This window comes from Coriobacteriia bacterium (assembly GCA_016649875.1).
Taxonomy (GTDB): domain Bacteria; phylum Actinomycetota; class Coriobacteriia; order WRKU01; family JAENWW01; genus JAENWW01.
On sequence record JAENWW010000008.1, the window covers coordinates 1 to 57,671 of the forward strand.

Annotated in this window: 58 protein-coding genes and 1 other RNA gene (1 of these 59 running past the window's edge); 50 read left to right on the forward strand and 9 right to left on the reverse strand. The window is 53.5% G+C overall.

Annotated elements, in window-relative coordinates; all coding sequences use genetic code 11:
* The 4 genes from tnpA to JJE36_04195 all read left to right on the forward strand — a co-directional run.
* Nucleotides 1-381, forward strand: a 381-nt coding sequence (gene tnpA, locus JJE36_04180; protein ID MBK5211493.1) for an IS200/IS605 family transposase, incomplete at its 5' end; no start/stop codon positions are given.
* A gap of 207 nt (nt 382-588) precedes the next feature.
* Nucleotides 589-1,752 (forward strand): MFS transporter, encoded by a 1,164-nt coding sequence (locus tag JJE36_04185; protein MBK5211494.1) that lies wholly within the window; start codon nt 589-591, stop codon nt 1,750-1,752.
* Between the two features lie 158 nt (nt 1,753-1,910).
* Entirely contained in the window at nt 1,911-2,285 is a 375-nt protein-coding gene (locus tag JJE36_04190; GenBank protein MBK5211495.1) for a NifB/NifX family molybdenum-iron cluster-binding protein, read from the forward strand.
* A gap of 77 nt (nt 2,286-2,362) precedes the next feature.
* The gene (locus JJE36_04195; protein ID MBK5211496.1) at nt 2,363-2,830 is read left to right on the forward strand and encodes a hypothetical protein; all 468 of its coding nucleotides are present in this window, start codon (nt 2,363-2,365) and stop codon (nt 2,828-2,830) included.
* Between the two features lie 114 nt (nt 2,831-2,944).
* On the opposite strand, the gene JJE36_04200 is transcribed toward JJE36_04195, so the two are convergent.
* The gene (locus JJE36_04200) at nt 2,945-5,629 is read right to left on the reverse strand and encodes a calcium-translocating P-type ATPase, PMCA-type (protein MBK5211497.1); all 2,685 of its coding nucleotides are present in this window, start codon (nt 5,627-5,629) and stop codon (nt 2,945-2,947) included.
* Nucleotides 5,626-6,492 (reverse strand): L-serine ammonia-lyase, iron-sulfur-dependent, subunit alpha, encoded by an 867-nt coding sequence (sdaAA, locus tag JJE36_04205; protein MBK5211498.1) that lies wholly within the window; start codon nt 6,490-6,492, stop codon nt 5,626-5,628. The genes JJE36_04200 and sdaAA overlap by 4 nt, the downstream gene beginning before the upstream one ends.
* 177 nt (nt 6,493-6,669) lie before the next feature.
* Between sdaAA and JJE36_04210 the strand changes: the two genes are divergently transcribed.
* The 3 genes from JJE36_04210 to JJE36_04220 all read left to right on the forward strand — a co-directional run bounded on the left by JJE36_04210 (nt 6,670) and on the right by JJE36_04220 (nt 9,063).
* A complete protein-coding gene (locus JJE36_04210) occupies nt 6,670-6,933 on the forward strand; it encodes a ferrous iron transport protein A (GenBank protein MBK5211499.1) in 264 nt (87 codons plus the stop codon).
* 76 nt (nt 6,934-7,009) lie between these two features.
* Complete coding sequence (feoB, locus tag JJE36_04215) at nt 7,010-8,866, forward strand: ferrous iron transport protein B (GenBank protein MBK5211500.1); 1,857 nt, start codon at nt 7,010-7,012, stop codon at nt 8,864-8,866.
* Between the two features lie 11 nt (nt 8,867-8,877).
* A complete protein-coding gene (locus JJE36_04220) occupies nt 8,878-9,063 on the forward strand; it encodes a hypothetical protein (protein MBK5211501.1) in 186 nt (61 codons plus the stop codon).
* Here the strand turns inward: JJE36_04220 and sdaAB are convergent.
* Nucleotides 9,045-9,761 carry an L-serine ammonia-lyase, iron-sulfur-dependent subunit beta gene (sdaAB, locus tag JJE36_04225; protein MBK5211502.1) on the reverse strand — a complete coding sequence of 239 codons (717 nt, stop codon included), beginning with the start codon at nt 9,759-9,761 and terminating at the stop codon, nt 9,045-9,047. The two genes, JJE36_04220 and sdaAB, sit on opposite strands and share 19 nt — an antisense overlap.
* Before the next feature lie 142 nt (nt 9,762-9,903).
* Between sdaAB and JJE36_04230 the strand changes: the two genes are divergently transcribed.
* Nucleotides 9,904-10,470, forward strand: a complete 567-nt coding sequence (locus JJE36_04230) for a hypothetical protein (GenBank protein ID MBK5211503.1) — start codon at nt 9,904-9,906, stop codon at nt 10,468-10,470.
* A 112-nt stretch (nt 10,471-10,582) separates the two neighbouring features.
* Nucleotides 10,583-13,492 carry a hypothetical protein gene (locus JJE36_04235; protein ID MBK5211504.1) on the forward strand — a complete coding sequence of 970 codons (2,910 nt, stop codon included), beginning with the start codon at nt 10,583-10,585 and terminating at the stop codon, nt 13,490-13,492.
* On the opposite strand, the gene JJE36_04240 is transcribed toward JJE36_04235, so the two are convergent.
* Entirely contained in the window at nt 13,452-14,408 is a 957-nt protein-coding gene (locus tag JJE36_04240) for a WYL domain-containing protein (GenBank protein MBK5211505.1), read from the reverse strand. The two genes, JJE36_04235 and JJE36_04240, sit on opposite strands and share 41 nt — an antisense overlap.
* Complete coding sequence (locus tag JJE36_04245) at nt 14,401-15,381, reverse strand: WYL domain-containing protein (GenBank protein ID MBK5211506.1); 981 nt, start codon at nt 15,379-15,381, stop codon at nt 14,401-14,403. The genes JJE36_04240 and JJE36_04245 overlap by 8 nt, the downstream gene beginning before the upstream one ends.
* Before the next feature lie 107 nt (nt 15,382-15,488).
* Here JJE36_04245 and JJE36_04250 point away from each other — a divergent pair, with 107 nt between their 5' ends.
* From JJE36_04250 to purE, 19 genes are all read left to right on the forward strand, one after another.
* Nucleotides 15,489-16,367 (forward strand): hypothetical protein, encoded by an 879-nt coding sequence (locus tag JJE36_04250; protein MBK5211507.1) that lies wholly within the window; start codon nt 15,489-15,491, stop codon nt 16,365-16,367.
* 27 nt (nt 16,368-16,394) lie between these two features.
* Entirely contained in the window at nt 16,395-18,314 is a 1,920-nt protein-coding gene (locus tag JJE36_04255; GenBank protein ID MBK5211508.1) for a hypothetical protein, read from the forward strand.
* 5 nt (nt 18,315-18,319) lie between these two features.
* Nucleotides 18,320-19,606, forward strand: coding sequence for a GGDEF domain-containing protein (locus JJE36_04260; protein MBK5211509.1), 1,287 nt, complete (start codon nt 18,320-18,322; stop codon nt 19,604-19,606).
* Nucleotides 19,599-20,294 carry a DUF1461 domain-containing protein gene (locus JJE36_04265; GenBank protein MBK5211510.1) on the forward strand — a complete coding sequence of 232 codons (696 nt, stop codon included), beginning with the start codon at nt 19,599-19,601 and terminating at the stop codon, nt 20,292-20,294. The genes JJE36_04260 and JJE36_04265 overlap by 8 nt, the downstream gene beginning before the upstream one ends.
* 488 nt (nt 20,295-20,782) lie before the next feature.
* On the forward strand, nt 20,783-21,424 hold the full coding sequence (locus JJE36_04270) for a TrkA family potassium uptake protein (GenBank protein ID MBK5211511.1): 642 nt from the start codon (nt 20,783-20,785) through the stop codon (nt 21,422-21,424).
* A 3-nt stretch (nt 21,425-21,427) separates the two neighbouring features.
* Nucleotides 21,428-22,108: a TrkA family potassium uptake protein gene (locus tag JJE36_04275; GenBank protein MBK5211512.1), complete on the forward strand. Its 681-nt coding sequence runs from the start codon at nt 21,428-21,430 to the stop codon at nt 22,106-22,108.
* 3 nt (nt 22,109-22,111) lie between these two features.
* On the forward strand, nt 22,112-22,315 hold the full coding sequence (locus JJE36_04280; protein ID MBK5211513.1) for a hypothetical protein: 204 nt from the start codon (nt 22,112-22,114) through the stop codon (nt 22,313-22,315).
* Between the two features lie 102 nt (nt 22,316-22,417).
* Nucleotides 22,418-23,839: a TrkH family potassium uptake protein gene (locus JJE36_04285; GenBank protein ID MBK5211514.1), complete on the forward strand. Its 1,422-nt coding sequence runs from the start codon at nt 22,418-22,420 to the stop codon at nt 23,837-23,839.
* Complete coding sequence (locus tag JJE36_04290) at nt 23,840-24,481, forward strand: hypothetical protein (protein MBK5211515.1); 642 nt, start codon at nt 23,840-23,842, stop codon at nt 24,479-24,481. It begins immediately after the preceding gene.
* Nucleotides 24,482-24,584: 103 nt separating this feature from the next.
* Nucleotides 24,585-25,640 (forward strand): peptidoglycan DD-metalloendopeptidase family protein, encoded by a 1,056-nt coding sequence (locus tag JJE36_04295; protein ID MBK5211516.1) that lies wholly within the window; start codon nt 24,585-24,587, stop codon nt 25,638-25,640.
* 79 nt (nt 25,641-25,719) lie between these two features.
* On the forward strand, nt 25,720-26,013 hold the full coding sequence (locus JJE36_04300) for a 30S ribosomal protein S6 (protein ID MBK5211517.1): 294 nt from the start codon (nt 25,720-25,722) through the stop codon (nt 26,011-26,013).
* A 66-nt stretch (nt 26,014-26,079) separates the two neighbouring features.
* Nucleotides 26,080-26,499 (forward strand): single-stranded DNA-binding protein, encoded by a 420-nt coding sequence (gene ssb / locus JJE36_04305; GenBank protein ID MBK5211518.1) that lies wholly within the window; start codon nt 26,080-26,082, stop codon nt 26,497-26,499.
* A gap of 66 nt (nt 26,500-26,565) precedes the next feature.
* Entirely contained in the window at nt 26,566-26,829 is a 264-nt protein-coding gene (locus JJE36_04310; protein ID MBK5211519.1) for a 30S ribosomal protein S18, read from the forward strand.
* Nucleotides 26,830-26,853: 24 nt separating this feature from the next.
* Nucleotides 26,854-27,453 carry a 50S ribosomal protein L9 gene (locus JJE36_04315; protein MBK5211520.1) on the forward strand — a complete coding sequence of 200 codons (600 nt, stop codon included), beginning with the start codon at nt 26,854-26,856 and terminating at the stop codon, nt 27,451-27,453.
* Between the two features lie 220 nt (nt 27,454-27,673).
* Nucleotides 27,674-29,062 (forward strand): replicative DNA helicase, encoded by a 1,389-nt coding sequence (dnaB, locus tag JJE36_04320; protein ID MBK5211521.1) that lies wholly within the window; start codon nt 27,674-27,676, stop codon nt 29,060-29,062.
* Nucleotides 29,063-29,143: 81 nt separating this feature from the next.
* A complete protein-coding gene (locus JJE36_04325) occupies nt 29,144-30,433 on the forward strand; it encodes an adenylosuccinate synthase (protein ID MBK5211522.1) in 1,290 nt (429 codons plus the stop codon).
* Nucleotides 30,434-30,710: 277 nt separating this feature from the next.
* A complete protein-coding gene (gene purD, locus JJE36_04330) occupies nt 30,711-32,003 on the forward strand; it encodes a phosphoribosylamine--glycine ligase (GenBank protein ID MBK5211523.1) in 1,293 nt (430 codons plus the stop codon).
* Nucleotides 32,004-33,320 carry a coproporphyrinogen III oxidase family protein gene (locus JJE36_04335; GenBank protein ID MBK5211524.1) on the forward strand — a complete coding sequence of 439 codons (1,317 nt, stop codon included), beginning with the start codon at nt 32,004-32,006 and terminating at the stop codon, nt 33,318-33,320.
* Nucleotides 33,321-33,323: 3 nt separating this feature from the next.
* Complete coding sequence (gene purE / locus JJE36_04340; GenBank protein MBK5211525.1) at nt 33,324-33,782, forward strand: 5-(carboxyamino)imidazole ribonucleotide mutase; 459 nt, start codon at nt 33,324-33,326, stop codon at nt 33,780-33,782.
* Here the strand turns inward: purE and JJE36_04345 are convergent.
* Nucleotides 33,772-34,728, reverse strand: a complete 957-nt coding sequence (locus JJE36_04345) for a LysR family transcriptional regulator (GenBank protein ID MBK5211526.1) — start codon at nt 34,726-34,728, stop codon at nt 33,772-33,774. The genes purE and JJE36_04345 overlap by 11 nt on opposite strands.
* Before the next feature lie 22 nt (nt 34,729-34,750).
* Here JJE36_04345 and JJE36_04350 point away from each other — a divergent pair, with 22 nt between their 5' ends.
* The 4 genes from JJE36_04350 (at nt 34,751) to JJE36_04365 (ending at nt 37,980) form a co-directional block, all read left to right on the forward strand.
* Nucleotides 34,751-34,966, forward strand: a complete 216-nt coding sequence (locus JJE36_04350) for a hypothetical protein (protein ID MBK5211527.1) — start codon at nt 34,751-34,753, stop codon at nt 34,964-34,966.
* Between the two features lie 167 nt (nt 34,967-35,133).
* Nucleotides 35,134-35,562, forward strand: coding sequence for a hypothetical protein (locus JJE36_04355; protein MBK5211528.1), 429 nt, complete (start codon nt 35,134-35,136; stop codon nt 35,560-35,562).
* A 670-nt stretch (nt 35,563-36,232) separates the two neighbouring features.
* On the forward strand, nt 36,233-37,084 hold the full coding sequence (locus JJE36_04360) for an aldo/keto reductase (GenBank protein ID MBK5211529.1): 852 nt from the start codon (nt 36,233-36,235) through the stop codon (nt 37,082-37,084).
* Nucleotides 37,085-37,113: 29 nt separating this feature from the next.
* Nucleotides 37,114-37,980, forward strand: a complete 867-nt coding sequence (locus tag JJE36_04365) for an EamA family transporter (GenBank protein ID MBK5211530.1) — start codon at nt 37,114-37,116, stop codon at nt 37,978-37,980.
* A gap of 2 nt (nt 37,981-37,982) precedes the next feature.
* On the opposite strand, the gene JJE36_04370 is transcribed toward JJE36_04365, so the two are convergent.
* Genes JJE36_04370 through JJE36_04380 form a run of 3 tightly spaced genes read right to left on the reverse strand, consistent with a single transcriptional unit; the run spans nt 37,983 to nt 42,397 of the window.
* A complete protein-coding gene (locus tag JJE36_04370; protein ID MBK5211531.1) occupies nt 37,983-38,525 on the reverse strand; it encodes a PaaI family thioesterase in 543 nt (180 codons plus the stop codon).
* Between the two features lie 45 nt (nt 38,526-38,570).
* Nucleotides 38,571-41,135: an AAA family ATPase gene (locus JJE36_04375; GenBank protein MBK5211532.1), complete on the reverse strand. Its 2,565-nt coding sequence runs from the start codon at nt 41,133-41,135 to the stop codon at nt 38,571-38,573.
* A complete protein-coding gene (locus JJE36_04380) occupies nt 41,135-42,397 on the reverse strand; it encodes a DNA repair exonuclease (protein MBK5211533.1) in 1,263 nt (420 codons plus the stop codon). The genes JJE36_04375 and JJE36_04380 overlap by 1 nt, the downstream gene beginning before the upstream one ends.
* 122 nt (nt 42,398-42,519) lie before the next feature.
* Here JJE36_04380 and JJE36_04385 point away from each other — a divergent pair, with 122 nt between their 5' ends.
* From JJE36_04385 to porA, 18 genes are all read left to right on the forward strand, one after another.
* A complete protein-coding gene (locus tag JJE36_04385; protein MBK5211534.1) occupies nt 42,520-43,209 on the forward strand; it encodes a hemolysin III family protein in 690 nt (229 codons plus the stop codon).
* 103 nt (nt 43,210-43,312) lie between these two features.
* A complete protein-coding gene (locus JJE36_04390; protein ID MBK5211535.1) occupies nt 43,313-43,690 on the forward strand; it encodes a hypothetical protein in 378 nt (125 codons plus the stop codon).
* Nucleotides 43,691-43,695: 5 nt separating this feature from the next.
* A complete protein-coding gene (locus tag JJE36_04395; protein ID MBK5211536.1) occupies nt 43,696-45,678 on the forward strand; it encodes a hypothetical protein in 1,983 nt (660 codons plus the stop codon).
* An 83-nt stretch (nt 45,679-45,761) separates the two neighbouring features.
* The gene (locus JJE36_04400) at nt 45,762-46,007 is read left to right on the forward strand and encodes an ATPase (GenBank protein ID MBK5211537.1); all 246 of its coding nucleotides are present in this window, start codon (nt 45,762-45,764) and stop codon (nt 46,005-46,007) included.
* Between the two features lie 12 nt (nt 46,008-46,019).
* Nucleotides 46,020-46,607 carry a V-type ATP synthase subunit E gene (locus JJE36_04405; GenBank protein ID MBK5211538.1) on the forward strand — a complete coding sequence of 196 codons (588 nt, stop codon included), beginning with the start codon at nt 46,020-46,022 and terminating at the stop codon, nt 46,605-46,607.
* The gene (locus JJE36_04410) at nt 46,604-47,689 is read left to right on the forward strand and encodes a V-type ATPase subunit (protein MBK5211539.1); all 1,086 of its coding nucleotides are present in this window, start codon (nt 46,604-46,606) and stop codon (nt 47,687-47,689) included. Before JJE36_04405 ends, JJE36_04410 begins: the two co-directional genes overlap by 4 nt.
* The gene (locus tag JJE36_04415; GenBank protein MBK5211540.1) at nt 47,682-48,014 is read left to right on the forward strand and encodes a V-type ATP synthase subunit F; all 333 of its coding nucleotides are present in this window, start codon (nt 47,682-47,684) and stop codon (nt 48,012-48,014) included. The genes JJE36_04410 and JJE36_04415 overlap by 8 nt, the downstream gene beginning before the upstream one ends.
* A 5-nt stretch (nt 48,015-48,019) precedes the next feature.
* Nucleotides 48,020-49,843 (forward strand): V-type ATP synthase subunit A, encoded by a 1,824-nt coding sequence (locus JJE36_04420; protein MBK5211541.1) that lies wholly within the window; start codon nt 48,020-48,022, stop codon nt 49,841-49,843.
* 2 nt (nt 49,844-49,845) lie between these two features.
* On the forward strand, nt 49,846-51,300 hold the full coding sequence (locus JJE36_04425) for a V-type ATP synthase subunit B (protein ID MBK5211542.1): 1,455 nt from the start codon (nt 49,846-49,848) through the stop codon (nt 51,298-51,300).
* A gap of 12 nt (nt 51,301-51,312) precedes the next feature.
* Entirely contained in the window at nt 51,313-51,972 is a 660-nt protein-coding gene (locus JJE36_04430) for a V-type ATP synthase subunit D (GenBank protein MBK5211543.1), read from the forward strand.
* Nucleotides 51,973-52,031: 59 nt separating this feature from the next.
* Nucleotides 52,032-52,898 carry a methyltransferase domain-containing protein gene (locus JJE36_04435; protein ID MBK5211544.1) on the forward strand — a complete coding sequence of 289 codons (867 nt, stop codon included), beginning with the start codon at nt 52,032-52,034 and terminating at the stop codon, nt 52,896-52,898.
* Between the two features lie 52 nt (nt 52,899-52,950).
* Nucleotides 52,951-53,046: signal recognition particle sRNA small type (gene ffs / locus JJE36_04440), an RNA gene on the forward strand.
* Between the two features lie 32 nt (nt 53,047-53,078).
* Nucleotides 53,079-54,956, forward strand: coding sequence for a DNA polymerase III subunit gamma/tau (gene dnaX, locus JJE36_04445; protein MBK5211545.1), 1,878 nt, complete (start codon nt 53,079-53,081; stop codon nt 54,954-54,956).
* A gap of 45 nt (nt 54,957-55,001) precedes the next feature.
* Nucleotides 55,002-55,310: a YbaB/EbfC family nucleoid-associated protein gene (locus JJE36_04450; GenBank protein ID MBK5211546.1), complete on the forward strand. Its 309-nt coding sequence runs from the start codon at nt 55,002-55,004 to the stop codon at nt 55,308-55,310.
* A 3-nt stretch (nt 55,311-55,313) separates the two neighbouring features.
* On the forward strand, nt 55,314-55,913 hold the full coding sequence (gene recR, locus JJE36_04455) for a recombination protein RecR (GenBank protein ID MBK5211547.1): 600 nt from the start codon (nt 55,314-55,316) through the stop codon (nt 55,911-55,913).
* 194 nt (nt 55,914-56,107) lie between these two features.
* Entirely contained in the window at nt 56,108-56,683 is a 576-nt protein-coding gene (locus JJE36_04460) for a 2-oxoacid:acceptor oxidoreductase family protein (GenBank protein ID MBK5211548.1), read from the forward strand.
* The gene (locus JJE36_04465) at nt 56,683-57,012 is read left to right on the forward strand and encodes a 4Fe-4S binding protein (GenBank protein ID MBK5211549.1); all 330 of its coding nucleotides are present in this window, start codon (nt 56,683-56,685) and stop codon (nt 57,010-57,012) included. Before JJE36_04460 ends, JJE36_04465 begins: the two co-directional genes overlap by 1 nt.
* Nucleotides 57,013-57,015: 3 nt before the next feature.
* On the forward strand, nt 57,016-57,671 hold the 5' portion of the coding sequence (gene porA, locus JJE36_04470) for a pyruvate ferredoxin oxidoreductase (GenBank protein MBK5211550.1). It continues 559 nt past the right edge of the window; the window shows 656 of its 1,215 coding nt (coding positions 1-656); the start codon lies at nt 57,016-57,018; its stop codon lies beyond the right edge, outside the window.

The following is a 57,671-nucleotide window of genomic DNA, read 5'->3' on the forward strand; positions in this document are numbered from 1 at the left end:
CACTGTGTTTTCAAGATGCATGTTCATTTGGTTTTTGTGACTAAATATCGACAACATGTTTTCGACGATGATGCGATTGATCGGCTCCGGGTGATGTTTTCAAGCATCTGTACTGACTTTGAGGCTACGCTTGTTGAAATGAATGGAGAACATGATCACGTTCACCTTCTCATTGAGTATCCGCCGAAAATGGCTGTTGCTATGCTGGTGAATAGTCTAAAAGGTGTTTCAAGCCGTTTGCTCCGCAAGCAAAGACCAGACATTGAAAAGCGGTACTGGAAGAATACGCTATGGAGCCCATCATATTTTGCTGCCTCCTGCGGCGGTGCGCCGATATCCATTATTCAGAAGTATGTAGAACAGCAGCAGACATCAGACTAAGACCTTTGCTCTACATCCCCGCCCTGAACGACGGGGCTTTTCGCAAATTATCTGATAAAGCCGAATAAACAAGCAGAGCGAAACGGAAATCCAAGAGTAGGGAAGAACATTCGGATCGTTTAACGGGCAGACGGACACGGCAGTTGCGTTTGCCCGTTTTTAGCGTTAGACTATTTCGATAATGTTCGAACTAATGAGGAGAAAAAGATGTCATCTAAACGTGTTGTAACACTCTTGGGCTTGGCGGGGTTCATCGTCATGGCGGACAACTGGGTCGTCTCTCCGCTTCTTCCCGCCATATCGAAAGGGATCGGTGTTTCGACGGTTTCGGCCGGTATTCTTGTCACCGCCTACATGTTGCCCTTCGGCATTTTTCAGCTCCTGTTCGGCCCGTTGGCCGACAGATTCGGTAAGGTGCGCGTGATTTTGGCCACCTTTACCATATTCACCGTCGCCACGGCGCTTTGTGCGCTTGGCGCCAACTTGACGAGCCTTGCGCTTTTCAGGATGTTGACGGGCATTTTCGCAGCGGCGACCATGCCGATTTCACTGGCTCTAATCGCCGATATCGTTCCGATGGAAGGCCGCCAGAAGGCGATCGGATCCTTTATGGGAATCTCGTTTCTCGGACAAGCCCTGTCCATGGGGATCGGCGGTGCCATCGCCTACGCGTTCGATTGGCGCGGCGTGTTTATCGTCTACGGCATCGTCGCGGCTTTCGTGGCAGTTGCTCTTTGGCGCATGCTTCCAGCCGCAGTCGGCGAGCACGAGAAGAGAAACCCCAACTCGCCCATGCTCAAACCGTATCTTTTATTGCTCGGCAACGGTGCCAGTCTGAGAACCTACCTCACCATATTTTTCGAGGGCATTTTCTTGCTCGGAAGTTTCAGCTACCTGGGAGCGGTGCTCTCGGAGCGTTTTAATTTGTCGTTTCTTCTCATCGGCGCGGTTATGACCGCATTCGGTGTGGCCGCTTTGATAGCAGGACGAGTGAGCAACAAAATCGTGGGTCGCATCGGGCACGTTCCCACCGTTGTGTTCGGTCTGGTGTTTATGGCTGTTGCCGACGGAATCGTGTGGACCGGCGGCAAGAGCCTTCTGCTTACGGCGATCGGCGTGTTTTTGCTCGGATTCGGCTTCATGACCACGCACGCCACCCTCTTGACCATCGCGACCGGATTTGCCGAGAAAGCACGCGGAGCGGCGATGTCGCTTGCTCCTTTCGCCCTCATGTTGGGCGGTGCGATCGGCACTCAAATCGCCGGACGGGTTATCGTGGCGACGTCCTATTCGACGATGTATGCGGCATTCGGCGTGGGGCTTGTAGTTCTCGCCCTCTTCGCCTCACGAGCCATTAAGTTTAAGGTGTAGGCGACCGGACGAAGCGTGGCCCTGTCGCCACGAAACATATGTGTCAAACTTATCACGTGAAAAGCTATATTTATGTTTTCCTAAATGTTTCGAAGTGATATGCTGTCAAAAATCAGGACCGATCCATTGATATCAAACGACTGAAAAAGGAGCACGATATGGCAGACACAATGAAGCTTGCAGTTCCGACGAATGGCGAGGGCGGACTTGAGGGCGAACGCTCCGAGCACTTCGGACATTGCGATTGCTTTACGCTCGTCGATATCGAAGACGGGAAAATAGCGGGCGTTGCGATTCTTCAAAACCCCGCGCATGAAGAGGGCGGATGTCTGCGTCCCGTCGGGTTGCTTTCAGAAGCCGGTGTGACTGCGATTATCGCTGCGGGAATGGGAGGCCGACCGCTTGCGGGTTTTCAAGACGCCGGAATCAAAGTGTATTTTGAGAATCAAACGCCCGGTATCGCCGCAACCGTCGATAAAGTATTGGCAGAAGAACTCCCCGTCATGTCAGCCGACAATGCCTGCCATCACTAATCTGTGAATTGAGCGTGTATTTATGAGTTGCTACTGTTGGAATAGGTATATTCTGGGTAAATAGAAGCACATGAAGCATGGCGAGTAGAAAGGTCGGAATGATGGGCTATTCAAATGGCTTGGACTCGTATTCGCAGACGGTTCCGAACTCCGAGTTAAATCAAATTTTCAGTGTGCTCGGCGGATTCTTCGCTTGTTTTACCGTCTTGTACCTCGCAGCGGTCATATTTCAAATCTGGTTGTATTATCGCGTGTTTTTCCGAGCGGGGTACAGCGGTTGGATGGGTCTGCTGAGCTTTATCCCGGGCGTCGGTCCGTTGGTATGCTTGCTCGTGCTCGCATTCGATACGTGGCCGCGCGATCGTAAGCCGTTTGTTCCCGCGACACAAATGCCGATATATAAGCCGCCTGTTGCCCCTGTCGCTCCGACTCCGACCGTGGAGGAGCCCGTCGTGGAGCCGATTGTAGAACCGGTCACCGCTCCGACTCCGACCGTGGAGGAGCCGACCGAACCGGTCGCGCCGATTCCTCCGAAAGAGGGGTAGTACTGAAAACGAGTTACGCCTTACTTTCTTCTTAAGTAGGTTGCAGAAAGAGAAACCGCCCGACGTTGATTCGCCGGGCGGTTTCTTGTCGCAAGGAGGATGGGGAATAAGCGGTCAGTCTTTCTTGAGGCGTGCTCCGATTACCTTGCTGACATCGATGACGAAGATGCTCATCAGCGTCACTCCGACGACTGCGATCCAGTCGGCTGCGTTCAGCGGCACGACGCGGAAGAGTTTCTCGGTTCCGGGGGCGTAAATCAACAACAGCTGGAAAATGATCGAACCGGTGATGGCTCCGAGCAGCCATTTATTCTTGAGGCTTTCAATCGAGAAGATGGTGTTGCTTTCGCTGCGGAACGTCATCGTGTGCAACAGTTGGCTGAGCACAAGCGTGGTGAAAAGCATCGTGCGCGATGCCGCGTCGCTCGCACCGAGACGCGGAGCGATCACATAGCCTAAGATCAGCGGGAAAATCGAGAGGATGAACCCCTGCCACGCGATTTGGAACCAACGCGCGCCGGTTAGAATCGGCTCGGCCGCATTGCGCGGTTTGCGCCCCATGATGCCTTTTTCTGCCGGATCGACTCCGAGGGCGAGCGCCGGCAGGCCGTCGGTTATCAGGTTGATCCACAGGATTTGGAGCGGCAGCAGTGCAGCGCTCGGAGAGAAGAACGAGGTCAGCGAAATGATGACGACTTCTGAAATGTTGCAGGAGAGCAGAAACAAGATGACTTTCTTGAGGTTGTCGAATACGGAGCGCCCTTCTTCGACCGCCTCCACGATGGTGGCGAAGTTATCGTCGGCGAGCACCATATCGGCCGCCTCGCGCGTGACGTCGGTTCCCACCATGCCCATCGCGATACCGATGTCGGCTCGTTTGAGCGCGGGGGCGTCGTTGACACCGTCGCCGGTCATGGCCACGATGTGACCGCGATTTTTGAGCGCATCGACGATGCGGAGCTTGTGTTCGGGATTCACGCGCGCATAGACGCGGATATTTTCGACGCGGTTGCGCAACTCCTCATCACTCATTCCTTCGATCTCGGGACCGCTCACCACGGTGCCGCCTTCATCCAGAATGCCGATCTCTTCGGCGATTGCGCGCGCGGTCAGGGCATGGTCGCCGGTGACCATCGCGACTTTGATGCCCGCGGAGTGCGCAAGAGCGATCGAGGCGGGGACTTCGGGACGTGCGGGGTCTTGCAACCCGATGATTCCCAGGTAGGTCAGGCCACTCTCGATGGCCGCGAAGTCGTCGGTGTTCGCACCGTCGGGCAGCTCGCGGATCGCGAAAGCGAGCGTGCGAAATCCCGTTGCGGCGAATTCCGCGTTCTTCTCGGCGATTTTCGAGCGGATCTCTTCGGTGAGCTCGACCGTCTCACCGTCGATGAGCGCATGTGTACAGTGCGGAACGGTGGTGTCCGTGCCGCCTTTGACGAACGCGTAGAGGCTGTCGTTTCGATACGAATGAACGGTGGTCATCCGTTTGCGTTCCGAGTCGAACGGTATCTCATCGATACGCGGAGGAACTTCGAGCCCCGGCATGAGTTTTTGGGCGGCATCGACGAGCGCGGTTTCAGTCGGATCGCCGACCAACTCGCCGGCTGCGGTGTAGTGGGCGTCGTTGCAGGAAAGGCCGACGAGCAGCATCGTGCGCAGTCCTTGGGAGTCGAGCTCGTGACCGGCATCGAGCTTGATTTCGCCGTGCTCTATTTTCGCCGAATCGAGGCCGACCAGCAGGCGGCGGGCGCTCATCTTATTGAGCGTGAGCGTGCCGGTCTTATCCGAACAGATGAAGTCGGTCGAACCGAGCGTTTCGACGGCGTGGAGTTTTTTGACGATGGCGTTCTTGTCGGCCATGCGGCGTACGCCGAGCGAGAGCGCGACGGTCACGATCGCCGGCAACCCTTCCGGGATCGCGGCCACGGCCAGTGAGACGGCGACGAGCATTCCCGCGGTGACGACTTCTCGAGTGATCGGTCCGCCACCGACGAAGAGCTCCTCTATGAAGACGAGCACGGCGATGATGAGCACGGCCACGGCGACGCGCTTGCCGACGCGGTCGAGTTCGACTTGAATCGGTGTTTGGTCCTCGATCGTGTTGTTGAGCATGGTGGCGATTTTGCCCATTTCGGTATGCGTGCCCGTCTCTACGACGACGCCTTTGCCGCGTCCGACCGAGACTGCAGTACCGCTGAACACGACGTTCCGCATGTCTCCGAGCGGTATCGCCTCGCCGTCGACGGGATCGACGGTTTTGCGCACGGCCTCGCTCTCACCGGTCAGCGCGCTTTCGATGGTGCGAAGCGCCCCGACTTCTATCAAGCGAGCATCGGCCGGCACCGTGTCACCCGACTCGAGCAATATGATATCGCCGGGGACGAGGGTGACGGTGTCGATTTCTTGCTCGACGCCGTCGCGGATGACCGTCGCCGTGGGTGCCGACATCTCCTTGAGTGCCGCAAGCGCTTCCTCGGCGCGATATTCCTGGACGAAACCGAGCACGCCGTTCAGCAAGAGGATGGTCAAAATCGCAACCGTCTCAGGAATTTGCCCCTCGAACGCCGAGATGATGACGGCGACTATCAAGACGTAGATGGTGAAATCCTGAAACTGGGAGAGGAACACCTTCCATTTCGGCGTTTTCACCTCTTCTGCGAGTTTGTTGGGACCGTATTGTGCCAAGCGGGCATGTGCGACCTCGTCGGTCAGCCCGTTTTCGGGGTCGGTGGCAAGCGTTTCGATGCAGTCCTCGCTCATCGAAGAACACCACGGTGACGTTTGAGAATCGAAACTCATAACGTATTCCTTTTCGAAATATCGAGACCGGTCGGCGTGATCGCCAAGCCTCCGCGTGCGGTTTCACGCAAGTTGGGGGAGATTGCGGCACCGACTCGTGCTGCCGCGCCCACTACTTCGTCGAGCGGAATGGGGAATACCACGCCGGCAAGGGCCATTTCGGCGCCGGCGAGGGCTACGGCGGCTCCGGTCGCATTGCGCACGACGCAGGGGATCTCGACGAGTCCGGCCACCGGGTCGCACACAAGGCCGAGCAGTCCTTGCATGGCGAGAGACGCCGCATGTCCGACTTGCTCGGGGTTGCCTCCCAAAAGAGAGGTGACGGCGCCGGCCGCCATGGAGGCACCGGTACCGATTTCTGCTTGGCAACCGCCGGCTGCGCCCGAGAGCGTGGCGCGCGCGGCGAATACGCCGCCGATTCCGGCGCTCACGAACAGGGCATCGATGATCTCATCGTCTGATTTTCCGTACTCTGCGGCGACCGAAAGCAGTACGCCGGGGACTACGCCCGAAGCTCCTGCGGTCGGGGCTGCCACGATGCGGCCCATGGCGGCGTTGACCTCCGCGGTAGCAACCGCCGAACCCAGCGCCCGGGCGAACAGTCCACCCAAGGGACGTGTTCGATCGCGCGTGTCGAGAAGACGGGCGCCGTCTCCGCCGGTCAGTCCGGTGCGAGATTTTATGGTGGGGTTTGAGCCCTCGGCGATCGCTTCGCGCATGACTTTGAGGGTTTGTGCCATGTGCGCCCGCACTTCATCCGTCGTTGTGCCACTTTCGAGGGCTTCGAGTTCGAGGATGGCTTTTGCAAGCGAGCCTTGTTCCTCCGCGGCTTTGAGAAGCCCGGAAAAGGATGCGTATGCCATATAATTTCCCTTTCGGTTTAATGTTGAAATAATACCTTATTTAATACCTTATACCAACTTGCGCAATGCGCGAAGGTACGGTATAGTTAATCAGGAATTAGCACAAACTAATTATTTGGACGGTCGGCGATGAGACACGTCGAGCAGCCGACTTTGTTTATTGAGGAGGGACTTACGATGAAGCCACTTACCCTTGATTGCACACGTATAGGAGACCGCGTCGAGATTGTCTCGGTCGACGATGCTCATGCTCGCATCCAGGCCTTGCGTTTCGGGATCAATCCGGGAGCAGTCGTCACCATAGCCGGTCGTGTCCCCGCAGGTCCGATCGTCGTCAAGAGCGGTTATCAGGAGATAGCGATCGGTCGTCCCCTCGCACGGAAGATACAGGTGAAGGAGTATCGGCACAAGCCGACGTATGCGGCCGCGCCGAACGAATGAAAGGCGAGCGTTTCGTAGCCGTTTCCACATACGTGGGGGCGGTTATTTTTAACGAAAATCAAAAGGAGAAGAAGTAGTGCCTCAGCAACATCGAACATATACGCATGAAACGATCGTGTTGGCCGGTAACCCCAATGTGGGAAAATCGGTCGTGTTCGGTGCGCTCACCGATACGTATGCGGCGGTGAGCAACTTTCCGGGTACGACGGTCGAAATACTGGAGGATTCATACCGCGGAGGAACGCTCATCGACAGTCCGGGTGTCTACGGTGTGTCGAACCTGAGCACCGAGGAACAGGTGACGCGCGATGTGTTGTTGAGGGCCGATAAGGTCGTCGACGTCATCGATGGCACACACCTCGAACGTGACTTGTTCTTCACGTTGCAACTCATCGATATGGGTTTGCCACTCGTCATATTCGTCAACATGATGGACGAGGCGGCCAAAAACGGCATACATATCGACTTCGATCTTATGAGCGATCTTCTCGGCGTGCCGGTGTTTTTCGGCAGTGCGCAAAACAAAGAGGGAATCGACGAGCTCGAAGAGGGTATCGCCGCCGCTCGTCCGGGTATCGTGATGAATTCTTTGAAAGGCCGGTTCGCCAAACTGGTTGAAAGCGGAATCGATGCGACGCAGGCGCAGATGTGTCTCGCATTCGAAGGTGACGTCGAAATCGCCGAAAGGGCGGGACTTGCCGCCGCGACCGACAGCGATGCGCAGGAGAACATCTATATCGAGCGTCGCGACCGCGTCAACGATATCGTCGGGCACATCATGACAACTTCCACCGAAGGCGCCAACTGGCAGACCAAGCTCTCGGCGGCCATGATGCATCCGATCACCGGCATTCCCCTGATGCTTGCGCTGTTCGTGTTCATCTGGGTGGTAATCGGGCAAGGCATAGGTGTGTGGGTGGTGGGATTCCTCGAAAAAGGCATCATGAATCGCTACTGGGTGCCGCTCGTGCAGCATCTGTTCACTTCGGTGGGCTTGGGCGCCGGTTCGTTGCCCTATCAGTTCCTTGCCGGTGAGTTCGGCATATTCACCATGGTTCCCAGCTACATATTCGGTGTGATCTTGCCGCTCGTCGCCGCGTTTTATCTGCTTCTTTCTCTTTTGGAGGATTCCGGTTATCTGCCGCGTATCGCGGTATTGACCGATAAGCTTCTGTCGTTTTTCGGATTGAACGGGCGCGCGATCATTCCCCTGATTCTCGGCTTCGGCTGTGTGACGATGGGAACGCTGACGACGCGTGTTTTGACCAGCAAACGTGAGCGTATGATCGCCACGGCGTTGATGGCGATCGCCGTGCCGTGTTCCGCGCAGATTGCGGCCATCGCGGCCATGATGGGACGTACGCCGATTATTTACTCGGCGATTTTCGTCGTCTTTCTGCTTATGGTTTTCGGCGTGGTCGGTACGGCACTCAACAAAATGATGCCCGGGGAGTCGACGGATCTTCTCATCGATCTGCCGCCGTTGCGTATTCCGCAGACGATCAACGTTTTGAAAAAGACGTCGCACAAGGTATACGGATTTCTGACTGAAATAGTCAAATTTTTCGCCGCCGGATCGCTCATTATCACGCTGTTGCAGGTCACCGGTGCACTCGGTTGGATTATCAACGCGGCATCTCCGTTGGTCGTGGGCTGGATGGGTCTGCCTGCGAAGGCGGCCACCGCGTTCGTGATGGGATTCATCCGTCGTGACTTCGCCGCCGCCGGGTTCTTCTCGATGAATCTGACGAACGGGCAACTCCTGGTGGCCATGTCGACCATCACGCTGTTCGTTCCCTGTATCGCAAGCGCCATCGTGATACTCAAAGAGCGCGGGGTATTGTATTTCTTGACATTGTTCATCACCACCACGACGCTTGCGTTCGGCCTCGGCGGCGTGATGATGCACATTTTGACCGCTGTCGGTCTTTAGGAGGTGCGAAGATGGGTTTGAATCCGGTATGCCCCGAATGCGGGTTTGAAAGTAGCGATGTGCGGTGTCCCCGGTGCAATACTTTGAAAGTCATCGGCTGCACCGGCTCGTGTTGGGCGTGCGGCAATCAGCCGGCGTGTCAAAAACGCATTCTGGAGGCACCTGCGCCGAAAAAGCGTCAGACTGAGGGAACGTAACGCACGTTGTGAACTTGTGTTTGTTGGAGGATCCGCCGCAGCGTGGTGGCGTCGGGACGACCGTCCGTTTCAATGAGCATGAGTGCTCGGGCTCCGCGCATTTCGCGTGACACGTTCATCGCCGCGATGTTGATGTGCGCGTCGGTCAGAATTCCGCTTACCGCATAAATGACACCGGGCTGGTCCGAGTGATCGACGACCAGCAGAGGCAACTCACCGGTTGCGTGTACGGAGAAATCGTCGATTCGGGTGACGATGACGTTTCCTCCTCCGATCGAGGAACCACGAATCATCATGGGTCTCACGATGCCGGGCGCATCCGATTCCGCGCTCGGTGGGCAATCGGGGTTTTTACGGGGAGACAGATTGAAAACGGCCGTGTTTGGGTGCGCTTCTTCGAGTTCGATTTCGGTGAAACAAAACGACAGCCCTTCCTCCTTTGCCAGGGAAAACGAGTGAGGAATGCGCGTGTCGTCGGGAGCCATGCCGAGGAGTCCGGCAATCAACGCGAGCTTGGTGCCGTGGCCTTCTCCGGTGGCGGCGAAAGAACCGTGGAGTCCGATGTCGGCCTTTCCGGGGAGCTCACCGAAAATCGCGCGGGCGAGTGCGCCGAGGCGTACGGCACCTGCGGTGTGGCTGGAACTCGGGCCTATCATGGTGGGTCCGACTATATCGAAAATCGAGCGTGTGTTTGACATGTCCGTAATCTTAACATCTTGTCCGTTATATGAAAAACCTGCATAAGCACTTGCGGAACGAGGCGTTATCCTTAACAATACAGAAGGTACAAATAACTGTGTCGTAATGAGTACGGCGCATAGGGTGAAAGGGAATAATAAGATGAGCGAAACTGGTTCAGAGTCAAAGCAGAAGACGATTGTCATCGGCCTCGTCGTGGTCATCGTACTTCTCGCGGCTATCGTCGGGGTTTTGATTTGGCAAGGGACGAAGTCGAACACCACCGCCACGACGGCTACGACAGCGACGACCGCTACGGATACCGCTGCGAACTCCGCAAGCACGGCAATGCAAAGTTCGTTGGCGAATGCAGCGAGTTTCGATAAGAATACGGCGACACGCCTCGACAGCAAGACGACCCCGAATGATTGGGCCAAAGCTTACTACGACGCGTGCGATAGTAAGGATTGGAAAACTGCGTGGGAGCACCTTCCCGCCGCTAAAAAGGCTGCCACGACAGCCGATGCGCTCGACTCTCAGCTTTCAAGCTACGGCATCTCGGGGTATAAAATCGACGGTAGCAAGACGAACTCGAGCGGAGAGCTTGAGATCACCGTTACGCAGAGCACTGCTTCTTACGGAGACTTCACCAGCGTGTGGACGTTCGTGAAGGACGGTGGCTCATACCTCGTGAAGGATAAGGTCGTTTCAGGCATGGTCACGAACTAGTTCGTATCCGTCTCTACACAGCAGAATGAGCAACTTGAGGAGCCGCCCTGCAACGGGCGGTTTCTTCGTATAAAGGAGGGAGGAGTCCTGCCCTCGTGGTACTCTTTTATCTATGGAAAACGACCTGACATACGCGCAACAAGCGTTGCGAAAGCTGCTTCCGATCGACACCGAACCGGCTCTTTTCGAACTCTATGATTCCTTGGCGGAGCAAGCGCTTGAGCTTTCGTTCGGCATGGAGGACGAAGTCGTCTTGCTCGACCTGGAGACCATCGGTCTCAGACCGGTCCCAGGTGGCATCACCGAGGTCGCCCTCATGCGCATGAGGGGTCCCGAGGTGCTCGAGCGCTATTCGACACTCGTGAGGCCCCGTACATCCATCAGTTCGGAAATCACGGAGATCACCGGCATTTCCAATGAAATGGTCGCGGACGCACCGAGCATCGAAGAGGTGAAAGGTGCGGTGCTCGCCTTCATCGGTACCGCCGATGTCGTCGCCCATAACGCGCACTTCGATAAGAATTTCCTCGAGGCCTCTTTCGGGACCTTGCCGAATCGTTGGGTCGATACGGTCTTTTTGGCACAAGTAGGATTGCCGCGTTTGACACGCTACCGTCAAATCGGGCTCGCCGACTGGCTCAATCCCGATGCGGGGAAAAACGCCCATCGTGCGGCGGCCGACGTCGAAGTGCTCCGTTATGTGTGGCGTGCGAGCCTTTGTGGGATGTACGCTCTCGATTACGGGGTGCTCGAGGTCATTTCCGAGTTGCCGTATCAGCCGTCTGCTCTTGCCGGAGCCCACTGGATGAGACAAGTTCTCGGCAGCCGTTCCGATAGGTCCGAGAAATCGTTCAACTTGCGGACTTTGCGGGGCAGACAGGTCAAGGCGGACAGAGCCGAATCGCTTTATGACGCCTATGAGTTGCCCATGAAATTCAGCTATGAGGGCGACTTGATGGAGGCCGTCCGGCCGACGGGGAAATCGAAAAACAAACAAACCGAGCGTATGTATGCCGATTTCGAGATACGCCCGGCGCAAGACGAGATGGCGAATAAAATATACGACACCTTTCTACGCAGTCATTTTTTCACGGTCGAAGCCGGCACGGGAGTGGGAAAATCGCTTGCCTATTTGCTCCCTGCGGCGTTGATGGCTCTCGAAAACAATGTTTCCGTCGGCATCGCCACGAAGAGTAACAACCTCGCCGATCAGCTTTTGACGCGAGAGATTCCCCGACTCAATAAGATGTTGGGAAATAAACTTCGCTTTACCGCGGTCAAAGGATACGAAAACTATCTCTGTTTGCGCAAGCTCGACGTGGCGCTTCGCGACGGTGCGCTGAGCACGGAGGTCGCACACGTTTTTGCATGGGTGTCGCAATCCCCGTGGGGAGACGCGGCTCGCCTCGGAAGCGTTCGTGCCTACGAGCGTTCATTCATTGCGACGCAGGCCGAATGCACCAATAAACGTTGTCGCTACTATCCGAACTTGTGCTATTTGCACGGTGCGCGAAAGCGTGCTCAGAGTTCGCATCTCGTCGTCACCAACCACTCGCTTCTTTTCCGCGATGCCACCTCTCCGAGTCGCATCTTACCGCCTATCAGGTATTGGATCGTCGATGAGGCACACAACATCGAGCGTGAAGCGCGCAGCCAAACGGCGGTGACGGTAGAACCTCTCAGAATGCAAAATCTTTTCAGGCGAGCTACCGGAAACGGCGGTTTACTTTACCGTTTGAATAAGGCGATCGATAAGGTCGCCGGTGAGATGGGGGAGAAGTCCTCGATAGCTTCCACGCTCGCATTGCTCGAAAAAGGAGTCGCCGAAAGTACGAAACTGCTCGCATCATTCGAAAACGCCGCCGGAGACCTTGCGGAGCGGGCGAGCAGGCGTGATCGACTCTCCGAGATTTGGGTGAACACCGAGCTCAGGGATACCGCAGAGTGGGGTGTTGTCGTATCGACGGGACGTTCTCTCTACCGCAAGTTGGAAAAATTGATTGCGTGCGGTAATTTGCTGAGGGCGGAGATGACGCTTGAAGACGAAATCAAAGACGATGACCTCATCGCCGATTTTTCCGGTTTTATTTACGATGTCGGTTTTACGCTGACTGGATTGGGCGTTTTCATCGCCGAACCCGATGAAAACATGGTTTACTCCGTCAAACTGACTTCCGACCGGCATGTCCAGCGTCTTGTGGCGGCACCGCTTAAAGTGGGTCGAATTATCGTCGATGAGATTTATTCGAATGTGAACAGCCTCGTCTATACTTCCGCAACCATTGCGGAGGGGGATTCGTTCAAACATTTCAACGAAGCGGTCGGACTCGATTTAGTCGAAGAGTCACGTCTCGACGGCGCGGCCCTCTCTTCGAGTTTCGATCTGAAAAATCAGATGAAGATATTCGTGGTTTCCGATATGCCCGACCCCCGCGAGGCGAACTACCAACACGAACTCAGTATCTTTATGGAGCAAGTCCACATCGCGCTCGACGGCGGTGTGCTCACCCTGTTCACGAATAAGAAAGATATGCATGCGGTACACGAAAATGTGCATGTATCGCTCGGTAATAAAAACCTCGAAATTCTCATCCAGAAAGAAGGCTCTTCAAGCCTTGCGCTCGGCAAGCAGTTCGTCGAGGATGAGCGCCGTTCCCTTTTTGCGCTCCGCACATTTTGGGAGGGTTTCGACGCGCGCGGAGACACGCTGAAATGCGTGGTCATTCCCAAACTTCCCTTTGCTTCCCCGACGACGCCTCTTGCCGGTGAGCGGTTTGTGCGCGAGGGAACCTCGGCATGGGCCCGTCACGATCTGCCTGAGGCCATCATCGATTTGCGTCAGGCAATCGGTCGTTTGATTCGCTCGGCGAGCGATACGGGCTTCGTGATTTTGGCAGACTCGCGTCTCGTGACGAAAAATTACGGTAAGCGTGTGCTCAAGTCGCTCCCCGTCGAACCTATTATTTTACCGGCGGCAAAGATCATCGAAGAGCTTTCTGCAGAGAACGGGCAGTCTCTTTGACGTAAGCCCTCAGATGTTCTGGCGATTTGACGCTCACTTTTCCTCCGAAACCCATTACTTTTTTCGCTATCCAGTCATTACTGATGAGAGGAATCTCAATACGGATTCCCCCGTTTACAAGGTGCTTGGGTTCTGAGGCGAGCGGCCAATCGCGCGGAACGTATGATTGTGCGTCGGCAAAGACGAGCGTCGCATGTTTTCGGTGCTGTTCGACTTCTCGTCCGAGGGCATCGATCACGCTTTCGGGCGTGTCGAGATTATTTTTCCCCTTCGCCTTGTCGGAAAGCCATTGTATGCGGACATCGCTTATCCGATCGAGCTTAAACGTGCGAGTTTCATGTGCGCTGTGACAATAGCCGTGTATATACCAGCCATCCCGGTCATTGGTCATCCGGGCGACATCGGTGATACGTGTCGTCGATTCACCTTTGAGATTGCTGTAATCGATTTCTGCCGGAAGGGATGTCTGTAAGGCGAGCGCCAGCGCTTCGAATACGGAAAACGAGTGGCTGACGGGATGGATGAGAATGCGATGGCGTAAGAACTCCTCATTCCAAGTTCCGCCGAACGCCGCGTTGATTTTTTCAAAAAGAGGGTCGTCTTCGTCGATTCCCGCCATTTTAAGCGATAGTGCCAAAGCGAGCATTTGCTCATCGGCCAAACGAAGAGATTTGTTGAGACTGACAGGCGGGCGCAGGAGCCTCACGGTTCCATCGGCCTCGACCGTGATGTCGATATAGTATGGCCCGATGCCGCAATCCGCCAAGATCGCGAGATCTTTTTTCAGGAGTGTCGGGTTGCTCTTCGTAATTTTTGCGAGATCTTCGATATCGATGGCGGCGCCTGGCTTGAGCGCGCTGAGGATATCGATGATGACCGCCGCTCTCCAGCGGACATTTTTGGAGTTTCTATGCATGGGCGTTCACCACTCTTTCGAGATACGTCGTTCGTAAGTAGTCGGCTTCCGCAGATGACGCCTCGTCGAACATGAGATCTTCGGAGAGAACATATTCGCACAGGCGGTCGATATCGTTATAGGTGATCGACCACAGAGTCGAGCCGTCCGGTCGTGCGTCGAGCGAGCCGAAACCGGCCGTTATGTTTTCGACTCTGTGCGCACTCTCACTCGGGATGAGAACGGCTGCGCTTCGGCTGTCGTCCTCTCCCCACATGAACGGGGGCGTGCAGTATGTTGTGACATCGAATTGCTCGGGGGGAACAAACGTCGTATCGGATGTGACCGGGTTCGCGATGTTGGCAACTGAAAATGTTTTCGGTGATCGGCCGGTTTCGATATCTTCTGCGATGAGGTACCATTGCCCGCGAAACAAGTGCAGGCCGAGAGGCTTGACGGTGCGCAGTTTCGTATCTTTCTGAGGTTTTTTATAGGTGAACGTCACAAACGCGTTGTTTTTAATGGCTGCGAAAAGTTGTTCGAGAAAATGTTGCTGTCCGGCGGTGTTGTCATCGAGTGTCATGCGCGAAAGCGCCATGTAAGGATCTGCTTCTTCGAATTTTCCGGAAAGTTTCAGGAGGGCGAACCGTAACGCGAGCGGAAGAGGAAAGCTTTCCTCGGAACTCATGCTTTGCAATGCGACCGCCAGTGCTGCGGACTCCTCTTCGTTGAGTACGAGGTTCGAACAGGTGATGTCACTGAGATTTTCCGCGTAATTGCCATCGGAACCAAACGATATTTTGATGCCGGCGTCGCCTAAGAGCTCCCGGTCGCGCTGAAAATTTTTGGTCGCCGCCGCGGTGCTTTTTTCCGGATAGAACTTCTCATAAATTTCATCGGGAGTAAGCGATCTGCTCTCATAATCGAAAGTGAACGCTATCTCAAGGCACCGCATAAGTTGCCTATCGAATTTATCGAGTTGTTCCATGGCCACAAAACCTTCCTCATGGGAGTATGCTCTATAATTTAGTTTAACGTTAAAGTGAAAATGCTCGGCAAAATAAGGGTCCGCAATCGCCGAAGGGAGCAGGAGGCTCAAAAATGAAGCGTTCGTCTGCCGTCATATGCGTCGCAAGCGTTTTCGTTCTCGCCGCCGGTGCGCTCGTCGGCGTTTCCCTTGTCAGGAAACAGGACATCGAGTTCAAAACCACCACGGCAATCGGGCAAGTCGAACAAGCCGATAAAGTAATCGTCCGCATCGATGAGCTCTTGACGTCAGAAGCCGACGCTCATACGCCTGCGCGCATTGTGACGCTCGAAGAAGATATCGCCCCCGCAAAAACGCACCTTGCGCAGGCTTCTGCGGCAATGGAATACGTTAAAAAACACGGTTCGAAGAAACAAGCCGATAAGGCGCGTGCGATTCGCGCATCAATCGATATGCGTAACAATCTTTTGTCGATGTCACCGAGACTCCTCGAGGCGGATAGAACGGCGGCCACCTCCCTCATCGCTGCGGGAAGCAGTTGGGAATTTCTCAATGACGGAGTCACAAAGGCAAATCAGGCACTTCAAATATTCAGCACAACCGATAAGCGGGACATAAACGTGTCCAGAAATCTCAACAAAGAAGCCGAAAAATCGTTTATGAATGCGAAACGACGACTTCAAGAAGCGGAAACCGCGATGCCACAAGCTGATTTTTCGACGTATAGTCGCTATCTCGATACGCGTATCGCCATGTCGCAAGCAGCAAGCGATGCCGACGCATATTGGATGAAGAATAATCTCAAAGAGGCAAACAAAGCCATTGAGAATCACAATAAATTGAGCAAGAAGGCCGTCTCGATAGCGGATAATGAATTAAAGCCACTCAGTGAGATTATCGTGAAGGCATATGAGGAGCAAACGGGAACGTTTTCCGAACAGTATTTTGCCGCTCGCAAAAAAGTTGCTTTAATGGATAATCAGATTAGATAGGTTTATCAACGAAAAGGCGGGATAGCTATGAGCAACGTCGAAAGATATCTTCATGAGCTCGTCGAAAAAATCGGGCCTCGTCCGGTTACTTCGGATACGGAGCGGATGGCCGCCGAATGGATTGCCGATTCATTCCGAGAGCAGGGTTTGCCGACCGAAATGCAGGATTTCGAGACGAATCGCACGACGACTTGGTCGAATTTCATCTTTTGTTTCGTTGCGATTGCCTGCATCGTCGTACTCGGATTGCTTCGGAAACCTTCATGGATTGCATGGGCTTTATGGGCGATACTCGTCCTCGATGCCGTAGGTTTCCACATCGGTCTGAACGGCGGCCAAGCTCTTTCGAAAGTGCTGGCGAAAGGTCCGAGCCAAAACGTCATAGCTCGTTATGCACCGCAGACGCGCGGAAGTTCTACGCGCCGCAAAAAAGTCGTCGTCGTCGCACATTATGATTCGTTGCGGGTTTCTCCGCTGACGGAGAACTCACTTGCGTCGGTTTACGGCGTGCTTACTTCAATCAACAAATACCTTATTCGGATTTTACCGATTCTCGCTCTTTCAATGGTTCTCTCTTTTAAGTTTTTGCTATCGGCGCGTACAGAGGCGTGGTATGTCCTTCTCGTCATTTGTCTCGTACCGGCGCTTTTGGCGCTCGACCTGTTGGTTCGAGGTATAATCAAGCGCTTTTCGAGCGGAGCGAATAACAACGCATCGGGTGTGGCGGCACTCCTCGATATCGCCGGTTCGCTGACGGAAGGCAAGTCCGACCTCGGCGAAAACAGGAAACAATACACGCACGCGATGAACGCCGTCCAAAACGCATTCGACTATGATGTGCCTATGCAAAATCCGGCGGCGGGAGGCGGATATTCGCCCGGCCGAGAAGCTTCCGATTTCCCTCAAGATTTTTCGTGGTCGGAAGGAGAAACATTCGCCTCGAGTGAAGCTGCGGAACCTCAAGCATCCAGTCGCCTGCGAGCTGCACCGACGAGGCGTGAGTCGATCGACACGAATTTCTTGCAATTCGACACCATCGATTTCGCCGCCGTGCCGAATGCCGCCGTCAATCAACCGACGGTATCCTTCGCCCCGGTATCGAGCAGAGATGCCGGTGAGCTCGACGACAGGACGGAAATGCTTGGTCCCGACCTCATAGGCGATGGCCCGCAACCGGGCGGAGGGTTCGCCACTTTTGATGATAAGCCGTCCCTTTTTGCCCGTATTCGTTTGGGCTCGAAGAAGAAATCATCGAAAAAGCGCTCAGGAAAAAATGCGGAGTCGGCGGATTCCACCGATTGGCTCGGACTCGACGACGGTTTCGACGCACGTTCGGCCGGCAAAGAAATCGGTTCGTGGGATAACTTCGACGACGAAGGTGACGACGATGGGTTTACTTGGAAAGGGGGAGCCGCCAACGGTGATATCGTGGAGGATTCCGATTTCGCCGCCGAGCAGGCCGCTCGCATTCGTCGCAAAGTCACCGAAACTTTCGACATGCAACTCGATGAAAAAGAGCTTTGGTTCGTGGCGACCGGCGCTTACGGTGTCCACGGTTCCGGAATGAAGGCGTTTTTGGATGCCTACGGCTCCGAACTTCGCGATGCGCTCATCATCAATGTCGAGGCGGTCGGCGCCGGTTCGCTTCATTGGTATGTGCAAGAGGGGGCGGGAAGTTCGCATAAGGCAAGCGCACGCCTCGTAAGCCTCGCCAGGCGAGCTGCACGCTTGAGCGAGATACGTGCGAAAGCTGCAAAGACGAAAAATGCAACCACTGATGCAACCGTGGCACTCCAAGACGGTTATCGTGCCATCACCGTGACGCGCTTGGATCGAAACGGCTTGCCGGTGAATTGGCGTAGCATGGAAGATAATCTGCAAGGAGTGGATGTCGAACTTATCGATGAGGCCGTCAAGTTCGTGGCCACCATGGTTCGCGAGGCATAAACGCAGTGCTATCGAACATAAAAGATACGTTCCAACGCAAGATCACCCTTGCGCCCAAGGAGCACCAAACACAAGATGAGATAAGCGCGCTTCGCGACAACATCGATCGCGTCGGTTTCATCATCAACGTTCGGTGGATGCTCGTGTTGGTTTTGGTGGTGTATTCGATAATCGGGTTCATCATTCTTTTGGGGAAAAATGATTTTTCGACATTGGTCGGGTACATGGCCATTCCGGCCAATGCCCTCATCTTTGTGTGCATCTATAACTTTTTCTTCATGCGATATAAAGATGTACTGGCAAACATCGCCGCCGCGAACATCATCCAGCTCGTGCTCGACTCCTTGGTGGTAACGCTTCTCGTGTATTTTTCCGGGGGCATCGAATCGTGGTTTTGGGTCATATACCTGCTCTTCCTTTTCGAACTCGCTGCGATTGCACCGCGAAAAACCGATGCATGGTGGCTGGCGCTGGGGCTTATCGTTTTGCTCGGATGTATCGAATGGGGCAATTTCTTCGGCATCCTACCTCATGTGTCAATCCCGCTGAGCAGCGGGCACAGCTGGCAAGTGGTCGACTATGTGCTCCTCCGCTATTTGTGGCAGGTGACGGTGCTGATCGGTACCGCGCTCGTCGCCACGCGACTTCTCACGCCGTTTCGCAATAAACTCGCAAAGTCTCGCAATATCGCCATACTCGATGAGCTCACGGGGTTGTTTTCGCGGGAGTACTTCAAGCGCGCTCTCGAAATGGAATCGGTTCGCGCCCTCCACGATCAGCGCGCGGTGTTCGTCGCTCTCATAGACATCGATAATTTTTCTCGAGTCAACAAGATATTCGGAATCGGCACCGGCGATGCGATACTGGGAAAAATCGCCCGGGCTATCCAGTCTGATGTCGGAAAATTTGCAAAGATTGCAGTGACACCGAATCTCGTCGCGCGCATCAGCGGTGAAGAATTCGCGATTTTCTTTAATGAAAATGCGCATGCCCATGACGGTCAGCCCACGGTCGAGGACGTCGGCTTGTTGCTCAGAACCGTTTTGCAAAGTATCGCCGAGATCGATTACGAGGGGATCTCGGTCACGGCATCGATCGGATTCGCGGGATTGCCCCAAGATGCCCTCGAGTCGGGCGTACTTCTCGAGCGTGCAGACGAGGCGCTCGTTTCAGCGATATCGCAAGGAGGAAACACTGTGGTCGCTTTTTCCGACTGCGTCGACGAGGATGTTCCCTTCATCGGCTTAGGCGATGAGCCGCTCGAAACCATTTCGCGCTATCTCGATGAGTAAGCTCTATGCGCTCCTGTTGCTGATTTGCGCACTCGGTCTCGGTTTTTTATGTGCCGTGAGTGCACCTGCCGTCAGATGGAGCATCGACGAATCGCACCCCTATGCCGATGAGGTTTCGACTTCGACCGCGCTTGAAGACATCACGCCTCTTTATAATGACGCCCAACTTGTGCAGTATCGGGCCACCGCCGAGCAGACGCGCCGATTCGTGCTCGGTAGCCATGCCGTTGCACTCCCTCGCGATAAGACCGGTCTCAGTGGCTATGATGCGGCATCTGTGGGCCACTTAGAGGATGTCGAAAAGGTGATGGTCGGCTGGATGGGCGTCGTGGCGTTTTCACTTGTGATATCGCTTGTCGTTTTGGCACTCTGCATCATAAGGAAAAAGCAAGCCGTCGTATTTGGTGCATGCCTTTTGGCGGGCGTCGGCGTCGCTATTATAATCGGGATGAGTGCGGTAGCCGGGTTCTTCGACTTTTCGGCATTGTTCGAGGCGATGCATTCGGTTTTGTTTCCGCAGGGGAACTGGGCGTTTCCCGCCGAGTCTCTCCTTATCATGACCTTCCCTTTGAAATTTTGGATTCTCACCGCGGCAATCTGGGCGAGCGTTACCGCGGCAATCGGCATAATGTATGTATTCGTGGGGCTGGGATATAAAAGCGTGTTGAAAAAGTTCGATTTAGTGTAAACTAATGGTCGTCGAGTCGAGGCGTAGCCATAAAACAGGCTACCGGGCAAGATATATTATGTTGTAAGGATTGGCCCGGTTCAGGGAACAATCAGGTAAATTGAGCATTTGGAGGTGTGTGCACATGGCAGAAGCATATTGCGTAAAGTGCAAGGCGAAAAAGGAGATGCAGAATCCTCAGGAGACAACCATGAAGAATGGTCGTCCGATGGCGAAGGGTACTTGTCCGACCTGCGGTACCACGATCTGCAAGATTCTCCCTTCAAAGAAATAGTTTAAAATGACACAGTGCAACCTTCGGGTTGCATCCTTAATGCCACCTCACGGGTGGCATTTTGATTTTTTGAGCGAAATTTGCAGGTATTCACCATCGGCAAATATTTATTTTGATTTTCCTCAGGTAAAGGTCTATCATTCTGTGGCTTGTGATTTTCTTGTGATTTCGACCGAAATACCGTTGCATGTCTTTTATGTCGTAGAGGAGCACTATGAACATCATCGTAGTCGGTTGCGGGCGAGTCGGCGCGCAGCTTGCGACCATGCTTTCCGAGCAGGGCAACAACGTCACCGTCATCGATAAAAACGAGGATGCTTTTTCGCAACTGGGAGGAACCTTTAATGGCGTGACGATAAAGGGATTGGGCTTCGATGAAGACATCTTGCTTACCGCTGGCATTGAAGATTGCGACTATTTTTGTGCGGTGACGGATTTAGATAACACCAACGTAATGGCAACTCAGGTCGCCACCTACATTTTCGGTGTGGAAAATGTCGTAACCAGACTCTATAATCCCGAGCGCACTGCCACTTACGAGCGGCTCGAGCTCGATTACGTTTGCGGTACGAATCTCGTCGCCGAAGCGATCTTTGACAAAGTGGTATCTTCCAAGGAGACCCATATCAAAAGTTTCGGGGATGTCGAGATCTTCGTGTTCAAAGTAGCCGATCGCTTCATCGGTACATTGGTTCGGTCAATCGAGGTCGAGGGCAAGGTGCTTCCATCGGTTGTGCGACGCGGCAATCATACGTTCATTCCGACGCACGAAAGTACGCTTGAAAAAGGAGATATTCTCCGTGTGGCGGTTTCTGCGGATTCCGTGCGTAAACTCAAGAAATATATGGAGGATTAAGCGATGTATATCGTCTTGAACGGTGGAGGAAAAGTAGCCTTGGCCCTTGCCAATACACTTATTGATAAAAAACATACGGTGGCCATTGTCGAAAAGCGACCCGAGGTGGCCGAGCGACTCGCCAACGAACTTTGCGACAAAGGGTGCATCGTAATACTCGGTGACGGTTGCGATGCTCGCGTTCTCGATGAGGCGGGAGTGGCTCGTGCCGATATTTTCGTCGCAGTGACCGGAGAAGATGACGACAACTTGGTCTCATGTCAACTGGCTCGTCTTTCCTTCGATGTGCCTCGGGCGATCTCGCGTGTGAACAGTCCGAAAAACCAACAGATTTTCGCCAAACTCGGCATAGAGGCGATATCTTCCACGATGGTTATCAGCAACCTCATCGAAGAGGAAGCGACAATCGGAGATTTACACACTCTGCGCACGTTGCGTCAAGGGAACCTCGCGCTTGTGGAAATCGAACTTTCATCCGATGAAGGAATATGTCGCGTAAGCAATAAGCGAGTCGGCCAAATCAAACTTCCGGCGAACGTCAAACTCGTCGCCGTCGTGCATAGCGAATCCGACGATGTCGATATCGTCACTCCTGAAACAGTTCTTTCTTGCGGTGATATCGTAATCGCAATTGCCGATCCGAAGCAAGAAATCGCTCTCGCTCGAGTGTTGCGAGGCGAATAGGCTATGACTCCCGACACCGACAAAAAGCGGACACGAGAAGAAGTGGTGAACACCCAAGCGCGCAAGCACGTCGGCTTTCCGGCGCTGACGGCGCGTGAAAATTGGGAACACTATTTTGCGGGGATGGCCACCGAAGCCTTGTACGTGTTGTTGTTGTTCGCAGCAGGTATTTTGATGGCTGTAATCGCGTTTGCGCTATATCGGTAACGAGCGGATGAGAGTATACCAGTGATCTTACGACCTGCGCGAAGCAGTTACCGAGTAATCGGAAAATATAGCGGCAAAATTATCACAGGGGTCGGCCTCCTGATGATTATTCCCATGGTCACCGCGTTGGTGATGCGAGAGTATAGCGCATTTTTCGACTTCGTCATAGGTTGCGCCCTCAGCATGGTCATCGGCCTCGGCGCGCAAGCACTCTTTCGTACCGATAAGGACCTGAACTGGGGCGAGGGACTCGTTGTTTCGGCGGGGTCGTGGATTTGGGCGGTCATGCTGGCCGCAGTGCCGTACTGGTTGTCGGGGCACTACAAGAGTTTCTTGGATGCTTGTTTCGATACGATGAGCGGTTTTACCACGACGGGGCTTCTGCTCGTGCAAGATCTCGATCATGTGAGTTATGCGCTGAACATGTGGCGGCATCTCATCACGTACGCCGGGGGTCAAGGAATCGTCGTCATCGCATTGACATTCTTGTTCAAGGGCACCGCGGGCGCGTATAAAATGTATGTCGGCGAAGGTAAAGATGAACGGCTCCTCCCCAACGTCATTCAAACGGCTCGTGCGATATGGCTTGTTTCAATCGTCTACCTCGGCGTCGGAACACTTGTGCTTTCCCTCGTGAATATGTTTTTGGGGATTGCACCGGTTCGGGCATTTTTCATGGCAATGTGGGCGTTCATGGGCGAGTGGTCGACCGGCGGCTTCGCCGCGATGTCGTACAACACTTTCTACTATCATTCGCTCATTCAGGAAGTGGTTACCATAGTCATCATGGTCGCCGGTTCGATGAACTTCGCTTTGCACTGGGCGATATGGACCGGGAAGCGTAAGGAAATATATAAGAATATTGAAATTCAGAGCTTTACCACGGGGATAATCGTATTTTCCGTCCTTGCAATGGTCGGACTTATGCGCGCGGGAGTCTATCCGAATGCAATGGCATTGGCTCGAAAAACGCTGTATACGATTATTTCGGGTGCTACGACAACCGGTGTATCAATTGTGTATGCGCGTGCATTTGTCACACAGTGGGGGCCGATAGGTCTTGTGGCAATCACGCTTGCCATGATGATCGGCGCCTCGGCGTGCTCTACGGGCGGAGGAATCAAAGGCATTCGAGTCGGCATAATGTTCAAATCTTTCGTGCAGGACGTCAAGCAGACGGTTATGCCGGAAAATGCGATTATGCGTACGAAATATCATCACATCAAGGATAGCAATCTTACCGATGAGCTTATCAAAGGGACCAGTACGATTGTTTTGATGTTTCTCGTCACCTATCTATTCGCGGCGGTACTCGGTCTTTTGTGCGGCTATGATTTCTTACAAGCGTTGTTCGAAGGGGTGTCGGCTGTCTCGAACACCGGTTTGAGTTGCGGGATCACTTCTCCGTCGATGCCCGAGGTCATGAAAGTCGGCTACATCGTCTTCATGTGGGTCGGACGTTTGGAATTCGTCAGTGTCTTTGCGGTGGGAGCTCATCTCATCGCTGTATTCAAAGGAAAATAAATGCGTTGGACTAAGGCGAGAAAAAGAGTTGTTCTAGAGATTGCCATCGTTTTTATGGTTGTCGCCGCAATTCTATTGGTATTCTTTATCGTGAGAAAACCCGGTGTCGCCGGATCGGGATGGATAAATCCGAACAAATATTCCAGCTCGGCACTCATTGAGACCCCTAAAAAATTCAATGGTAAGGTGATTGAATTCACCGGCGAGGCCGTCGGGGAACGTATGGTGCGCAACGCCGGGCAGGGTATGAAGGGCGCTTGGATTCATCTCAACGATGATGCTTATATGACCCGTGGGGTTGAAGCCGGCGGAGGTTTCAACGGCTACAATTCGGGAATGGCGATATGGGTCGAACCCGCCTCGCTTACAAAGGCGATCGAACACTACGGACGCTACAAACAAAATGGTGATATCGTTCGAATCACCGGAACGTTTAACGCGGCATGTGCCGAACACGGTGGCGATATGGACATACATGCGACCAAGATTGAAATCGTGCAAAGCGGGAAGACGATAACGCATAAAGTGTATGCATGGAAACTCATCAGTGCGATTTTCTTGGTGATGCTCGCTTTGGCGATGTTGGCCATTAACAGGCGTCGTTTCTTAAAAGAACAACTCGCGGTGTTCATGAACCGTTAGTGCTCATCATTTCGTAACACATATTTAATACCTTTTTTAAAGACGGCTAATGCGCTCACGATATTGTGGGTGCATCTTCTTTAAAGTGTGGAGGTAGTTTCAAATGTTCAAACCGACTATGCAGGCATTCAGGACAAAAATTTTCTCAGAGCGAACAGGGCTGTCGTATCGCCGTCTCATCGTCTATACGATTTTCGTGTCGGTGTTTTTCGCTGCAATATCGACAGGTCCGTTCGCCTCCGCGGCATACGGAGCATACGGGGCTCGATCATTGACGATTGTTCGGGAGTTCGGCGCTCTTTACGGTGTCGAGAACAAACAACATTCGGGCATGGATGTCAGGACCGAGGTCGGGGAGACGATTCTTTCTCCCGTGCCGGGAGTCGTGTCTTTCGTCGGGCGGGTGCCGGGGTCGGTGGCCGGGCTCGGCATCGTGGCAGTTACCGTCAAAACGCAAGAGGGACATCTCGTCACTTTGAGTCCTCTTGCCGGTACCGGAGTCGAGGCCGGCGATGTGTTGTCGAAAGGCGATACCGTCGGCGTGGTGGCGGCGGCCGGCGATCCTTCATCTTCGAGTACCCATGTGCATATCAGCATGCGCGTGGCAGGCAAGTATGTCGATCCTGCGAGTCTCGTCTCGGCGGTTTTGTCCCGTGAAACGGTGAAAAGTGCCTCCGACGACGAAGCGCCGGCGCAGGTGAAAGTCACGGAGAGCGCGAGCGCAGTTGCACCAGCGTTCGGCCATGTCGAGGCGGCCGCTGCCGGTGTGCCGCAAGTTAAGTCAAACGGTACGGTACCATCGACGGAATCGCAAGTCGAACTGAGCGCGCATATGTCAAGCGATGCTCTGTCGAGTGTTATGGATTCTCACGGAGAAGTGTCCGTGGCGCACGCTATACTCCTCGAAGAGGAAAAGGCCGGCGTCACAGCATCTGCGCTTCTCGGTGCAGCAGGGCCGAAAAGTGTCGATTCGGTAAAGGTGATACGTGTTCACGATGGCATCATGGTTCCATCGCTGTCCACCGGGCAGCTGGCGGTTTGTATTTTTCTCATCGGTCTCTCTCTGACCTTCGCGGGGGTTCGGGTCGTTAAAGTGATTGACGAAAAGTTCGATCTCATCGGTAAGTTTGAGCGCCTTGCAGTACGGGCTCACCGATGATACAATTGTCGGACTCACATCCTGCTTTGGGTATTGCCTTCACGGTCCCAAAGCCATTTTGCCCAGGGGAGGTGATAAAGTGAAGGCCTATGAATTATTGCTTATGCTCAAACCTAACCTCGACGACGAGGCGCGTGCCGCTTTTAATGAGCGTGCACAGGCGCTGGTAGTTGCAAACGGTGGAGTTTTGGATAATGCCGACGATTGGGGCAAGCGCAAGCTTGCTTATGAAATCGACAAATTCACCGATGCGTACTACACATTGGTCGAGTTCCACAACGAACCAACCGAGATTGCCGAGATAGACCGCGTACTGCGAATTTCTGACGCAGTAGTTCGTTTCATGATCGTGCGTCGTGACGACAAGAAATAGAAGAACAAGTCAAAGGTCAGCATGGAAAGTAATCCATGCATATCGGTAGTTAGGTGGTTGTTGAATATGAGTATCAATAAAGTGGTAGTCAGCGGAAATCTTACCCGCGATCCCGAACTGCGCATGGCGGGCACCACGCCTGTTTTGCAGATGGGGATTGCAGTAAACGATCGCAAAAAGAACAATGAGACCGGAACTTGGGAAGATGTTCCCAATTTCTTCGACGTCGTTGTTTGGGGCGCTCGCGGTGAGTCGCTTTCTCGTTTTCTCACAAAAGGAACCAAAATAGTTGTTTCCGGACGTTTGCGCTGGAGTTCATGGCAGACGAAAGAGGGCGATAAGCGCAGCAAAGTCGAGATTGTCGCAGACGATGTCGAGTTTATGACTCCGCGTAATGCAGATTCCGACGGCGGAAGCGCACGTTATAGCGCACCGGCATCGCCTGCACCGAGCGCAGATGTTCTCTCACAAGATATTCCATTTTAGTTAACCATCACATCATCTTCACAGGTGATGCCACCCCCGCTTAGTTAGCGAAAAGGAGGTCAAGACATGTCAGCAGCAGAGTTTAACCGTAAACCACGTCGTAAGTATTGTCAGTTCTGCAAAGATCACACTGAGTACATCGACTACAAAGACACGCAGATGCTTCGCAAATTCATGACGGATCGTGGCAAAATCAAGCCACGTCGCGTTACCGGTACTTGCACGCAACATCAGCATGAGCTTGCTATGGCAATTAAGCGCTCGCGTGAAATGGCGCTTGTTCCCTACACTGTATCTGTAATCAGCGGCCGCGTCGGTCGCGGTAGATAATCCGCCAAAGAAGGAGAAAGAGCAATGAAGGTCATTTTGACACAAGAGCTCAAGGGCCGCGGAGGCGAGGGTGACGTCATTGATGTCGCTCGCGGATTCGCAGTTAACTATCTGCTTCCTCGCGGGATTGCTATTTCGGCAACTCCAGGTAACATGAAGCAGCTTGAGCACCGTATGCACAATATTACGAAGCGTGAAACCGGACGTTTAACCGGTGCGAGTTCCTATGCATCGAATCTCGACGGTAAGACCGTTGTAATCGCGGCAAAAGTCGGAGATGAAGGACGCTTGTTCGGTTCGATAACCGCTCAGATGATTGCAGCTGCAATCGCCGAGCAATTCGGAGTCGAAGTCGATCGTCGAAAAATCGAAACCCACGGGCATATTAAGGAACTCGGTGATCATGATGCCGAGATTTCGGTATATCGTGACATCAAGGCCCAAATCGTCGTGAGCGTCGTATCCGAGGCGGCCGTAAAAGTCGCCGAAGTCGCTGCCGATGAGGCCATCGCCGAGGCGGTTGTCGAAGGTGCAAGCGACGTTGCCGTCGAAGTCGAAGTAACCGTAGATGAAACCACGAATGAGGTTGTCGAAGTCGAGACAGTCGTCGTCGAGGAGAACTAGGGTACTTCAGTTTCATTTGATTTCGCTTTGAAAAGAGCGCACCGTCGGGTGCGCTCTTTTTCATGTCGGTGGGAGATAAGAATTTCGAACAATTGTGGATACTGTGGAAAACTTAGGTACCTGCAGGTTTGTCGGCACGCTGCCTGTGTACAACTTTTATAGGGTTCATTCTCTTTCAAGTACTATGTAATGTGATAAGTTTCATCGTGTAGGGAGCATTATGCCGGAAAATAATAGGAAGACATTCGGAGGGCGTATTCCTCCGCATAATATCGAGGCCGAGCAGGCATTGCTCGGGGCCATGTTGCTTTCGTCGGAGATTCAAACTGAAGTTTCCGGGCTTCTGACCTCGGATGATTTTTACAGACCGGCACATAGTACGATTTTTTCCGCAATGCAGGATTTGCTTTCGAGTAACGTGAACTTCGACCATCTTTCACTGGCCGATAAGCTTGCAAGTCAAAAGAAGCTTGAAGCGATCGGCGGGCAGGTGTACTTGCTTGAACTTTTAGGCGCCACGCCGACGACCGCATTCTGGGAAACGTACGTCGAGATCATCTCGAGGTTATCCACATATCGTAAGTTAATCACCGCCGGTTCGCAGATCGTATCTCTTGCATACGATGCCCCCGACGATATTGCCGAGTCGGTCGGAACTTCGGAAAAAGCGATTTTCGATGTTACCCAGACGCGTATCAAAAATGATTTCCGGACGCTTAATTCACAACTCATGCCGGCAATGGAACGGCTTGAAGAACTGGTGGAAAATAAAGGGGCCGTCGTCGGTGTGCCGACGGGCTTCAAAGATCTCGATCGTCTCACATCGGGATTTCGCGGTGGTGATCTTGTGATAATTGCGGCACGACCGGCAGTCGGAAAAACGGCGCTTGCGCTCAACATGGCCGTCGGGGCTGCACGGGCCGGAGTCCAAGTTGCCGTGTTCTCGCTCGAAATGGGAATCGAAGATCTCACCCAACGTATTCTGTGTTCCGAAGCTCTTGTCAATCTCTCGAGTGTTCGCTCGGGGAACCTGCCCGACTCCCAGTGGGAGGGGATTGTCAGCGCGATGGATAAACTGTCGGGATTTAACATTTCCATCGATGACTCGCCGGCGCTCAATATCACGGAGCTTCGCGCCAAGGCGCGTCGCCAGTTCAAGGGTATCGACGGAAGAGAGAAAAAAGGTCTCATCGTCGTCGACTATCTGCAATTGATGCAGCCGTCGCGTCGTAACTCCGAATCTCGACAAGTCGAAATCGCAGAAATCTCCCGAGGCTTGAAAATCCTTGCGAAAGATCTCGGAGTTCCCATCATCGCTCTTTCGCAGCTTTCCCGTGCGGTCGAATCCCGTAAAGGCATGCGACCGCAACTGTCCGACCTTCGTGAATCAGGTGCCATCGAGCAAGACGCCGATATCGTCATGTTCATCGATCGCAACACCGATCCCGATCGCGAAGACCCGGATAGGACGCTTGAGAGGGGCGAAGCGCACCTAATTGTTGCCAAACATCGTAACGGTAGCACCGGAACCGTTAAATTAATCTTCAGAGATATGTATACTAAGTTCTTGTCCGCGGCGTCGAGCCATGCCGCCGGGGGCGGAGAGTGACCTACATAAGTTGAACCATCGGTGTGTCGACGGACTCGGCGCATCGGAAATTACGATGACACAACAGTGGAGGAGCCTTTAATGTCAGGAGTCGTACTCGTCGGTGCTCAGTGGGGCGATGAAGGGAAGGGCAAAATAACCGATTTGATTTCAGATCGGTTCGGTTATGTCGTTCGCTATCAAGGGGGAAACAACGCCGGTCACACGGTCGTGGTGGATGGACAGACGCTCGAACTCCATCTTGTTCCGAGCGGAATCATGTATCCCAATATCACACCGATCATAGCCAACGGCTGTGTAATCGATCCCAAGGTTCTTCTCGATGAAATGGATATGGTCGAATCGAAAGGGCTCTCTACGCGACGCCTACTCATTTCGGCCAACGCGCACCTCATCATGCCCTATCATCGCGATCTCGACGGAGCCAGCGAGCGACGTCTCGGAAAGAATGAAATAGGAACGACGCATCGGGGAATCGGACCTGCGTATCAAGACAAAGCATCCCGAATGGGTATCCGTATGCAAGATCTTTTCGATCGATCGATTTTCCGTGAAAAACTCGAGGCAGCGCTCGTTGAAAAAAATGAGATTCTCGAGAAAATCTACGGCCTCCCGACCTATACGGTCGATGAAATCGCAGAGGAATACCTTGGATATGCGGAGCGTCTCAAGCCCTTCATCACAGAGATAAGCTCTTTGCTCAACAAGGCTCTCGATAACGGGGAAGAGGTTTTGTTCGAGGGAGCGCAAGGCACTCTGCTCGATATCGATCACGGCACCTATCCGTTTGTGACGTCGTCGAACTCGACCGCGGGGGGAGCGACGACTGGTTCAGGCGTCGGGCCTACGAAAATCGATCGAGTTCTTGGCATCGCGAAAGCCTATATCACGAGAGTCGGTTCGGGACCGTTTCCGACCGAACTTTATGACGAGGACGGCGATACGCTGATTTCCGTGGGACATGAATTCGGCGTAACCACGGGACGCAAACGGCGTGCGGGATGGTACGATGCGGTTATCGTTCGTTACGCGGTCGAAGTCAACGGCTTGACGGATTTGATTTTGACGAAGCTCGATGTGCTCTCTGAGTTTGAAATGATCAAGGTCTGCGTGGCGTATGAACATCTTGGAAAAATTTACAAAACCGTTCCCGGTCATCAATCGGCGTTTCACCACGCGAAACCCGTTTACGAAGAGGTCCCCGGCTGGAAGTGCGATATCACGGGCTGTAGAACATTCGAGGAATTGCCCGAAGCCGCAAAAAATTATGTGAACTTCATTGAGGAGCTCGCTGGCGTGCCGGTATCGATGATTGCCGTCGGACCGAGTCGCGAGCAGACGATTATGCGCCATTGGCCCGATCGCCCTTAGGCGAAAGCGGGCATGCTTCTGGTGTGGACGGTTGGAATAAACAGTGGGAAAAGAGAGCCTGATCGGCTCTCTTTTTTCTGCAAAACTTGAAGATGTTTTCTTAACGAAATGGGCCTTTCGAAGAACGGCATACCGTTCACACGGAGAAAATGTTCTTCTTTTATGATTATCAAAGAGCGACGGTGGTTTTGTCCAACCTGTTCGGTACAATGAGTACGTGTTCGGTACAATGAGTAGATATTACATCACGCTCACTAGCGAAATGGGGATCCTCTCAATGAACATTTTGGTTATCGGCGCCGGCGGACGTGAGCATGCAATCGTGCGTTATCTCGCCGAATCCGAGCTCAGCACGCTCATTTATGTCGCCCCCGGTAACGGTGGGACTGCGAGTGAACCTAAGACGGTCAACGTCGAAATCGACGGGGAAAATCCCGAGCAAGTCGTCGATTTTGCGCGGGAGCATACTATCGGACTCGTGGTAATAGGCCCCGAAGCTCCCTTGGTTGCCGGTGTGGCGGATGCCGTTCGCGCTGCGGGGATTCTCGCCTTCGGACCGGGTGCCAGCGGTGCACGGCTTGAAGGAAGCAAAGCGTTTTCAAAAGATTTCATGGTTCGGCATCACATTCCTACGGCGGCCTATCATGTTTTCACTTCCCATGAGTCGGAAAAAGCGTTCGAGACTCTCGAAAAAATGGGTGCGCCCATTGTCATCAAAGCCGACGGACTCGCCGGTGGGAAAGGCGTGACCGTCGCCGAAGACATCGAGACTGCACGAAGTGCTCTCGAGGAGTGTTTCGACGGTCGTTTCGGAAAGGCCGGCGATACGGTCGTTCTCGAAGAATACCTTTCCGGGCCGGAGTGCTCGCTTCTCGCGTTCATCGAGGGCAATACGATGGTTCCTCTCGCTCCCGCACAAGATCACAAACGGGTCGGAGAGGGTGATACCGGTCCGAATACGGGAGGAATGGGCGTGTATTCGCCTCTGCCGCTACTGTATCGCGACGAGTATCTTTCGATGCTCGATATGATGCAAAGAGTCGCCGATGCGCTTGTTGCAGAAGGTATCGATTTTCGCGGGGTTCTGTATGGTGGGTTCATGCTGACCGAAGAAGGACCGAAAGTTCTCGAATTCAATGTTCGTTTCGGAGATCCGGAGACGCAGGTCCTTCTCCCTCGTTTGAAAACGGACTTGGTGGAGGTCTTGCTGGCGGTCGCCTCCGGCGATTTGGCCAGTGTGAACTTGCGCTGGGATATGCTTGAAGGGGTCAGCGTCGTCATGGCTTCGAAGGGGTATCCCGCCTCGATTGAAAAAGGATTCGAAATCACCGGAATCGACTGCGCCGAGGAAATCGAAGATGTTTCGGTTTTCCAAGCCGGTACCGCCGTGGATGCAAAAGGGCGCCTCGTTACCTCGGGCGGGCGCGTTCTCAATGTCACCGCTCTTGCGCCGAGCTTCGAAGAGGCGATCGACAAGGTTTACCGCGCCGTGAAAGAGATTACATTCGATGGGGCTTTTTACCGCAGGGATATCGGGCAAAAAGCGCTTACTCCTCGAAAGGAGCTTTAAGTGCTTGCGGAAAGACTGATTTCTGGTGTCATGCGTAAAGAAAATCAACGGTTGCTCATGTTGGAACCGGCAGATGTCATCGCGTATCCGAAGCCGGTTCCCGGACGGACCTATATGCTGTATGTGCATATTCCTTTCTGCGAAAGTTTGTGCCCGTACTGCTCGTTTAATCGATTCCCTTACAACGAGGAACGCGCAGTTCGTTATTTCAAACACTTACGCACCGAGATGAAAATCGTTTCCGAAGCCGGATACGATTTCGAATCTCTTTACATCGGTGGCGGAACTCCCACAATCAATATCGAAGAACTGGTGAAAACCATCGACATGGCCAAGGAGCTTTTTTCCATTAAAGAGGTCTCCGCCGAAACGAACCCCAACCACCTCCATCCGAAATGGATCGAGCCGTTGCAGGGGCGAATCGATCGGTTCAGCGTCGGCGTCCAAAGTTTCGATGACGGTTTGCTCAAGCAGATGGATCGTTTCAAAAAGTACGGATCGGCGGAAGAAATCGTCAAGCGCCTCAAGTCCATCGAAGGGGCTTTTCCCTCGATGAATGTCGATATGATTTTCAACTTCCCGACGCAAACCCCCGAAATGTTGGCACATGATCTCGAGATCATCAAAGAAACCGGCTGCAATCAAACGACGTTTTATCCTCTGATGGCTTCACCGGCGGTTGAAGAGTCGCTTAAGCGGACTGTCGGGAAAGTCGACTACGCCCGAGAAGCTCGGTATTATCAGATGATCACCGAGGGGCTCAGCGATAAATTCACGCCGGCAAGCGCTTGGACGTTTTCTCGAACCGGTGGCGGTATGATTGACGAATACATCGTCGATTATGAGGAATACATCGGTATCGGCTCCGGCGCGATGAGCTTTGTCAACGGAACGCTGTTCGTCAATTCATTTTCTTTGAAGATGTATGGCGAAAGGGTTGAAGAGGGCCTGCCGAGTATCATGCAAAAACGCGTGTTCACCAAGCATGATCTCATGCGCTATCGGTTCCTGATGCAACTGTTCGGACTCAGTCTCGACCGAGAGGCATTCAAGCGTGATTTCGGTGTCCCGATCGAGAAAGGTCTTGCCATCGAAATCAATTACATGCGTGCCGTCGGTGCGTTTGAAAAATATGATGAAAAAGAAATCACGCTCACATCGAAAGGGCGCTATCTGCTCGTCGCGATGATGCGTCAATTCTTCATCGGTGTGAACAACGTTCGTGACTCGGCGCGGGCCGCAATAAGCGGTGAAGAGCGCAAGCTCTTGTTCGGCGCCGGCACCCCGTATTCCGTCGATGAAGCAGGAGAGGAATAACCGATGATAACACAGGCACCTCTTGTAGGAATCATCATGGGCTCGAAGTCGGATGAGGAAGTGGTGTCACAGTGCGCCGCTCAACTCGAAGACCTCGGGGTTCCCTATGAAATGATCATCGCAAGTGCCCACCGCGACCCCGAGAAAGTGCACGCGTGGGCGCAAGGCGCCGCAGACCGCGGCATTAAGGTGCTCATTGCCGCCGCAGGGAAAGCGGCCCATCTCGGCGGAGTGGTTGCCGCATACACGCCGCTTCCCGTGATTGCGCTACCGATGAAGACGAGCGATTTGGGCGGTCTTGATTCTTTGCTTTCGATGGTCCAGATGCCGACGGGAGTTCCCGTGGCGTGTGTGGCGATAAACGGTGCGAAAAATGCGGCGATTTTAGCGACTCAGATGCTCGGCACTTCGATGCCCGAATACAGAGAAACGATTATCGCTTACAAAAAATCTATGGTGTGACGTTATCTTCGATTTCTTCGGGTATTCCATCCAAACGTTTTTGCACGACACGAGCTTGAGCAGACAGGGCAGCCAATACAGTCGAAATGAGAGGACTGTATTCGCTGCCTTTTCTTACGGCCGCTTTCACTGTGCGGTGTAAGTTCATGTCGGCGAGTGTTTTGTAGACGACATCGTGTTTTTCACCGATGAAAGCAAGGGGCGGAATGAGGGCGATTCCAAGTCCCGCCTCGACCGCGGATAAGATGACCTTGAAGTCCATGGACTGGAATGTTGCGCGTGGGGAAAAGCCCGCTTGCGCAGTTGCCGCGAACACGAGCTGGAGCATGGAGGTGGCCTCCCGCCCGACGATCCAAAATTCGTCGGCAAGGTCGGCCAGTTTAATCGGCTCTTTCTGTAGTGCGAGCGGATGTTTGCTCGGAATCCCCAGATACACCCTTTCCGTGACGAGGTCATAGGTGCGAACTCCCGCGATGGGAATCGAAGGAAGTACGTTCCACTCGTAATAGACGACCACGTCGAGTTCCCCGGCGCCCAGCATCGGGATGGCTTCTTCCGGTTCGAGATCTGAAATTTGCAGAGTGAGATTCGGATGCCGTTCTCGAAGTTGAACGACGGAAGGTACGAGCAACCAACGTGCAGTCGTGGGGAACGCGGAAAGTCTGATATTACCCGTGATTCCGTGCCTCGCATCGACCAATTCGGCTTCCGCCCGTTCGATCGCGGCGAATATTTCCTCGGAGTTTTTTACCAAGAGATGCCCCGCATTTGTGAGTTTTACGCCACGTCCGTCCTTCTCGAGAAGAGGAACCTTGGCTTCTCTTTCAAGTGTGGAGAGTTGTTGGCTCACTGCCGACGGGGTCATGAAGAACGCTTCGGCGGTCGCCGCGATAGTCTTGCGATTCGCTACTTCTCGCAGTAGCTGCAAACGAGTTATATTCAGCATGACTTAATAGTAAGTAAAACTTATGCAATACGCAAGAAAAAGGTTATGTATCTTTACAGATAATCTTATTATCATTGGTTTAAAAGAAAAGAAATTACCTTCAAACGAATCGACCTCAAGAAAGGTGGCGATCGAAATGTACGATAGTTTCAGCGCAGGAAAGATGCATTACTGGAGAACTTTCGGAGTTATTGCCGGTGCTGTATTGATTGCCGGTCTTCTTTCGGCGATTCAGTAGTTTTCATCCAATTTGCTTCCCCCTTGTAGCCGCCGCCGAGTATCCCCCCCTTCCCACTTGGCGGTGGCATCCCTAGTACCACAGAACCTCCTAGCGATAGGGGGTTCTACTTTTTTGTCATACCGACATCATGCGTGAAAACTTTCGTTATAATGAAGACAAGATGATTGGATGAGATTATGGTTAAGCAGCCGATTCAAAATAAAATTATGGGAATGCCTCGCTCGAATCTCATGGCGACGCTTACAGACGCCGATGCGCTCACGGTATTCATCGCACACGCAATAGCGTTTGTGTTTACCGTTGCGGAGGTGGTGGTCGCGGCCGTATTCACGCCGATGCTTTGGCGGGCGTACGTGCACGCCGGCATCCCGGCAGTGGACTTTCCTTTGATTATGAGGATGATTACTTCTTTGAATTGGTATGGACAAGCGCTTTGCATTCTTGTGGGCAATGCCCTGGTGTTCTGGTTTTTCCAAGCACTTTCGAAACGTTCTTGGATCGGCATAGCGTTCATGCCGCCGATTGTGTACTCATTCGCAGCATTTTGTGTCAGCATTGCAATGATAGTTCCGTTTTTAGTCGTACCGAGGTAGAGCCGTGTCGCAAAATTCGAATCAACATAATCAATCGAACTTGAACAGTGCCGCTGCAACCGTGGCCGCCAAGCCTTTCGGCATCGGACAGTATCCCGAATCGTTGCTTGAGTTTTTCAACTGGGGAGCGTTTTCCCAACCTGTCCTTTGGGGGCTCGTTTACGGTATCTGGCCTTTGGTGCTCGCTGCGTTGGCATCCGATGTCGTTCCCTATATCTTGATGTATCTCTTTTTCAAAGACTCTCCCGAGTCGGTGAGAATATTGTCATATCAATTGATTGCACAGCAAACTTTGATGTCAATCGCTCGTATTTACGCCGGTGTTAAAGCAAACCGTCTGATCTGGGCACGAGAGTCGATGCTTGTCTCGACATTACGCAACGGCCAAGCGCGTTGGAATTTCGAGCGCTATTTCAAGGGACAATCTCGATGGGCGCGTTACGGCGTGTTGGTGATGATCGGCACCGCGGTGATGAGTGCGTATGCGAACTACGCGGTGTATGCGGCTTCAAACCCATCCGCCGCTCTCTATTTTGCAGTCTTCCCAATCTTTTTGCTTGTTGCAAGCGTACTGGCCGGCATCTGGATTTCGCGCAAGGCGCCCGTTCAAATGAATAGCAACGCCTTTACAGGTGTGACTTCTTTCATCGCCGATCCGATGCTGCAAGCGATGGAATACGACAGTCCGACATTCGTTCTGGAGAATTCTGCGAAGATACCCGCAGTCGGTTTCGGGACCTACAAGATATCTGCCGGTGAAGATACCCGCCAAGCCGTGCTTGCAGCACTACAGGCAGGATATCGTCATATAGATACCGCTTCATTTTATGGTAACGAAGAGTCGGTGGGGCAAGCTTTACGGGAGTCGGATCTTTCGAGAGACAGTGTGTATGTGACGAGCAAGTTGTGGCAGGATCAGCAAGGCTATGCGCACACGATTTTTGCGTGTGAAGAGACTTTGCTCAAGCTCGGAGTCAATTACCTCGATATGTATCTCATCCATTGGCCGGTCGAAGCAAAGCTGGAATCGACGTGGAAAGCCATGGAGCATTTGCTGCTGGCGGGTAAGGTGCGCGCTATCGGAGTGTGTAACTTTGAAATCGAACATCTCGAGCAGTTATCCAAAATCGCTTCGGTTATTCCGATGGTGAACCAAATCGAGCTCCATCCACAATTTTCTCGGAAAGAATTGCTTGCTTATTGCGAAAGCAATACTATTTTAGTGGAAGCGTGGGCACCCCTCATGCGCGGGGGAGTGTTCGATATTTCCGAACTGCAGGAAATCGGGCGGAAATATTCTAAAAATGCCGGTCAGGTCGCGTTACGCTGGGCGCATCAAAAAGGTATCGTCGTCCTGCCGAAATCAATCCATCCCGAACGCATCGCTGAAAATATCGACATCTTCGATTTCGCCTTGAGTGATGAAGATGTGAACATCATCGACGGCCTCGATTCCGATAACCGTATCGGACCGAACCCGAATACTTTTTCGTGGAATTGGCCGAAAAGCTCCCGGAACTAATCATAAATCTTTCAATCTTGAGGTAATACATGACCGTACTCTATGCATTCTTTTCCGCGTTGGGATTCGGAGTTTCCGATTACTTCGGAGGCGCGCTCAGTCGTCGTGAAAAATCAATCAATGTGACAGCGACCTCACAATTTTGGGCGTTTTTAAGCTATATCGTTTTAGTGTTCGTGTTTCCCGGGATTCCGTCGTTTTCGGCCTTGGGGTATGGCGCATTGGCCGGCCTCTGTATCGTATTCGGGCTGTACTTTTTTTACATGGCTTTGGCCGACGGCGTCGTCGGCGTCGTCGCATCGGTGACGGCATTGTTTTCCGCATTGGTTCCGGCTTTTTGGGGTCTTTTGCGTGGGGATTTATTTACCGTCCCGCTCATTGTGGGGATCGTAATCGCGGTAAGCGCCGTAATCGTTCTTACGATTCCTTATCATAAGCACGGAGGGGAGGAACTCCTCGAGCTGACTGGCCGCGTGGGGGACATGACGAAGAGGGTATGGCTGCACACGGTGCTTGCGGGCGCAGGTTTGTCCACCTCGATGATTTTGGTTTCGCAAACGCCGCGAGAAAGTGGCTGTTGGCCTTTGCTGGGACTGGGCGCGGTAGCGGCCCTCGCCGCGATGGTTTCGGCAAAAATCCAGACGGGGAACATGTTTGTGCAGACAGCGAGTATCATACCGATTGTGGGAATGACGATAAGCCTCGACGTGGCATACTCGATGCAGCTGTTCGCCGTTCGGTCGGGGGCATTGGCCGTAGCTTCCGTGGTCGGCGCATTGTATCCGGTGCCGACGATACTGATGGCATGGGGAATAGATAAAGAAAAATTGAATCGCAATCAAATAGCGGGCGCACTTTTGGCGCTTATCGCAATTGCGCTTATCGCTCTTTCCTGAAGTTATTTTTCCGGAAAGAGCACGGTTTCCGGGACGGGACGGGAGTCGGGTACGGTAGCGTTTTCCACGTCGAGCTCATTGCCGGCTATTCGTTCCACCGAGAGCTTGACGTAGCGACCCGTTGCTTCGGCGGCGACGGTTCCATCCGGTAATACGATTTCTCCCGAACCCTCGAAAGCTCTGGACTTATTGTTGGTGATTCGTGCGCGCCCCATTAAGACGGTATCGAGGGGAACCGGTTTGCGATATTTTACTTGTAATTCGATGGTGACGCCCCATGTTTCAAGCTCGTCGATATTTATGGCGCGTCCGATTAATTCATCGAGAATCGCCGAAGTTATTCCGCCGTGCATGCGATTGGGATAGCTCTGATGTTCATTGATTGCATTGAAAAGTCCGACGATTTCATGCTCTCGTGTTTCAAGAAACTGTGCATGGAGACCGAGTTCGTTGTCAGTGCCGCAGACGAAACACTCTTTGCTTATCGGCTGGGCTCTCGTGATGTGGTACTCGGTATATTTTTGTTCGATGTTGTTTTCAGCCATTTTAAAACTCCAAACGTGCCCCTCATGTTGCGATATTGTCACTCCCTATTCTATAACTTCGAGGTTGAACTCTTTCCATTTCGAGGTGAACTTCTGATCGGTTTCCCGCTCATCCTTCGTAAAGTAGAGGACTTGATGATTTTGCGCGAGAAGAGTCAGCTCCACAAGTGCAAGTATTTTACGCTTGGGATCGAAGGTTGCGAGCACATCGTCGAAAACAATCGGCAAATTTCTTCCGTAATCAGGCTGAGCGCGCAGGATACCCAACCGCAGGGCTAAGTAAAGCTGGTTCAAAGTACCGAGTGAAAGACGCTCGGCGACAAGCTCGACCCCGTCGTTTTTCAAAACCTTGACGGGTTCGCTCGCTTTCGAATCGATGGAAACTCGCACGTACAAGTTGTCGGTGAGGCGTGAGAACGCCTCACTTGCTTTCTCGATCACAACGGGAACACGGTTTTGTTCGTATTCCGTAGTTGCAGAATCAAGGAGCGAGTATGCGATTGATTTGGTCAGGTATTCTTTGGCGATTATGGCGATTTTTGCCGTAATCGCAGCTTTTTCACTCTCTTTTTCAAGAAGTGCTTCATCCTCGGCCGCCGCCTCCACCAGGCCTTTGAGTCGACCGCATTCCGAAGAATGTTCGGAATGCCGTGCCTCCAGGTTGCGAATTTCTGCTTCTGCAACGACTTTCAACTCTTTGAGTTGCGGCAGAGGTTCGTCCTCGTCGACGAGCGGGACGAAGTTGCTTTCAAGAAACTGCGCGGCTCTTTTTCGTGTAGCCGAAGCAATCGTTTCTCCTTCGGTGGCGACTTTGAGAGCAGCGCTTGCACTTTCGATTTTTATGGTGATTTCGCTGAGATCCCGTTGGGATTGTTTCGCTTCGGAAAGATTTTCAGAGAGGCGTTCGATGTCCTTTGTAGGCATAGTGTCCTCGCGTCCGAGGCCATAAACCTGCGTGCATAGAGCGATTACTTTCTGCTCCCATGCATCGATTGCCCGCGTGTAACGATTGAGTTGCAATCGTGTTTCATCTCGTTTTTGGAAAAGCTTTGCTTTAGCGGTGATTTTTGCAATGAGGCGTGGGACTTCGGAGGGCGAAGCATCTTGCGTAAGATCGGGAAAGTTATCGTTGAGGAAGTCCGTCCATGCGCGCATGACCATGCCCGACGCCTCACCGGCGCTCAATGCGTCCGTTTTGTCTGTAATCAGATTCATGTGGAGCTGTGAAATTTTGCTTGTTATTTCTCGTCCTTCGCCATCGTTTTCTTCGGGGAGACGGTTTGCAGATGTGATTTCGATCAGAACAAAGGCGACTAAACCAAGTATTACTGCAATCAGCCCTCCGATGGTTTGCCGGGCGAGGAATACCAACGCGAGTGCGGCGAGTACACTCGGCATTATCGTGACGCCCATTGCGATTTTAAGCGACATCGTCTTTCGTGTGTTCGTACGCGGGTCGGTTTCTTCGAGCCGTTTTTTGCACGCTGCAAGCTCGCTTTCTGTGGAGGCGAGATGCACCTGTGCGCGATTTGCGGTCTCCTGCGCATCGAGAACGATTTCTGCTCGCCTCGTTGCTTCGGACGAAAGATAATCCGCATCGATTATTGTCGGGAAGTCGGGGATATCCTTGTATTTGGCCAAATCGTCTTCGATTTGCGAGAGGGTTTCTTCCGTCTGTACCCTGTTGGTCATCTGATCTTCAATGAGAGAGGCATCTTTGGCCGCGTCTTGAATGGCGTCGCTTAGTCCGAGGATATTTTTCGGGCATTCTTGCTCTATTCCATTGCGTTCAGCTTCGAGGTTTTTGAGTTTCTTCACAACTTCAGACGTAGCGACGGAATATTTTTTTAAATCGGCTTCTGCAGTTTCCAGTTGCGTGAGAATCCGAGTGGCATGCGTGTATCGTTCTTGTTCTGCGGCGATTCTTTTCACCAAATCTTTGTCGGAGGCGTCAAGTTTTTCGATGGCGCGACTGTTGTCGTAAATCTCACGGGATTTCTTTCGTAAATTTGCGAGTTCGTCATTGACCCGAGTCAACTGCTCTGCTTTTTTGTAGAGCTCATCTGTTTTTTTATCCAAGCCCAAACGCATGATATCGCCCCGAAGTTTTTCCAACTCGTCGGTTGGGCTGTTCGTCAACCCGTAGCTGGTGGATATGAGGCGGGAAATGACGGTGCTTCCTTTACCGGGAAGAATGTTCTCCAAATCGAACTCGGAAATGTTCCAGATGGTCTTGTAGTCTTGTTCGCTCACTCCGCCGATGTATGATTCGAATTCTCTTTCGGCAGCGGAGGAGGAGTATTCGGCGCCACCGTCGACTTTGCCGTCGGGGCTCGTTCGGGCGATGGTATGGAGACCGCTGTTCGATTCGATGGTCGCGCGAATTTCACGCGCCGCCGAGTTTTTCGCCCAATATGACGGATCGGTGTGTTTTTCGGTTGAGCCTTTTCTTGGCAGCCCGAAGAGGGCGAATCGAATCGCGTTGCGTGCCGTCGTCTTACCGGTTCCGTTGGAGCCGTATATGATGTTGAACGCGGGAGAAAAATCATCGAGCCGGGCATCTTGTATCTGACCGAGCTTCTTTATATGAAGTTTTTTCAAATAGGCCATTACTCGTTCTCTCCCATCAGATGACGATAGAGCAATTCCTGTGCTTCGAGAAATAAACGTTCATGTGCTTCCGGACTGTCGAATTCTTCGACGAGTTCGGGCATGAGCGTTGAGAGATCTATTTTCTTTCCCTTGAGATGTTTCGTTATGAAGGGCTCTGCGAAAAAAATCGATGCTTCCGTGCCGACGATATCGGCGATGAACTGATTGCTTGTCGCCGAAAAATATTTGTGGACATCCCCTTTGGTGCGGTCGATGAGTTTGTCGTCGAGCGTTATATCGGGCAAACTTCCGTTGAGCGCTTGCGTACTCGAAGAAAGGAGTGCATCGTGGTCGAGCAATTCGTTGAATTGCCGCGTGCCGGTGAGCACCAAGCGGACGATCGAGGGTCGCACGGCTTTCGCCTCGCCTCGTTCGTTGAAAGTTTTTAGAACTGTGGGCTCGATGGCTTGAATGACTTCCGCCATGTTTTGGCACTTACCGATATCGATTTCGACATGGACGAAGTCGATTACCCCCGTCGGGAGCCAAGAGTAGGTTGCGTGCCCCTTGTCGAGTGTCACCAAGTAACATCCGTGCCGTCCGACTTCTTTGATATTGAGTGCCTGCGGGCTGCCGGGATAGACGACGGCGGGGTTTTGTTTATTGAGAATCTGTTCGAGATGTATATGCCCGAGCGCCCAATAATCCATGCCCGCTTCGACAAGGTCGTGCAGTGAGCAACGGGCATAATGATCCGATGTCGAATCGGGCGCGACATTGGTGTGGAGAATGCCGACGGCGTTTTGTTCCGGGCCCCGATGATATCCTTTGGCGAAGTTCGAAGTTTCCTCGGCGGTTTGATAGCTACGCCCATAAACCGTGCAGCTTTGCGCTCCTTCGATGTCGATATCGACTGCTTCGACTCTCTCGCTCGGGAACGTATGGGCGTTTTTCGGAAGAGTCAATCGTGCGGTATCTCCGAGCGGATCATGGTTACCGGCGGCGAGAAAGGCGCGTATTCCGACATCGTCGAGGCGTTTGATACCTTCGACGACGTGGGATTGAGCTTGGAAATTTCCGCTATCCGCATCGTAGAGATCGCCGGCGAAACAAACGAAATCGACCTCATGTTCGCAGGCATAATCGATGGTTTTATCGAATGCGGACAGCGTCGCGTCACGTAATTTTTTTCCGAGTTCCGTACTGGTCGAGGTCACGCTGGAAAAACCGGCTCCGAGATGAGTGTCCGCGACGTGGAGGAATTTTATGGGTCTCGGCATGGAAAGACCTTTCAAAACAAGTTCGTAGTTTACAACTGAATACATTGTAGCCGAAGGGGAGGACATCGGTCTCACTTCTGGAGCTCGCTGCCACGACGCTTGCGCGGTGGTATAATCGGTGCATGAAGCAAACGGCAAATAACATAAAGGAGTCCTCGAAAAGAACGTTCGAGGTGCTCAAACAGTATTCGGTGGGCGAGGAAATCGCCAGTAGCGTACTTCATGGGCTCGGCGTCATCTTCGGTATAGCCGGCTTGGCCGTCATGCTCGTATTCGCGGGGTTGCAGGGCGACGGCTTCAAAATTGCAGCGGCGATAATTTACGGACTCTCCATCATTCTCGAATATACCGCGTCAACGTTGTATCACGGTCTGACGAACGGGAAAGCGAAGCGAGTCTTCAAAATACTTGATCATGCAGCGATCTATCTCCTCATCGCCGGGACCTACACGCCCTATTGTCTCGTCACTTTGCGCAACAACAGCGGAGTTCGTTTCATGATAATCATCTGGTCGTTTGCGGCGGTCGGAATTGCGTTTGAAGCATTCTGGGTTTTTCGGCCGAAGTGGGTGTCGGTGCTCGTATATCTCGTTATGGGCTGGATGATTGTGTTCAGCATCGGCGACTTGGTGGCGGCATTGCCGAAGACGGGTATTGCTCTGCTTTTTGCGGGGGGCCTCGCGTATACCGTGGGCACGGTCTTTTACGTGCAGAAAAAAGTGAAATATCTCCACCCCGTTTGGCATCTCTGGGTATTGGCGGGTACCGTGTTGAGCTTCTTCTCGATTCTGCTCTTCGTTATCATTCCTTAGAATAAATTTATAGGTTGTTCGACCGGTCATATTTTTCACAAATACATATATAATGTGTCTGCGTGGCTCTACATAAAACTACAAACACCGGGGGGTGCGTAGTATGAGCAAACCCATGCGGGATGAGAAAGTCGGTCAAACGGCTGCCTCGGCTTTGGAGGGCATTCTTAAAGTCGAGTCGGTAACGTCTCGCGAAATTGAAAAAGCGCAGCTGAGCGCCAAAGATGTTGTAACGCGAGCTCAAGCGAAAGTGCCGACGATCACTGCGGAGATCGAAAAACGTACGCGCCTGACGGCCGACGAAAAAACGCAGGATATCAAAACACAAACTCAACAAAAAATTGCAGAATTACAGCGACACGGGACCGAAGCCTGCGACGAGATGTCGAAACATCTTGCCCGGCATTTCGATGAGGCGATCGCCTATGCGGTGCACCAAACGGTCGCCCCCGATGCCGATGGAAGGAACTCGATATGTTAGTTCCCATGTCGAAGGTTTATATCATCGGTTTGAAGAAGTATTTCCTTGATGCGCTTGAAGAACTGCAGACATACGGCAAGGTGCATCTCACCGATTTGTCGGATGGGATAGCGAAAGGTGAAATGCCGATTGAATCCATGCGACTTTTCAAGACCTCCGAAGAAGAGCTCGACGAGCTCAGATCGCTTAAATCACGGGGACAAATACTGATAAAAAATCTCTTCGGTAATCCCGGTATCGACAGCAATTGCTCTTCGCTTGAGAGAGAAGAGAAGTTAAGCATAGCCGCTTTGGCGAAGCAGGCGAACGAATATTTCGCGGCGGCCGAACCCGAGGCGTCGGGTCTTGTGCAAAAAGTCGAAGATCTCAGCGAGGAACAGGCCGAACTTTTGCAATACGAACCGCTTCTGGTGAAAATCGAGCCGACGGTCAAGAAACTCGTCGGGGACAAAGACATGTATTCGACGGCGATAATCGTCGAGGCGCGATTCCGTGCGGCGGCAAATGAGTTGCGCGATATGTTGGAAAAAATATCGGAGGGTGCTGCGACGACTGTGGTGAAATCACTCGGTGATGAAATGCTGGGAATCGTCGTCGTCGTCGATAACGAGCATGCGCCGATTGTTCGACAGACGCTTTCCGATGAGCACGTCAACCACATAAAATTGCCTGGCACGTTCGAAGAGCTCCCCTTCAGCGAAGCGCTGAGAGCGATTCACGAACGAATCGAAATCCTTCCCGAGAAGATCGATAAAGCGCAGATCGAACTTGCTCTTTATGCAGAAAACCAACGCGAAAAATTGTGCGAGACGACATACGGTATCCTCAATTGCATTCATCAACTCGAGGCGATCGAACAGTTCGGGGAAACGGCATATACGTTCGTCATCGCCGGCTATGTGCCGAGCGACGAATTGCCTGAGCTCAAGAAACTTCTCGAAGATAAATGGGCGAACGGTGTTGTCGTCGATGAAATTCCCATTGAGACCAAAGAATACAGCAAGGTGCCCGTCGAACTTGAAAACGGGGCGAGATTCAAGCCGTTTCAAGCCGCGCTCGGTATTTGGGGACAGCCGGTTTACGGCACCTTCGATCCTTCGTTCATTATCGCGATGTCGTTCCCGTTCATATTCGGCATGATAGTCGGAGACGTCGGCTACGGGCTTCTCCTTTTGGGGTTTTGCCTCTTCTTCAAATGGAAGTATCCGAAGAACGGAGTCGTCCAAGCCTTCACCGGAGTACTTGCTCCCGGCGGTCTCATGGCAATTGTGTTTGGTGTGTTCTATTTCGAGTTTTTCGGAAATTTGGCAAGCGAATATATCCCCGGCCTCAACACGCTCAAACCGATACAAATCACCTCGAGTTTCAGTCTACCGTTCATCCGAACGTCTTCGGACATGATGATGACTCTGTTGGTGATGGCGATCAGTATCGGATTCATCGAAATAGTTGCCGGCTTGATAATGGGAGTCGTCAACCATAGGCATATGGGAGAGCGGAAAGAAGCTATCGAAAAAAGCGGTATTTTAGTGATTTTGTTTGCCGTTTTAGCCATGGTTACCTTCAAGTTCGTGCCGGTGCTGACATCCGGTCTGAGTACCGAAAGCGCGGCGATTGTGAGCTATCTCATCTATTTCGTGCTCGCCGTCGGTTTTATCGTGAGCATTGCGGGCGGGGGCATAATGGGCGCCATCGAAACGATGGAATCGGTTTCTCATATCGCAAGCTATATTCGTATCATGGCGATCGGGCTGGTCGGCGCACTGTTGGCGGATGCGGCGAATAAATTGGCTTTCGTCACCATGCCGAACGCGGCCGGTATTTTCCTGGCCCTCATTTTGCACGTTCTCAATTTCGCCATCATTTGTTTCAGCCCTTCGATTCACGCGTTGCGTCTAACTTTCTTGGAGTTCTTCGGAAAGTTTTTGGAAACAGGAAAAGTCAGTTATAAACCGTTTGCACATGTGGGAAAGGATGAACAATCATGAGTCGAATCATGCACTTTTTGCGGGGCGGTAAGCAGTTCGTCGCACTTACGGCATTCGCGTTGTTTGCCGCACCGGTTGTCGCCATGGCAGCTGTGGCGACCACGACCGTCGTAGATCCGAAGGTGCAGGTGGCAAAATATTTCTCGGCGGCAATCGCCATGGGCGCCTCGGCTTTGGGGGCTGCTTATGCGCAGGCGAAAATCGGATCCGCCGCCGCAGGCACCCTTGCCGAGAATCCCGATGCAGGCGCCATGCTACTTGTCTTGCAAGCGCTCCCGGAGATTATCGTTTTGCTCGGTTTCGTATCGGCACTGATTATCGTCGGTTAGAGGTGAGCGGCTATGGCAATCAAAAATATTTTGGTTGCAATTGAGGAACAGGCGAGAGAAGAGATTGCAGAAATTTTGCGTCTCACCGATGAAAAAGCAAAGAAACTTCTCGATGAGACGCGGAAATCGGCTGAGGCCGAGGGCAGACGTTTCGTCGATTCGACCGTTTCGCGCGATGAGCGAGAGGCTGTTCGTGCATTGCATAGCGCGTCGATTGTAAACGGCCGTTCGCTTTCGGATGTGAGAGCGAAAGCGTACGCACACGTAGTCGAACAGGCAGGCGTCGAACTTACAAAAATAAGGGCGACTGAAGGTTATCAAAAAATCATATGTGCTTTATGCAAGGATGCAATCATCGGTCTCGGAGAGAGCGTGATCGTTCACGTCGATCCGGTCGACGGCGAGGTCTTGAACTCGGAGTGGTGCAGCAAGCAGCAGTGCGTTCAACATGTCGAAATCATGCAAGATATCATCACGACCGGTGGCATTAAGGTCACGAGTGCCGATGGTCGCATCATGCGCGACAACACGTTCGAAGCACGGCTTGACCGAGTCAAAGACGCCCGGGCGAAAGAAATTTGGCAGGTATTGGACTCATGATCTCTCAGAGCGCGCTCTCCACCATCGAGTACGCCAATGCCCGCGTGCGATCCCACCGTGCGCGTTTGTTCAAACAGGCGGATTACGATGACATGATGGGACAAGCGAGTCTTGAACAGCTGAGAGTGTATCTCGGATTCACAAAGTATGCGTCCGATATCGAGGAAAATTCGCTGACGCGAACGGGAGCCTCGGTAGTGGGATTCGCAGTCAACTCGTTTCTTCAAAATGAGTTCGAGTGGGTTTCGAAATTTTACACCACCGCCAAACGACGGCTTATCGATGCGATTGCCGGTGAGTGGGATTTTGCCGATCTCAAAACCGTGGTGCGCGGCATTTATTCGGGGACGAGTCCCGAGGAGATTATCGCATCGTTTTCAGGCGCGGGGATAGTGATTTCACGTGAAGCGCTCAGTATGCTGGCAAAGCAAAAAAGTCTGCAAGACGCTGTGGCGTTGGCCTCGACGCTTAACTTCCCCTATGCGAATGCACTGCGCTTAGGCGCCGAGCGATTTGCTATAACCGAGGCACTCGTTGAGTTCGAGGCGAGCCTCGATCAGGCATATTTCGCGTGGGCGCTCGGCTTGCTGGACCATCGGAGAGGGCGCAACAGCGTCGTCTACACATATATCCGCGAAAAAATCGATATTCGCAATATCATGACGCTTGCACGCGTCATCGTTTCGAACGAAACATTCGGCACTCGAAACGAAGCCGCTCGCTATTTTCTCATCGGCGGCACCGCGGTGACCGATGCGAAAATGTTCGCCCGTCTCGCCGCATTGCCATCGCTTGAAGACCTTGCGCGGGCGCTCGGTACAATACCGTTGCGTAAAGTGATCAGAAGCGAAATCGCCGAGTATCTCATATCCGATTCGCTTTCCGAGCTCGACCGCGCGCTCAATCTTTACTCGCTGAGAAAGGTGGTCAAAATCGGTCATCGCGATTTAGCCGGCGTCGGCTTACCGATTGCTTACTTACTTGCGTTGGAAAATGAGACGATTGATATTCGCATCATCGCCTATGCGAAGGCATACGGTATTCCCGACTCCATGATTCGCGAGGAGATAGCTCTTGTATAAACTCGTTTGCATAACGGACGGTAAAACTGCCGACGGGTTCAAACTGGCGGGAATCGATGTCGAAATCGCAGAGTCGGTCGAGGAGGCGCACGCAGCCGTATCGACGATACTCGACGAGGACGAGGTCGGCATAATAGCTCTCGACCAACGTCTCGCCGATGCAGTCGACGAGCGTCTCAGCCGTAAACTTGAAACACTGTATCGTCCGGTGCTCGTCATGTTGCCTCTCGGTGACAGCTTGGATACGCAAGATCTCTTTCAGCAGCGCTTGAAACGACTAATCCGTCGAGCCGTCGGTTTCGACGTTACTTTGAGAAGGGAGTGAGCGAAGTGGGGGGTGAAAACACTGCAGCCACGGGCCTCATCGAACGCATCACCGGCCCGGTCGTCGGCGCGAAGCGGATGACCGGCGCACGCATGTACGATATCGTGCGAGTCGGCAATGTCGGTCTCATGGGAGAGGTCATCCGTCTTGACGGTGATCGAGCTACTATCCAAGTCTATGAGGAAACCGCCGGTCTGCGTGTGGGGGAGCCGGTGGAGTTGACGCGCGCGCCTCTCACCGTCGAGCTCGGACCCGGTCTCCTCACTTCGATTTTCGACGGGATCCAGCGTCCTCTCGAGCTGTTGGCTGACATTTCCGGCACTTTCATCGAGCGCGGAGCTCGCGTCCAAGCGCTCGACCATGCGAAGAAATGGAGTTTTACTCCGCTTGTCGCCATCGGCGATGAGATCTCGGGTGGTATGGTGCTCGGTTCGGTACCGGAGGGCGCCTTCGTACATAAAATAATGGTTCCTCCTCTGCAGAAAAAAAGCAAAATCACCTTCATCGCCCAAGTGGGCGAATACACGCTTGACGATAAAATCGTCGAACTCGAAGAGGGGATCGACCTCACGCTCTCGCATCGGTGGCCGGTGCGCAAATCCCGTCCGTTCGTCAAAAAACTCGATCCGTCGGTGCCGTTTGTCACCGGCATGCGCGTGCTCGACACGTTATTTCCCATCGCGTTGGGAGGCAACGCGATCATCCCGGGAGGATTCGGTACCGGTAAAACGGTTACGCAGCAGTCGCTTGCGAAGTGGGCCGACGTCGACATCATCGTCTATGTCGGGTGCGGGGAGCGCGGAAATGAAATGACTGAAGTGCTCACCGAGTTTCCGGCGCTCGAGGATCCTCGGACCGGACAACCGCTCATGCAGCGTACCGTTCTGGTAGCCAATACGTCGAACATGCCGGTGGCCGCCCGTGAAGCGTCCATCTATGTCGGTGTCACCATAGCCGAATACTATCGCGACATGGGTTATTCGGTCGCCATGATGGCCGACTCGACTTCGCGGTGGGGTGAAGCGTTGCGTGAGGTTTCCGGTCGGCTTGAAGAAATGCCGGGCGAGGAGGGCTACCCCGCATATTTGGCGACGCGACTCGCCGCATTTTACGAACGAAGCGGTCGTGTCGTACCGTTGAGCGCGAACGTATGCGAAATCACCCATGACAATACGGAGAAAGAGCCTGCTGAAAGAGTCGAACGCTGTGAGGGCTCGGTCACGATGGTGGGAGCGGTGTCTCCGGCCGGTGGTGACATGTCAGAGCCCATCACGCAAAATTCGTTGCGTGTCACGGGGGCTTTTTGGGCGCTCGATACCGATCTGGCCCACAAACGCCATTTTCCCGCAATCAGCTGGACGAAAAGCTACACGTTGTTTTTGGCGCAAGTCACCGGATGGTATGAGGAGCATGTCGCCACCGATTGGCAAGCGACGCGTGAGCGCGCCATGTCCATCCTCCAAAAAGAAGTCGAGCTTGAAGAGGTCGTCCAATTGGTCGGCCCCGATGCGCTTCCCGATTCCGAGAAAATATATTTGGAACTTTCGCGAATGATTCGAGAAGATTTTCTCCAGCAATTTGCTTTCGACGAGGTCGACGCCTATTGCCCCATCAAGAAGCAGCACACGATTTTGCGCCTGATCATGGTGTATGCGGACAATGCCGTCAAGGCGATGGAGCGCGGAGTCATGCTCTCGAGTATTTTGGTTTTACCGTTGCGTGCCGAAATCGCGGGGATGAAAACATTGCCCACCGAGGAATCGGAAGTCTATGCGGAAAAACTATTCGTTGAGATACGAACTTCGCTCGATGAGTTGGAGGTGGGTTGATAATGGGTAATGACAAGAGTGGGGCGAGTGTTACCGCCACTGAGCGGAGTCGCAAACCGGTTGTCCCCTCAGCTCTCTCGACCACCTACTATCGCACACTCGGCTCGGTGGCGGGTCCCTTGATAGTCGTCGAGGATGTGGCCGAAGTCGCCTATGACGAAACAGTCGAGATCAAGCTTTCGGATGGGACGTTTCGGCACGGGAAGGTACTTGAAGTCGATGGAATGCGCGCCGTCGTGCAGGTGTACGAGGGGACAAGCGGCATCGACATCGACATCGCTTCGGTGCGTTTTCTCGGCGAAGTCGCCAAGATGGAGGTCACTCCCGATTTGCTCGGGCGCGTGTTGAATGGAACCGGCAAGCCGATTGACGGAGGTGCGCCGATTTTAGGAGTCGCGCGGCGCGATATCAACGGTGCGCCGATCAATCCCTCTCAGCGTGAGCAGCCCGCAGATTTCATCGAGACGGGTATTTCGGCAATCGACGGTCTCAACACGCTGGTGCGCGGTCAAAAACTTCCGATATTCACCGCTTCCGGCTTGCCGGCAAACGAGCTCGCCGCGTTGATCGTCAAGCAAGCGCGCGTGCTCAGCGGCGAGGAATTCGCCATCGTCTTCGCCGCCATGGGCATTACCAACCGTGAGGCATCGTATTTCGTGAAAACCTTCGAGGAGTCGGGCGCTCTCGATCGCGTCGTGCTCTTCATGAACTTGGCGGATGATCCGACCGTGGAGCGGATTTTGACACCGCGCTGTGCTTTGACGGTCGCCGAGTACCTTGCCTTCGATTGCGACATGCAGGTGCTCGTGGTGCTTTCCGATATGACGAACTACTGCGAAGCCCTGCGCGAGATTTCGACCGCGCGCGAAGAGGTGCCCGGGCGTCGCGGTTATCCCGGCTATCTTTATACCGACCTTGCGAGTATCTATGAACGTGCGGGACGAATCAAAGGCTCGAAGGGGTCGATTACGCAGTTGCCGATTTTGACGATGCCGGATGATGATATCACGCACCCCATTCCCGATTTGACGGGATACATTACCGAGGGGCAAATCGTTTTGAGCCGTGCGCTTCATCGTCGTGGCATTTTCCCGCCGATCGATGTGTTACCCTGCCTCTCCCGTTTGATGAACTCGGGTATCGGTGAAGGGAAAACCCGTAAAGATCACAGCGCTCTGGCCAATCAGCTGTATGCCGCTTACGCCCGCGGCATCGAACTGCGGCGTTTGGTCGCCATCGTCGGTGAAGAAGCGCTCGCCTCCGCCGATTTGAGCTACTTGAAATTCGCCGATGAATTCGAAAAGCGTTATGTGGGGCAAGGCGCCACCGGGCGAACCATTGAAGAAACGTTCGCCCTTTCGTGGGAATTGCTGACGTTGCTTCCCGTCGAGGAGCTCACACGGGTGAAAAAATTCATGGCCGAATACTATCCCGAAAAGCTCGAACAGACCGAGTAGAGGAGGCGCGCGATGGAAGAGATTCGCCCGACGCATGCGCAACTCCTTTTGCTGCGTGACCGAATCAACGTGGCCACAGGGGGTATGGCGCTTTTGAAAAGCAAGCGCGACGCGTTGCTGCTTGAATTTATGGATGTCGTCGATGTCACACTTCATCTTTCCGACGAGCTCGCCGAAGTTCTCAAAAAGGCGCAATACGTCTTCGAGATAGCTCGCGCCATCGACGGCGAGGCGGCCGTACACTCGGCGGCTTTGGCTTCAAGCGGTGAGGTGCTCGTCGATATCAGCGGTTATAAAGTCATGGGCGTCGCCGTCCCGATTATCAACCAAGCTCCGCGTCCTCCTCGTACGCCGTTCACGCGCGGCTATTCGCCGACGAATGTTTCGGTTCGTATCGACGAGGCGGCCCTCGGCTTTGAAAAGGCGGTTTCGGCAATCATGAAGTATGCCGAGGCTGAGACGAAACTGCATCGGCTCGGTGCCGAAATCAGCAAGACGAACCGACGCGTCAACGCACTCGAGCAAATACGAATCCCCGAGCTCAAAGCTCAGGCGCGGTTCATCGAACAATCGCTCGATGAGCGTCAGCGCGAAGAGCTCTTCCGGCTCAAAAAAGTCAAAAAGAAAATCGATCGTAATGCAGCGGCGAAAAGAGCCGAGCGGCAATCGTAGAATTGCGTACGGCTCTTCGCGCTTACCTTTGGTCGCAGACTTGCGGTATACTGGAACGCATGCCTATTAAAAAAGTAAATACTGAGGTACTCGCTCTGCTTCGTTGTCCGATATGTCAGTCGGAGCTTCATGAGGATGCTTTGGCTCTCGTGTGTGAAAACAATCACTCTTTCGATCGCTCGAAACTCGGCTATGTGACGCTCCTGTCTGGAGATGCCATACAAAACACCGCCGATAATCTGGATATGGTTTTTTGTCGACAGCGTTTCCATACGCGAAACTACTACAAACCCTTCGCCCAAAAACTCGCCGACGAGGTTGCAGCGGTGGTGCCGAGCACGGGGGCAATCGTCGCAGACATCGGTGCCGGTACCGGATATTATTCAGCGGTGCTCACCCGCGCCATACCCGGTATCGAAATCGTTGATTTCGATTTGTCGAAGCGTGCCCTTCAGCGTGCGGTCCAATTGAGCTCGGTCATCACGGCGATCGTTGCCGACACCTGGGCGGGGCTTCCCGTCAAAGATGAGGCGTTCGACGCACTCATCAACGTGTTCGCTCCCCGAAATGCCGAGGATTTCGCGCGCATCGTCAAGCCCGGGGGATATGTTTTCGTTTCGACTCCGACTCCCAAACATCTGCTTGAGATTCGCGAGGCGGCCCATCTCATCAGAATCGGGCGTCAGGATTCCGATAAAAAAGCCGACCTCCGTGAAAAAATGATTCCGTACTTCGACTTGGTGAAGACCGAGACGATTGAGTTCCCGTTGGCCTTCGACGAGCGTTCGGTCTATGACTTGGTGATGATGGGTCCGAACGCCTATCATACCGACGGCGACGAGCTCCTCCATGTCATCGGGGAACTTCAACGCCCAATCGAGGCGACGTTTTCAGTGGACCTTCATACGTACCGCAAGCAAATATAGTCGGCGCAACCTTTTTCGATATATCGTATAATGAGGGTAGCCTTGAATGCGCCCAGTGGGCTCGGACGGCGTTATACCGTGAACCTGGTCAGGACCGGAAGGTAGCAGCCATAAGCGGTCACTGATGGGTGTCCGAGTCCACTGGGCGCATTTTTCCCACGTCCGAGAAACGGAGTGCGTGTGGCACACCAATCACTTTATAGGAAATATCGCCCCGACACGTTCGATGACATGGTGGGACAACAGCATATCGAGCGCACGCTTCGCAATGCGGTCGCGCAGGACTGCGTCGCGCATGCCTACCTGCTGACCGGTCCACGGGGAACCGGAAAAACAAGTACCGCCCGCCTGCTCGCGAAGGCGCTTTTGTGCGACAACGGCCCGAGCGATACTCCCGACGGCAGTTGCCAGTCGTGTCTTGAAATCGCGCAGGGAAACCACCCCGACGTCATCGAGCTCGATGCGGCGTCGCGAAACGGGGTCGAAGCGGTTCGTACCGAAATCATCGAACGCGTATTTTATGCACCCGTGCGTGGCAAGTATAAGGTTTATATCATCGACGAAGTCCATATGCTTTCGACGGGTGCTTTCAACGCGATGTTGAAGACTTTGGAGGAACCACCCTCTCACGTCGTCTTCATTTTATGTACGACCGACCCTCAAAAAGTTCCCGATACGATTCAATCGCGCTGTCAGCGCTTCGATTTTCATCCGATCAGTTCGGAGCAAATCGTCGAGCGTCTCAGATTCATCGCCGAATCCGAAGGCATCAGAGTCGACCGCGCGTCGTATGCGCTCATCGCCAAGCACGCCGACGGCGGAATGCGCGATGCTATCACCGTGCTCGAACAACTTTCCGCCTACACCGGCAACGACATATCCGTCGACGATGTCGAGGGAGCACTCGGCGAAGTCAGCACCGTCGCGTTGGCCGAATTGATGTCCGCAGTGGCGCAGCGCGACACAGCCGCCTGCTTTCATTGGGTGGCCGATCAAGTCGAAACAGGCGCCGATTTGCCTGAACTCATCCACGGTCTTCTCGCCTATGTGCGCGATATGTATGTCATGGGAGTTCTTGAAAACTCCGACGGCCTCATCAATGTGACCGATGATGATCGCATAAAAATGCGCTCGCTCACAGGCGAGTTCGAAGGACCGGATCGTATCGCCCGCATCATCGATCTTTTGACCGATGTGAGCGGAGAGATGCGCTATTCGACCGAGCCGAGAACAGTGCTCGAACTAGCGCTTGTCCGGACGACACGCGTCGACGGTGAGTATACGCTTGAAGCGCTTGCCGAGCGCATCGAGCGTCTCGAACGCGGGCTCAGTGCAGTTCCGGCGATTTCTCGTCCGGTGGCACGAGCAGCGGCTGAACCTGCGAAACCGGTGCAGCAGGCTGTCGCGAAGGAAATTCCTCCGAAAGAAGTGCCGATTTCTGAAACCGAGCCGGAGTCTCTTGCGCCACAGAGCGGTGGATCGCTTAATGCCGGTACGGTAAAACGATCATGGCGCGCCGTTCTCGCGGAAATTAAAAAACAAAAGGCGAGTCGTTCTCTCTTCTTTGCGGATGCGAGCATTGAATTCACGCAGGAAGGAACGTTGCTCGTCACCTGGCCGAAAGACGGTGAGTTTAAAATGAAGGCGGCGCAGGACAACAAGGAGCTCCTCGCCAATGCTTTATTCACGGTATTCGGGTCGAATCTTCCCTTCGAGTTCCGGTTGGGAAAAAATCACGAGCCGGTACTTAAGCCCGAGCCGGTACGTAATCTCGAGCCATCTGAGCCGGCTGAGCCGTTCGGTAAGCCCGAGCCGGAGCCTCCGATTGCGCAAGACCCCGGACCGATGGCAGAGGTGGATTCTCATTCGCAGACCCCCACCGGCTCTGCCGATGCGCTCGATACGCACGATTCGTTGTTGGCAGAGATTGTGGCGCTCGGAGGAAAGATCGAGAAAATCGAATCGAACGTACCGAAAGAAGACGATGCGAACGTGCTCGGCGATTCGTTTGATGGAGGTCTTGTCGACCCCGATGAAGAACAACTCTCTTTCGATTAAGATTAACGTTATAAATTCAATGTAGCTTCAAAGAAAGGTTCGTCCATGAATATTCAAAAAATCATGCAACAGGCTCAGCAGGCGCAAGCCCAGATGGCGAAAGTCCAAGAAGAGCTTGCCACAGAAACGTTTGAAGCGAGTGCCGGCGGAGGCATGGTCAAAGTGACCATCACCGGTGACCAATCGGTGCAGTCGGTTAAAATCGACCCGGCAGCCGTCGACCCCGAAGAGGTCGAAATTCTCGAAGACATGGTCGTCGCCGCCATCAACGAGGCTATGCGTGTCGCCTCCGAGAAGGCCGCAGCGAAAATGCAAGCGGTCACCGGCGGGCTCAACATTCCGGGGCTCATGTAATCCATGCGGTATCCGCTTCCCATTCAACGTCTCCTCGACGAACTCGAACGCCTCCCCGGCGTCGGGCCGAAGTCCGCACAGCGTATTGCCTATTGGCTGCTCGCAAGCGATAAGGCGGATGCCGATCGTTTGGCTGCTTCGATCGTCGAGATAAAAGACACTATCCATTTTTGTCCGCAGTGCTATAACTTCGCCGAGGGTCCGCTGTGCGAAATTTGTGCGAACACGAAACGCGATGCATCGATTATCTGTGTGGTCGAAGAGCCGCGCGACGTCGCCGCCATCGAGCGCACGAGCGAATTTTTCGGGCTCTACCATGTACTCCACGGCGCGATTTCTCCCATGGACGGAATCGGTCCCGATCAGTTGCGCGTCAAAGAGCTCATCGCGCGTCTCGCCGATAAAGAAGTCACCGAGGTCGTACTTGCTACGAACCCCAATGTCGAGGGGGAAATGACGGCGGTTTATATCGCCCGTCTCATAAAATCGCTCGGAGGTATCAGAGTCACCCGTATCGCGAGCGGACTTCCCGTGGGGGGTGATCTCGAGTACGCCGACGAAGTTACGCTCGGCCGTGCCTTCGAGGCACGCCGCGAAATGTAGCGTCATATGCTTTTCAGGCCGTCGGCTCGAAAATCTCCGTCGGCCCGAAAGCTCCGTTGTTTTTTTCGATACTCATCCATTTATCGACACGCGCGGTGCCTTTTGTCCTATAAAGGCGCGCTATTCGCCCACGAGGCGGCTTTCTTATCGTATAGTGGTTCCGTTCCAGAACTCTTTTTATGAAAGGCGAAGCGATGAATAAGCTTACCGAAATACGCTGGCATGCACGCGCCGGCCAAGGTGCGGTTACCGCGGCAAAGCTTGTGGCCGAAACTGCGCTCTTCGAAGACCGCTATATGCAGGCGATGCCCGAGTACGGTCCCGAGCGCATGGGCGCACCGCTGAAAGCGTTCACCCGCATTTCAGACGAGCCCATCGAAGTCTCGAACAATATCGAGCACCCCGACATCGTCGTTCTTCTCGATGAAACCTTGCTCGATGTCGTTGACATCACCGAGGGGATACACGATGACGGCGCCGTTATCATCAACACCACCCGGACACCGGCGCAGATGCGCGCGCGCCTCGGCGTTCCCGACTCGGTCGTCGTGGCCACCGTCGACGCCTCCGGCATAGCGCTGGCGACCATCAAGCGCGATATCCCCAATACACCGATTGTGGGAGCACTCGCCAAGGTTCGTCCGGTCGTCGCGCTTGAATCAATCAAAGGCCAGCTCCAACGGACATTCGGTAAAAAATTCGCCCAAGAGATGATTGACGCTAACCTGCAATCGGTTCAGCGTGCATACGAGGAGGTGCAGGTAGGCTAATGTCAGAGATGAAGTGGGATATCACCGAATTCGACTCCTGGAATGCGCAGGACTTTCCGGAAGGTATGGTCGGTCTCGAAGCCGGAAATGCACAGTTCTACGCCACCGGCGGCTGGCGTTCCATTCGTCCCGTATGGGATGCGGAGGCGTGCAAAGACTGCATGCTCTGCTGGATAAACTGCCCCGACTCCTCCATAGAGGTTGCCGACGGCAAAATGACCGGTATCAATTACGACCACTGCAAAGGATGCGGCGTGTGTGTGAAGGAGTGCCGCTTCAATGCATTGAAAATGGTGTCCGAGCACGACCACGGCAAGGAGGGGGTATAGCTTATGGCACCCGAGAAAGCAACGCAGAAAACGATAGCGGCGACCGGTAACGGTTTCGTTGCCGAGGCATACCGCCAAATCGACCCCGATGTCGTGTGCGCCTATCCGATTACTCCCCAGACGACCATCGTCGAGGACTTTGCCAAGTTCGTCGCGAAGGGACTCGTGCATACCGAGTACGTCACGGTCGAAAGCGAGCATTCCTCGATGTCTGCGGCCATCGGTGCTTCCGCCGCCGGTGCGCGAACCATGACGGCGACTTCCTCACAAGGTCTCGCTTATATGTGGGAGGAGCTCCACGTGGCCTCCGGTTTGCGGACCCCGATCATCATGGTGAATGCGAACCGTGCGATTTCGGCACCGATCAACATCCACTGCGACCATTCAGACGTCATGGGCGCGCGTGATACCGGGTGGGTCATCTTGTTTGCGGAAAATGCGCAAGAAGCCTACGACAACACCATCATTTCCGTTCGTGTCGCCGAGGAGAACATGCTCCCCGTGATGCCGACGCTCGACGGTTTCATCACCACGCACTCGATAGCACGCGGCGAGGTGTGCGATGACGCGACGGTAAAGGCTTTCGTCGGCGAGTTCACCCCGGAGCATTCGCTTCTCAACAAGGAACAGCCTGTGACGGTAGGCGGTTTTGCCACGCT

What these genes read in the sequence shown, in the direction of transcription:
- JJE36_04380 (MBK5211533.1), bottom strand. Translation starts at nt 42,397, where the DNA reads ATGCCGAGACCCATAAAATTCCTCCACGTCGCGGACACTCATCTCGGA.
- JJE36_04310 (MBK5211519.1), top strand. Translation starts at nt 26,566, where the DNA reads ATGTCAGCAGCAGAGTTTAACCGTAAACCACGTCGTAAGTATTGTCAG.
- JJE36_04405 (MBK5211538.1), top strand. Translation starts at nt 46,020, where the DNA reads ATGGCAATCAAAAATATTTTGGTTGCAATTGAGGAACAGGCGAGAGAA.
- JJE36_04345 (MBK5211526.1), bottom strand. Translation starts at nt 34,728, where the DNA reads ATGCTGAATATAACTCGTTTGCAGCTACTGCGAGAAGTAGCGAATCGC.
- recR (MBK5211547.1), top strand. Translation starts at nt 55,314, where the DNA reads ATGCGGTATCCGCTTCCCATTCAACGTCTCCTCGACGAACTCGAACGC.
- JJE36_04250 (MBK5211507.1), top strand. Translation starts at nt 15,489, where the DNA reads ATGAAGCGTTCGTCTGCCGTCATATGCGTCGCAAGCGTTTTCGTTCTC.
- JJE36_04375 (MBK5211532.1), bottom strand. Translation starts at nt 41,135, where the DNA reads ATGGCCTATTTGAAAAAACTTCATATAAAGAAGCTCGGTCAGATACAA.
- JJE36_04435 (MBK5211544.1), top strand. Translation starts at nt 52,032, where the DNA reads ATGCCTATTAAAAAAGTAAATACTGAGGTACTCGCTCTGCTTCGTTGT.
- JJE36_04425 (MBK5211542.1), top strand. Translation starts at nt 49,846, where the DNA reads ATGGGTAATGACAAGAGTGGGGCGAGTGTTACCGCCACTGAGCGGAGT.
- sdaAA (MBK5211498.1), bottom strand. Translation starts at nt 6,492, where the DNA reads ATGGCATACGCATCCTTTTCCGGGCTTCTCAAAGCCGCGGAGGAACAA.
- JJE36_04390 (MBK5211535.1), top strand. Translation starts at nt 43,313, where the DNA reads ATGAGCAAACCCATGCGGGATGAGAAAGTCGGTCAAACGGCTGCCTCG.
- JJE36_04350 (MBK5211527.1), top strand. Translation starts at nt 34,751, where the DNA reads ATGCAATACGCAAGAAAAAGGTTATGTATCTTTACAGATAATCTTATT.
- JJE36_04190 (MBK5211495.1), top strand. Translation starts at nt 1,911, where the DNA reads ATGGCAGACACAATGAAGCTTGCAGTTCCGACGAATGGCGAGGGCGGA.
- JJE36_04325 (MBK5211522.1), top strand. Translation starts at nt 29,144, where the DNA reads ATGTCAGGAGTCGTACTCGTCGGTGCTCAGTGGGGCGATGAAGGGAAG.
- JJE36_04360 (MBK5211529.1), top strand. Translation starts at nt 36,233, where the DNA reads ATGGAATACGACAGTCCGACATTCGTTCTGGAGAATTCTGCGAAGATA.
- dnaB (MBK5211521.1), top strand. Translation starts at nt 27,674, where the DNA reads ATGCCGGAAAATAATAGGAAGACATTCGGAGGGCGTATTCCTCCGCAT.
- JJE36_04465 (MBK5211549.1), top strand. Translation starts at nt 56,683, where the DNA reads ATGTCAGAGATGAAGTGGGATATCACCGAATTCGACTCCTGGAATGCG.
- JJE36_04195 (MBK5211496.1), top strand. Translation starts at nt 2,363, where the DNA reads ATGGCGAGTAGAAAGGTCGGAATGATGGGCTATTCAAATGGCTTGGAC.
- JJE36_04395 (MBK5211536.1), top strand. Translation starts at nt 43,696, where the DNA reads ATGTCGAAGGTTTATATCATCGGTTTGAAGAAGTATTTCCTTGATGCG.
- JJE36_04280 (MBK5211513.1), top strand. Translation starts at nt 22,112, where the DNA reads ATGACTCCCGACACCGACAAAAAGCGGACACGAGAAGAAGTGGTGAAC.
- JJE36_04275 (MBK5211512.1), top strand. Translation starts at nt 21,428, where the DNA reads ATGTATATCGTCTTGAACGGTGGAGGAAAAGTAGCCTTGGCCCTTGCC.
- sdaAB (MBK5211502.1), bottom strand. Translation starts at nt 9,761, where the DNA reads ATGTCAAACACACGCTCGATTTTCGATATAGTCGGACCCACCATGATA.
- JJE36_04385 (MBK5211534.1), top strand. Translation starts at nt 42,520, where the DNA reads ATGAAGCAAACGGCAAATAACATAAAGGAGTCCTCGAAAAGAACGTTC.
- JJE36_04460 (MBK5211548.1), top strand. Translation starts at nt 56,108, where the DNA reads ATGAATAAGCTTACCGAAATACGCTGGCATGCACGCGCCGGCCAAGGT.
- JJE36_04400 (MBK5211537.1), top strand. Translation starts at nt 45,762, where the DNA reads ATGGCAGCTGTGGCGACCACGACCGTCGTAGATCCGAAGGTGCAGGTG.
- JJE36_04255 (MBK5211508.1), top strand. Translation starts at nt 16,395, where the DNA reads ATGAGCAACGTCGAAAGATATCTTCATGAGCTCGTCGAAAAAATCGGG.
- JJE36_04240 (MBK5211505.1), bottom strand. Translation starts at nt 14,408, where the DNA reads ATGCATAGAAACTCCAAAAATGTCCGCTGGAGAGCGGCGGTCATCATC.
- JJE36_04365 (MBK5211530.1), top strand. Translation starts at nt 37,114, where the DNA reads ATGACCGTACTCTATGCATTCTTTTCCGCGTTGGGATTCGGAGTTTCC.
- JJE36_04210 (MBK5211499.1), top strand. Translation starts at nt 6,670, where the DNA reads ATGAAGCCACTTACCCTTGATTGCACACGTATAGGAGACCGCGTCGAG.
- JJE36_04220 (MBK5211501.1), top strand. Translation starts at nt 8,878, where the DNA reads ATGGGTTTGAATCCGGTATGCCCCGAATGCGGGTTTGAAAGTAGCGAT.
- JJE36_04450 (MBK5211546.1), top strand. Translation starts at nt 55,002, where the DNA reads ATGAATATTCAAAAAATCATGCAACAGGCTCAGCAGGCGCAAGCCCAG.
- JJE36_04290 (MBK5211515.1), top strand. Translation starts at nt 23,840, where the DNA reads ATGCGTTGGACTAAGGCGAGAAAAAGAGTTGTTCTAGAGATTGCCATC.
- JJE36_04265 (MBK5211510.1), top strand. Translation starts at nt 19,599, where the DNA reads ATGAGTAAGCTCTATGCGCTCCTGTTGCTGATTTGCGCACTCGGTCTC.
- JJE36_04410 (MBK5211539.1), top strand. Translation starts at nt 46,604, where the DNA reads ATGATCTCTCAGAGCGCGCTCTCCACCATCGAGTACGCCAATGCCCGC.
- JJE36_04295 (MBK5211516.1), top strand. Translation starts at nt 24,585, where the DNA reads ATGTTCAAACCGACTATGCAGGCATTCAGGACAAAAATTTTCTCAGAG.
- JJE36_04315 (MBK5211520.1), top strand. Translation starts at nt 26,854, where the DNA reads ATGAAGGTCATTTTGACACAAGAGCTCAAGGGCCGCGGAGGCGAGGGT.
- ssb (MBK5211518.1), top strand. Translation starts at nt 26,080, where the DNA reads ATGAGTATCAATAAAGTGGTAGTCAGCGGAAATCTTACCCGCGATCCC.
- JJE36_04285 (MBK5211514.1), top strand. Translation starts at nt 22,418, where the DNA reads ATGATTATTCCCATGGTCACCGCGTTGGTGATGCGAGAGTATAGCGCA.
- JJE36_04370 (MBK5211531.1), bottom strand. Translation starts at nt 38,525, where the DNA reads ATGGCTGAAAACAACATCGAACAAAAATATACCGAGTACCACATCACG.
- JJE36_04230 (MBK5211503.1), top strand. Translation starts at nt 9,904, where the DNA reads ATGAGCGAAACTGGTTCAGAGTCAAAGCAGAAGACGATTGTCATCGGC.
- purE (MBK5211525.1), top strand. Translation starts at nt 33,324, where the DNA reads ATGATAACACAGGCACCTCTTGTAGGAATCATCATGGGCTCGAAGTCG.
- JJE36_04185 (MBK5211494.1), top strand. Translation starts at nt 589, where the DNA reads ATGTCATCTAAACGTGTTGTAACACTCTTGGGCTTGGCGGGGTTCATC.
- purD (MBK5211523.1), top strand. Translation starts at nt 30,711, where the DNA reads ATGAACATTTTGGTTATCGGCGCCGGCGGACGTGAGCATGCAATCGTG.
- JJE36_04430 (MBK5211543.1), top strand. Translation starts at nt 51,313, where the DNA reads ATGGAAGAGATTCGCCCGACGCATGCGCAACTCCTTTTGCTGCGTGAC.
- JJE36_04235 (MBK5211504.1), top strand. Translation starts at nt 10,583, where the DNA reads ATGGAAAACGACCTGACATACGCGCAACAAGCGTTGCGAAAGCTGCTT.
- JJE36_04270 (MBK5211511.1), top strand. Translation starts at nt 20,783, where the DNA reads ATGAACATCATCGTAGTCGGTTGCGGGCGAGTCGGCGCGCAGCTTGCG.
- JJE36_04200 (MBK5211497.1), bottom strand. Translation starts at nt 5,629, where the DNA reads ATGAGTTTCGATTCTCAAACGTCACCGTGGTGTTCTTCGATGAGCGAG.